Source organism: Rhizobium sp. CF142, assembly GCF_000281145.1.
GTDB lineage: Bacteria > Pseudomonadota > Alphaproteobacteria > Rhizobiales > Rhizobiaceae > Rhizobium.
The window spans coordinates 57,672-114,298 of sequence record NZ_AJWE01000089.1; the positions used below are offsets into that span (position 1 = coordinate 57,672).

The 56,627-nt window shown below is 60.4% G+C and carries 55 protein-coding genes and 1 pseudogene (2 of these 56 cut by a window edge); 23 read left to right on the forward strand and 33 right to left on the reverse strand.

Features of this window, described 5'->3' with window-relative positions; genetic code table 11:
* The 7 genes in view from PMI11_RS17560 to PMI11_RS17590 are tightly spaced (at most 35 nt apart) and all read right to left on the reverse strand, a layout consistent with a single transcriptional unit that may run on beyond the window.
* Positions 1-415 carry the 5' end (the start) of an ABC transporter ATP-binding protein gene (locus PMI11_RS17560; RefSeq protein WP_007819488.1) on the reverse strand. 1,391 nt of this gene lie to the left of the window's left edge, so 415 of the gene's 1,806 nt are visible here — the first part of the coding sequence; its start codon is at positions 413-415; its stop codon lies off the left edge, out of view.
* 3 nt (positions 416-418) lie between these two features.
* Complete coding sequence (locus PMI11_RS17565) at positions 419-1,357, reverse strand: ABC transporter permease (RefSeq protein WP_007819489.1); 939 nt, start codon at positions 1,355-1,357, stop codon at positions 419-421.
* Positions 1,357-2,331, reverse strand: a complete 975-nt coding sequence (locus tag PMI11_RS17570) for an ABC transporter permease (RefSeq protein WP_007819491.1) — start codon at positions 2,329-2,331, stop codon at positions 1,357-1,359. Before PMI11_RS17570 ends, PMI11_RS17565 begins: the two co-directional genes overlap by 1 nt.
* Entirely contained in the window at positions 2,328-3,308 is a 981-nt protein-coding gene (locus PMI11_RS17575) for a nucleoside hydrolase (RefSeq protein ID WP_007819492.1), read from the reverse strand. The genes PMI11_RS17570 and PMI11_RS17575 overlap by 4 nt, the downstream gene beginning before the upstream one ends.
* Complete coding sequence (locus PMI11_RS17580; protein ID WP_007819493.1) at positions 3,305-4,264, reverse strand: nucleoside hydrolase; 960 nt, start codon at positions 4,262-4,264, stop codon at positions 3,305-3,307. The genes PMI11_RS17575 and PMI11_RS17580 overlap by 4 nt, the downstream gene beginning before the upstream one ends.
* A gap of 35 nt (positions 4,265-4,299) precedes the next feature.
* Positions 4,300-5,181, reverse strand: a complete 882-nt coding sequence (locus PMI11_RS17585) for a dihydrodipicolinate synthase family protein (protein WP_007819494.1) — start codon at positions 5,179-5,181, stop codon at positions 4,300-4,302.
* Positions 5,182-5,203: 22 nt separating this feature from the next.
* Positions 5,204-6,754, reverse strand: a complete 1,551-nt coding sequence (locus PMI11_RS17590; RefSeq protein ID WP_007819495.1) for an ABC transporter substrate-binding protein — start codon at positions 6,752-6,754, stop codon at positions 5,204-5,206.
* A 138-nt stretch (positions 6,755-6,892) separates the two neighbouring features.
* Here PMI11_RS17590 and PMI11_RS17595 point away from each other — a divergent pair, with 138 nt between their 5' ends.
* On the forward strand, positions 6,893-7,774 hold the full coding sequence (locus tag PMI11_RS17595; RefSeq protein ID WP_244430598.1) for a LysR family transcriptional regulator: 882 nt from the start codon (positions 6,893-6,895) through the stop codon (positions 7,772-7,774).
* Positions 7,775-8,011: 237 nt separating this feature from the next.
* Here the strand turns inward: PMI11_RS17595 and PMI11_RS17600 are convergent, their stop codons facing one another.
* From PMI11_RS17600 to PMI11_RS17625, 6 genes are all read right to left on the reverse strand, one after another.
* Positions 8,012-9,166, reverse strand: coding sequence for a mandelate racemase/muconate lactonizing enzyme family protein (locus tag PMI11_RS17600; RefSeq protein ID WP_007819497.1), 1,155 nt, complete (start codon positions 9,164-9,166; stop codon positions 8,012-8,014).
* Between the two features lie 12 nt (positions 9,167-9,178).
* Complete coding sequence (gene manD / locus PMI11_RS17605) at positions 9,179-10,387, reverse strand: D-mannonate dehydratase ManD (protein WP_007819518.1); 1,209 nt, start codon at positions 10,385-10,387, stop codon at positions 9,179-9,181.
* 3 nt (positions 10,388-10,390) lie between these two features.
* Entirely contained in the window at positions 10,391-12,091 is a 1,701-nt protein-coding gene (locus tag PMI11_RS17610) for an ABC transporter ATP-binding protein (protein WP_007819520.1), read from the reverse strand.
* Positions 12,088-13,242, reverse strand: a complete 1,155-nt coding sequence (locus tag PMI11_RS17615) for an ABC transporter permease (RefSeq protein ID WP_007819521.1) — start codon at positions 13,240-13,242, stop codon at positions 12,088-12,090. Before PMI11_RS17615 ends, PMI11_RS17610 begins: the two co-directional genes overlap by 4 nt.
* Positions 13,239-14,225 (reverse strand): ABC transporter permease, encoded by a 987-nt coding sequence (locus tag PMI11_RS17620; protein ID WP_007819522.1) that lies wholly within the window; start codon positions 14,223-14,225, stop codon positions 13,239-13,241. Before PMI11_RS17620 ends, PMI11_RS17615 begins: the two co-directional genes overlap by 4 nt.
* A 75-nt stretch (positions 14,226-14,300) precedes the next feature.
* Positions 14,301-16,238 (reverse strand): ABC transporter substrate-binding protein, encoded by a 1,938-nt coding sequence (locus PMI11_RS17625; RefSeq protein WP_007819523.1) that lies wholly within the window; start codon positions 16,236-16,238, stop codon positions 14,301-14,303.
* A 187-nt stretch (positions 16,239-16,425) separates the two neighbouring features.
* Here PMI11_RS17625 and PMI11_RS17630 point away from each other — a divergent pair, with 187 nt between their 5' ends.
* Positions 16,426-17,115, forward strand: coding sequence for a GntR family transcriptional regulator (locus PMI11_RS17630; RefSeq protein WP_244430609.1), 690 nt, complete (start codon positions 16,426-16,428; stop codon positions 17,113-17,115).
* Between the two features lie 130 nt (positions 17,116-17,245).
* On the opposite strand, the gene PMI11_RS17635 is transcribed toward PMI11_RS17630, so the two are convergent.
* Positions 17,246-18,136: a LysR substrate-binding domain-containing protein gene (locus PMI11_RS17635; protein ID WP_007819525.1), complete on the reverse strand. Its 891-nt coding sequence runs from the start codon at positions 18,134-18,136 to the stop codon at positions 17,246-17,248.
* Between the two features lie 107 nt (positions 18,137-18,243).
* On the opposite strand from PMI11_RS17635, the gene PMI11_RS17640 reads away from it, so the two are divergent.
* Complete coding sequence (locus tag PMI11_RS17640) at positions 18,244-19,497, forward strand: aromatic ring-hydroxylating oxygenase subunit alpha (protein WP_007819526.1); 1,254 nt, start codon at positions 18,244-18,246, stop codon at positions 19,495-19,497.
* Complete coding sequence (locus PMI11_RS17645; protein WP_007819527.1) at positions 19,487-20,572, forward strand: hybrid-cluster NAD(P)-dependent oxidoreductase; 1,086 nt, start codon at positions 19,487-19,489, stop codon at positions 20,570-20,572. Before PMI11_RS17640 ends, PMI11_RS17645 begins: the two co-directional genes overlap by 11 nt.
* 116 nt (positions 20,573-20,688) lie before the next feature.
* On the opposite strand, the gene PMI11_RS17650 is transcribed toward PMI11_RS17645, so the two are convergent.
* The 11 genes and pseudogenes from PMI11_RS17650 to PMI11_RS38105 all read right to left on the reverse strand — a co-directional run.
* Positions 20,689-21,699 carry a GlxA family transcriptional regulator gene (locus PMI11_RS17650; RefSeq protein WP_007819528.1) on the reverse strand — a complete coding sequence of 337 codons (1,011 nt, stop codon included), beginning with the start codon at positions 21,697-21,699 and terminating at the stop codon, positions 20,689-20,691.
* Positions 21,700-21,730: 31 nt separating this feature from the next.
* The gene (locus PMI11_RS17655) at positions 21,731-22,729 is read right to left on the reverse strand and encodes a 4-hydroxyproline epimerase (protein ID WP_007819530.1); all 999 of its coding nucleotides are present in this window, start codon (positions 22,727-22,729) and stop codon (positions 21,731-21,733) included.
* 15 nt (positions 22,730-22,744) lie between these two features.
* Positions 22,745-23,596 carry an ABC transporter permease gene (locus PMI11_RS17660; RefSeq protein ID WP_007819532.1) on the reverse strand — a complete coding sequence of 284 codons (852 nt, stop codon included), beginning with the start codon at positions 23,594-23,596 and terminating at the stop codon, positions 22,745-22,747.
* Positions 23,593-24,441 (reverse strand): ABC transporter permease, encoded by an 849-nt coding sequence (locus PMI11_RS17665; protein WP_007819534.1) that lies wholly within the window; start codon positions 24,439-24,441, stop codon positions 23,593-23,595. Before PMI11_RS17665 ends, PMI11_RS17660 begins: the two co-directional genes overlap by 4 nt.
* A 22-nt stretch (positions 24,442-24,463) precedes the next feature.
* Positions 24,464-25,594, reverse strand: coding sequence for a quaternary amine ABC transporter ATP-binding protein (locus PMI11_RS17670; RefSeq protein ID WP_037071606.1), 1,131 nt, complete (start codon positions 25,592-25,594; stop codon positions 24,464-24,466).
* 45 nt (positions 25,595-25,639) lie between these two features.
* The gene (locus PMI11_RS17675) at positions 25,640-26,491 is read right to left on the reverse strand and encodes a glycine betaine ABC transporter substrate-binding protein (RefSeq protein ID WP_007819537.1); all 852 of its coding nucleotides are present in this window, start codon (positions 26,489-26,491) and stop codon (positions 25,640-25,642) included.
* A 77-nt stretch (positions 26,492-26,568) separates the two neighbouring features.
* Entirely contained in the window at positions 26,569-27,915 is a 1,347-nt protein-coding gene (locus tag PMI11_RS17680; RefSeq protein ID WP_007819538.1) for an NAD(P)/FAD-dependent oxidoreductase, read from the reverse strand.
* A complete protein-coding gene (locus tag PMI11_RS17685; protein WP_007819539.1) occupies positions 27,912-29,429 on the reverse strand; it encodes an aldehyde dehydrogenase in 1,518 nt (505 codons plus the stop codon). The genes PMI11_RS17680 and PMI11_RS17685 overlap by 4 nt, the downstream gene beginning before the upstream one ends.
* Positions 29,422-30,336, reverse strand: a complete 915-nt coding sequence (locus tag PMI11_RS17690) for a dihydrodipicolinate synthase family protein (protein ID WP_007819540.1) — start codon at positions 30,334-30,336, stop codon at positions 29,422-29,424. Before PMI11_RS17690 ends, PMI11_RS17685 begins: the two co-directional genes overlap by 8 nt.
* The gene (locus PMI11_RS17695) at positions 30,333-31,049 is read right to left on the reverse strand and encodes a GntR family transcriptional regulator (RefSeq protein WP_007819541.1); all 717 of its coding nucleotides are present in this window, start codon (positions 31,047-31,049) and stop codon (positions 30,333-30,335) included. Before PMI11_RS17695 ends, PMI11_RS17690 begins: the two co-directional genes overlap by 4 nt.
* Before the next feature lie 462 nt (positions 31,050-31,511).
* A pseudogene (locus tag PMI11_RS38105) lies at positions 31,512-31,619 on the reverse strand (LysR family transcriptional regulator); the annotation flags it as partial.
* 61 nt (positions 31,620-31,680) lie between these two features.
* Here PMI11_RS38105 and PMI11_RS38110 point away from each other — a divergent pair.
* Entirely contained in the window at positions 31,681-31,848 is a 168-nt protein-coding gene (locus PMI11_RS38110; RefSeq protein ID WP_244430599.1) for a hypothetical protein, read from the forward strand.
* Between the two features lie 3 nt (positions 31,849-31,851).
* On the opposite strand, the gene PMI11_RS17705 is transcribed toward PMI11_RS38110, so the two are convergent.
* The 5 genes from PMI11_RS17705 to cmoA all read right to left on the reverse strand — a co-directional run bounded on the left by PMI11_RS17705 (position 31,852) and on the right by cmoA (position 36,226).
* The gene (locus PMI11_RS17705) at positions 31,852-33,150 is read right to left on the reverse strand and encodes a sensor histidine kinase (protein ID WP_244430601.1); all 1,299 of its coding nucleotides are present in this window, start codon (positions 33,148-33,150) and stop codon (positions 31,852-31,854) included.
* Positions 33,151-33,179: 29 nt separating this feature from the next.
* Positions 33,180-33,839, reverse strand: a complete 660-nt coding sequence (locus PMI11_RS17710) for a response regulator (RefSeq protein WP_007819544.1) — start codon at positions 33,837-33,839, stop codon at positions 33,180-33,182.
* 187 nt (positions 33,840-34,026) lie between these two features.
* Positions 34,027-34,707 carry an outer membrane protein gene (locus PMI11_RS17715; protein ID WP_007819546.1) on the reverse strand — a complete coding sequence of 227 codons (681 nt, stop codon included), beginning with the start codon at positions 34,705-34,707 and terminating at the stop codon, positions 34,027-34,029.
* 14 nt (positions 34,708-34,721) lie between these two features.
* Positions 34,722-35,459: a methyltransferase family protein gene (locus tag PMI11_RS17720; RefSeq protein WP_007819560.1), complete on the reverse strand. Its 738-nt coding sequence runs from the start codon at positions 35,457-35,459 to the stop codon at positions 34,722-34,724.
* Between the two features lie 5 nt (positions 35,460-35,464).
* Positions 35,465-36,226, reverse strand: coding sequence for a carboxy-S-adenosyl-L-methionine synthase CmoA (gene cmoA / locus PMI11_RS17725; protein WP_007819564.1), 762 nt, complete (start codon positions 36,224-36,226; stop codon positions 35,465-35,467).
* A gap of 173 nt (positions 36,227-36,399) precedes the next feature.
* On the opposite strand from cmoA, the gene PMI11_RS17730 reads away from it, so the two are divergent.
* The 15 genes from PMI11_RS17730 (at position 36,400) to nuoG (ending at position 51,561) form a co-directional block, all read left to right on the forward strand.
* A complete protein-coding gene (locus PMI11_RS17730) occupies positions 36,400-36,648 on the forward strand; it encodes a hypothetical protein (RefSeq protein WP_007819566.1) in 249 nt (82 codons plus the stop codon).
* A 529-nt stretch (positions 36,649-37,177) separates the two neighbouring features.
* On the forward strand, positions 37,178-37,678 hold the full coding sequence (locus PMI11_RS17735; protein ID WP_007819569.1) for an NADH-quinone oxidoreductase subunit J: 501 nt from the start codon (positions 37,178-37,180) through the stop codon (positions 37,676-37,678).
* A complete protein-coding gene (gene nuoK, locus PMI11_RS17740) occupies positions 37,678-37,980 on the forward strand; it encodes an NADH-quinone oxidoreductase subunit NuoK (RefSeq protein ID WP_007819572.1) in 303 nt (100 codons plus the stop codon). The genes PMI11_RS17735 and nuoK overlap by 1 nt, the downstream gene beginning before the upstream one ends.
* 5 nt (positions 37,981-37,985) lie before the next feature.
* On the forward strand, positions 37,986-39,452 hold the full coding sequence (locus tag PMI11_RS17745; protein ID WP_007819573.1) for a monovalent cation/H+ antiporter subunit D family protein: 1,467 nt from the start codon (positions 37,986-37,988) through the stop codon (positions 39,450-39,452).
* Positions 39,449-39,703: a hypothetical protein gene (locus tag PMI11_RS17750; protein WP_007819576.1), complete on the forward strand. Its 255-nt coding sequence runs from the start codon at positions 39,449-39,451 to the stop codon at positions 39,701-39,703. Before PMI11_RS17745 ends, PMI11_RS17750 begins: the two co-directional genes overlap by 4 nt.
* Positions 39,696-41,471, forward strand: a complete 1,776-nt coding sequence (locus PMI11_RS17755) for a Na(+)/H(+) antiporter subunit D (protein WP_007819584.1) — start codon at positions 39,696-39,698, stop codon at positions 41,469-41,471. The genes PMI11_RS17750 and PMI11_RS17755 overlap by 8 nt, the downstream gene beginning before the upstream one ends.
* 8 nt (positions 41,472-41,479) lie before the next feature.
* Entirely contained in the window at positions 41,480-42,955 is a 1,476-nt protein-coding gene (locus PMI11_RS17760; RefSeq protein WP_007819586.1) for an NADH-quinone oxidoreductase subunit M, read from the forward strand.
* Positions 42,952-44,391, forward strand: coding sequence for an NADH-quinone oxidoreductase subunit N (locus tag PMI11_RS17765; RefSeq protein ID WP_007819588.1), 1,440 nt, complete (start codon positions 42,952-42,954; stop codon positions 44,389-44,391). The genes PMI11_RS17760 and PMI11_RS17765 overlap by 4 nt, the downstream gene beginning before the upstream one ends.
* Before the next feature lie 129 nt (positions 44,392-44,520).
* Positions 44,521-44,886 (forward strand): NADH-quinone oxidoreductase subunit A, encoded by a 366-nt coding sequence (locus PMI11_RS17770; protein WP_037071608.1) that lies wholly within the window; start codon positions 44,521-44,523, stop codon positions 44,884-44,886.
* A complete protein-coding gene (gene nuoB / locus PMI11_RS17775; protein ID WP_007819590.1) occupies positions 44,874-45,377 on the forward strand; it encodes an NADH-quinone oxidoreductase subunit NuoB in 504 nt (167 codons plus the stop codon). Before PMI11_RS17770 ends, nuoB begins: the two co-directional genes overlap by 13 nt.
* Positions 45,374-45,910: an NADH-quinone oxidoreductase subunit C gene (locus PMI11_RS17780; protein ID WP_007819593.1), complete on the forward strand. Its 537-nt coding sequence runs from the start codon at positions 45,374-45,376 to the stop codon at positions 45,908-45,910. Before nuoB ends, PMI11_RS17780 begins: the two co-directional genes overlap by 4 nt.
* Positions 45,911-45,938: 28 nt before the next feature.
* Complete coding sequence (gene nuoD / locus PMI11_RS17785; RefSeq protein ID WP_007819596.1) at positions 45,939-47,153, forward strand: NADH dehydrogenase (quinone) subunit D; 1,215 nt, start codon at positions 45,939-45,941, stop codon at positions 47,151-47,153.
* Positions 47,154-47,169: 16 nt separating this feature from the next.
* The gene (nuoE, locus tag PMI11_RS17790; RefSeq protein ID WP_007819598.1) at positions 47,170-47,679 is read left to right on the forward strand and encodes an NADH-quinone oxidoreductase subunit NuoE; all 510 of its coding nucleotides are present in this window, start codon (positions 47,170-47,172) and stop codon (positions 47,677-47,679) included.
* 4 nt (positions 47,680-47,683) lie between these two features.
* Positions 47,684-48,949, forward strand: a complete 1,266-nt coding sequence (gene nuoF / locus PMI11_RS17795) for an NADH-quinone oxidoreductase subunit NuoF (RefSeq protein ID WP_007819600.1) — start codon at positions 47,684-47,686, stop codon at positions 48,947-48,949.
* A gap of 32 nt (positions 48,950-48,981) precedes the next feature.
* The gene (nuoG, locus tag PMI11_RS17800) at positions 48,982-51,561 is read left to right on the forward strand and encodes an NADH-quinone oxidoreductase subunit NuoG (RefSeq protein ID WP_007819602.1); all 2,580 of its coding nucleotides are present in this window, start codon (positions 48,982-48,984) and stop codon (positions 51,559-51,561) included.
* A 71-nt stretch (positions 51,562-51,632) separates the two neighbouring features.
* Here nuoG and PMI11_RS17805 read toward each other — a convergent pair whose 3' ends face one another.
* From PMI11_RS17805 to nuoH, 3 genes are read right to left on the reverse strand one after another with little or no spacing between them, the layout of a single operon-like run.
* Complete coding sequence (locus tag PMI11_RS17805) at positions 51,633-52,073, reverse strand: CBS domain-containing protein (protein WP_007819604.1); 441 nt, start codon at positions 52,071-52,073, stop codon at positions 51,633-51,635.
* A 45-nt stretch (positions 52,074-52,118) separates the two neighbouring features.
* A complete protein-coding gene (locus PMI11_RS17810; protein ID WP_007819607.1) occupies positions 52,119-52,685 on the reverse strand; it encodes an NADH-quinone oxidoreductase subunit I in 567 nt (188 codons plus the stop codon).
* A 10-nt stretch (positions 52,686-52,695) separates the two neighbouring features.
* Positions 52,696-53,697: an NADH-quinone oxidoreductase subunit NuoH gene (gene nuoH / locus PMI11_RS17815; protein WP_007819608.1), complete on the reverse strand. Its 1,002-nt coding sequence runs from the start codon at positions 53,695-53,697 to the stop codon at positions 52,696-52,698.
* Positions 53,698-53,872: 175 nt separating this feature from the next.
* Between nuoH and PMI11_RS17820 the strand changes: the two genes are divergently transcribed.
* The 3 genes from PMI11_RS17820 to PMI11_RS17835 form a co-directional block, all read left to right on the forward strand.
* Positions 53,873-54,238, forward strand: a complete 366-nt coding sequence (locus PMI11_RS17820; protein ID WP_157179652.1) for a hypothetical protein — start codon at positions 53,873-53,875, stop codon at positions 54,236-54,238.
* 580 nt (positions 54,239-54,818) lie between these two features.
* Positions 54,819-56,561, forward strand: a complete 1,743-nt coding sequence (locus tag PMI11_RS36595) for a glycosyltransferase family 8 protein (protein WP_162137074.1) — start codon at positions 54,819-54,821, stop codon at positions 56,559-56,561.
* A 35-nt stretch (positions 56,562-56,596) separates the two neighbouring features.
* Positions 56,597-56,627: the 5' end (the start) of an LPS glycosyltransferase gene (locus PMI11_RS17835; protein ID WP_007819611.1), read on the forward strand. The gene runs 656 nt beyond the window's last position; 31 of the gene's 687 nt are visible here — the first part of the coding sequence; the start codon lies at positions 56,597-56,599; its stop codon lies off the right edge, out of view.

The following is a 56,627-nucleotide window of genomic DNA, read 5'->3' on the forward strand; positions in this document are numbered from 1 at the left end:
TTTCCAGAAGTCGCACGGCTTCTGCCTCGGCCTGCGAATGCGACATGCCCCGATGCTGCCGCAGCACCTCGGTGATCTGCTCACCTATTTTCAGGACAGGGTTGAGCGAGGTCATCGGTTCCTGAAAGATCATGCCGATGCGGTTGCCGCGGATTTTCTGCATGTCTTCGAGCGGCAGGGACAGCAGGTCCTTGCCTTCGAATTCGATGCGGCCGGTCACGCGCGAATTGCCCGGTGACAAGAGCCGCATGATCGACATGGCCGTGACGCTCTTGCCCGAGCCGGATTCACCGACGACGGCGACCGTTTCCTTCGCGTTGATGTCGAAGCTGACGCCGTTGACGACGTTGCGCCATTCGCGGCCGACGCGGAAGGCGGCATTTAGATTGGAGATCGAAAGAATGGGATCCGTCATAGCTTAGCCTTCCCGGCGCGGATTGAGGATGTCGCGCAGAGCATCGCCGATCAGGTTGATCGCGACGATGAGCAACAGGAGGGCAAGGCCCGGAAAGAAGCTGATCCAGTAGTCGCCGGAAAGCAGATATTCAAAACCGTTCGAGATCAGCAGGCCGAGCGACGGTTCGGTGACCGGCAGGCCAATGCCGAGGAAGGAGAGCGTCGCTTCCAGCATGATGGCATAGGCGACCCGCATGGTGGCGACGACGATCAGCGGCGGCAGGCAGTTCGGCAGGATATGCCGGAAGAGAATGCTGCGGTCGGGCAGCGCCATCGACCGTGCGGCATCGACATAGGCACGCTTGCGCTCGACCAGCGCTGAGCCGCGGATCGTGCGGGCGTAGTAGGCCCACTGGGTGACGACCAGCGCCAGGATGATCTTGTCGACACCCTGGCCGAGGATGGCGAGGAAGATCAGGGCGATCAGGATCGCCGGGAAGCTCAGCTGTATATCGACGATACGCATCAGGATGGAATCCAGACGGCCGCCGACATAGCCACTGGTCAAGCCGATCGAGGCGCCGATGACCAATGCGATACCCGCACTCGACAAGCCGACGAGGATACTGGTGCGCAGACCGTAGAGGATGGCACTAAACAGGTCGCGGCCCTGCGTGTCGGTGCCGATCAGGTAGGTCATGCCCGACATGCTTTGCGAACCCGGTGGCAGACGACCGTCGAGAATGTCGAGCTGGGCTAGATCATAGGGGTTCTGCGGCGCGACGAACGGCGCGAAAATCGCCGCCAAGACGAAGATCGTCACCAGGACGATACCCAGCAGAGCGAGCTTGTCGTGCAGCAGCGCAATGACGACCTGCCGTGCCGGCGAGCGAGAGGCGGAGCGGGCGCCGCTATTGGCAGCAGCATGGACCGAAGCGGTCGAGGACTTGGTCTCGCTCATTACGAGTTCCCCTCAAGACGGACGCGTGGATCGACGATGGAATAGAGGATGTCGACCACGAGGTTGATGACGCTGAACATCACGACGGTGATCATCAGGTAGGCCAGGATCACTGGACGATCGAGAACACCGATGGCATCGATGATCAGCTTTCCCATCCCCGGCCATGCGAAGATCGTCTCGGTGACGACCGCAAACGCGATCAGCGAACCGAGTTCGAGGCCGATGACCGTGATCAGCGGGATCAGCGTGTTCTTCAGCACATGCACGGTGACGATGCGGCGCTCCGGCAGGCCCTTGGCGCGGGCGAAACGAACGAAATCGAGTTGCATCGTCTCCATCACGCCGGCGCGGGTCAGACGGATGACGAGCGAGATCTTGAATAGCGCCAGGTTAAAGGCCGGCAGGAGGAGATGCGACAGGCCATCGAGCGTGATGAGGCTGAGCGGAATGCCGAACACGGACACCGTCTCGCCGCGGCCGGAAGCCGGCAGCCAGCCGAGATAGACGCTGAACAGCATGATCATGACCAGGCCGATCCAGAAAGTCGGCAGGCTGAAGCCAAGGATCGAGAAGGTCATGATCGACTTCGAAATGAACCCCTTCGGCTTCAAGCCGGCATAGACGCCGAGTGGAATTCCGACGATGAGTGCCATGAACAGGGCAACAAAGGCGAGTTCCAGTGTCGCCGGCATGCGGTTGAGGATGAGCGTCAGCGCCGGCTGATTGAACACGAAGGAATTGCCGAGATCGCCCGACAGCGCGCGGACGAGGAACAGCCAGTATTGTTCCCAAACTGGCTTGTCGAGACCGAAGGACTGGATGACCTGCAGCCGTTCGGCGGGCGTTGCGGTCGGACTCAGAAGCACGTCGACCGGATTGCCGACGAGATAGAGACCGGCAAAGACCAGGACCGACATAACGAGGAGCGTGAGCACGGTCTGTATCGATCGGCTTAAGAGATATCCGCTCATGATTTTGAGCCTCCCAGGGTTTGTCTGCCAGGCGCGGTGCCGCCATGGCGGGCGATACGCTCGATCAGCAGTTCGATAAAACCGGCCTCGTCGACATCGGTGACGACGGTGGCGTTGGCCGGCCGGCCCATCTTCTTGTGAAAGTCGGCATAGGTATAACCCATCGTCGGGCCGGTGACCTGCACGCCGACAAAAGCCTCGCGGCTGGTGAACAGCCCAGGGTGGATCAGCCAGGCGATCGTCGTCGCATCATGGATCGGACCGCCCGGGCGACCGAAACGTTTCTCGTCGCTTCTGTCAAAGGTGGAAAAAAGATTGAAGAGGGCGGCACCGGCCTCGCCGCCGGCCCGGAATCTTTCGAAATGCTCGGTCGTGAACAGAGCCTGGAACGTCATGTCGAGCGGCATCAGAACGATCGGAACGCCCGACTGGAAGACGATTTCGGCTGCATGCGGATCGGCATACACGTTGAACTCGGCCCATGGCGTGCGGTGGCCGAGCGCGGTGAAGGCGCCGCCCATGGACACGATCTGCCGGATGCCTCGGGCGACATCCGGATGCTGTATGAGAGCCAACGCGACATTCGTCATCGGGCCGATCGCACAGATGGTGATCTGTTCGCCGGCCATAGCGGCCGCCCGCGCCGTGCGGACGATGAACTGAACCGCATTTTCGTGCGCCGGCACGACATCGCCGGCTTTGACCAGCGTGTCGTCGAAAGCGCCAATACTGGCATATTTTCCATAGACCTGGTCGCGCACCAGCGGCCCACTGGCACCGGCATGCACCGGCACGTCACCCCGGCCGCTCAAGGCCATCAGCTTGCAGGCATTGGTGACAGTATCGCGAAGGGGCACGTTTCCGGCGACGATCGACAGTCCTAGAACCTCGATCTCCGGCGAGGCAAGCGCCATCAGGATGGCGGCGGCATCATCCACGCCCGGATCCGCATCGATGATGACCTTGTGGGATTTCATGCGACGGCCTTTTCTGCGTAGCGCGACAGCCGTTCCAAGAAGAAGGCGATCACGCCTTCCGCATCGACCTTGGTGACGATGTCGGCATTCGGCTCAAGACCGCTCTTGCCGTACCAGTCCGCAATCGTCTGGCCCATGCAAAGCTCGCTTTCGTATTCGACGAAGACACGCGCCTTCTGCGTCTCGAACAGATGCGGCGCCAGGATATAGGCCATGACCAGCGGGTCATGCAGCGGGCCGCCGCGCGAGCCGTAACGGCGCACGTCATTGCGGTCCCAGAAGGCCATCAGTTCCGCGAGCGTTTCGGAAATGCGGCCGCTGACGCGGGAGAATTCTGCGACATGCTCGGGCTTCAGCATGACCTGGTGCGTCGCGTCGAGCGCCAGGGCGACGATCGGAATGCCGCTCGAAAACACCACATGCGCGGCATGCGGATCGGCCAGCACGTTGAACTCCGAGGTCATCGTGCGGTTGCCTGGCTCACGATAGGCGCCGCCCATCATCACGATACGCCCGATGCCATCTGCGATCTGCGGCTTCATGCGCAGCGCCACAGCGACATTGGTCAGCGGGCCGAGGCAACAGATGGTGATAGTCTCCCCCTTGTCTGCTGCTTCACTCAGCGCTTCGATCAGAAAATCGACGGCGGACATCGTTTCGGCCTTCTTGACGGGCTCCGGCAGGGTGGTGTTGCCGAGCCCGGTCTTGCCATGGAACTGGCCATGAATCGGCTCGCGCAGCATCGGCCGGAAACAGCCGGCATAGACCGGAATGTCGGCGCGTCCGCCAAGCTCGCAGACTTGCAACGCGTTGCGAACTGTCCGCTCGAGCGGCTGGTTGCCGCAGACCGGTGTGATGCCAAGAATCTCGAGTTCCGGTGACACGAATGCGGTGAGCAGCGCAATCGTGTCGTCGATACCGGGGTCACAATCGACGATGATCGAAATCGGCTTCATTCTGAAATGCCTTCAAGGTGTGGATCAGGAAAAACTCAAAGCGCGCCGACGTCGCGCAGCACGCCGGCGATTTCCGCACGTGCCGCTTCGTCCAGCGGCATTTGCGGCGCCATGGGCGCGCCGACGGGAAAACCCTGTAAATCGAGCGCCGTCTTGATGCAGGCAGCGATCGAGTACTTCGCAAAGATCTCGTTGACCTTCCAGAGCGGCCGCTGCAACTCCATCGCATGCGCCCAGTCACCTGCTTTGGCTGCACCGTAGAGCGCGATGCTCTGCTTCGGCACGATGCAGGCAGGGCCTGCCATCCAGCCGATCCCACCGATCATCATCACGCAGACAGGAATATGCGCGGAGGCAGCAAATACCTCCATCCGGCCGCGTGTACGCTCGATGATTGAGAGAAGCCGGCCGGTGTTGGTCGAGGCGTCCTTGATGTAGCGGATATTGTCGATGCGACTCAGCCGCTCGATCACCGGCAGGGAGAGGTCGGAACGCTGGAACTGCGGATTGGTGTATAGGACCACCGGACGCCCCTTCGCAGCCTTGGCGATCGCCGTAAAATAGGCCTCCACACCCTCGTCACTGACCGGGAAATAGGCTTCGAGAATTGCGAGAATACCATCAGCTCCGGCCTCGACCATGTATTCCGTCTGGGCGACGGCGTCAGCGGTCGTAGTCGACGCCACGCCGGCGACGACGGGGACCCGGCCGCGATTGGCCGAAATCACCGTGTCGACGACGTGACGTCTCTGCTCTTCGGAGAGATAAGCAAATTCGCCGGTGCTGCCGAGCGGCGCCAGCCCGTGAACGCCCTCGCCGATCAGATGATCCACCAGGTCTGTGAGCACGCCTTCCATCACCTGGCCGGATATGTCGATCGGCGAGACGAGATAAGGGAATACACCACCGAAGGACATGGCGGGTCGCTCCTTTCGAGGATCAGTTCGGCTTCACGTAGTAGGGAAGCGTATAGCCGTCGGAGCGACCGGCGTAGGTGAGGTCCTTTTTCAAGGCCCAGGTGTTCGCCAGGTAGAAGACCGGGATGACGCCGAGGTCGCCCATGGCGATTTCGGTCGCCTTCTTCAGCAGTTCCTCGCGCTTGGGGTCGTCGAGCGTGGAGCGTGCATCGTTGAGAACCTTGTCGAATTCCGGGTTGGAATAGCGGCCACGGTTGCCCTGGCCGGCTTTCTCACCGTAGGTCTCGAGGATCGGGCCGAGTACGCCGGAGGCTTCGCCGGTTTCGACGGCAGCACCACCCATGATGAAGCTGAACTCCAGGTTGGAGGCGCGCGTGAAATAGACGCTGCCCGGCAGGGTCGCGACCTCGGTCTTGACACCGATGCGGCTGAAGAACTGGCCGATCGCCTGAGCAACCTTGGAGTCGTTGGGGTAGCGGTCGTTCGAGGCATGGAAGGTCAGAGAGAAACCGTTCGGATAGCCGGCCTCGGCAAGCAGCTGCTTGGCCTTGTTCGGATCATAGGCATCGACCTTGATCGCCGGATCGTACCCGAAATACCCTTCCGGCACGACCTGGCCAGCCGGCATGCCCTGCCCGTCCATGATGCGATCGACGAGCGCTTCGCGGTTGATCGACAGCGAAAGCGCACGGCGCACCTCCGGCTTCAGCAGTGGGTTCTTTCCGTCCGGTCCCTTGGCAAACGGCGACTCTGCGCGGGCCTGGTCCATGTGGAGATACATGATACGGTTGCCGGCAATGTTGACGACCTTCAGCTGGTCGGATGCCTGGAGCCTGCGGGTATCGGCCGTCGGGATGCTTTCGATCATGTCGACATCGCCCGAGAGCATGGCGGCAACGCGGGCGCTCGGGTTCTTGAAGACGCGAAAGGTGATCTTGTCCCACTGGGCCTTGTCACCCCAATAGGCATCGTTCCTGGCAACGACGACATTGTCATCCGGCGACCAGGAGACGAACTTGAACGGGCCGGTGCCGATGACGCCCTTGCCGGCGTTCATCTCGCCGGTCGTTACCTTTTCCATTTCGGAAGGCAGGATGGCGATGCGACTGAGGTTGTTGAGCAAAAGCGGCGTCGGGCCTGATGTCTTGATGCGCACGGTCAGCGGATCGACCGCAGTCACTTCCGTAATCGCCTTCACATAAGCCGCAAAGGAGCTCGGGCTGTTGGTGGATGCGAGCGGGATGCGCTTGATGCTGGCGACGACGTCTTCTGCCGTGAAATCGGTGCCGTCGTGGAATTTGACGCCCTCACGCAGCTTGAACTCCCAGCTCGTGTCGTCAATCGTCTTCCAGGAAACGGCGAGCGCAGGCTCGATCTGCTGCTTGGCGTCCTGGTTGACGAGGCCGTCGAAGATGTTGCGCGCCATCGCGCTGTTTGGACCGACGACGTAGAACTGCGGATCCATTGACGTCGTCGAGGCGGCGAGACCGACGGTGAGGTCCTTTGCATGGCTTGCGAGCGGCATGGCAAAAACGGACGCTGCCAATGCGGCTGCGAAAGCGGAAAATTTCATGGTGGGGACTCCTCCGGGTTGTCCAATCCCCGCGCTCTCCCTGCGGGATGACTGCAATTAAAGCTTCCACTAAGAAAAGAAAAATTGCATTTTGTGTTCGGTCTATGCCTAAATATTATGGGGAGGAATGGTTTGCGATTGAAGCCGCGCCAGGTCGAAGCGTTTAGAGGCGTCATGATGGCCGGAGGTGTTACGGCCGCTGCCGAGGCGATGAACGTCACACAGCCGGCAGTCAGCCGTCTGATCCGCGACCTCGAAGATGCCGTGGGGATGACGCTCTTCGAGCGCATCGGCGCGCGGCTCGTTCCGACGATCGAGGCGACGAAGCTCTACGGGGAAGTCGAGCGGCTTTATCTTGGCCTCGACCAGATCGCTCAGGCTGCCGACGATATCCGTCTGCACAAGAATACCGTGCTGCGAATTGGCAGTGTAACGTCGGTGGTGCGTCCCTACCTGCATCGCGCGATCATCGACACGGTCGGCGAGCGCTTGGACATTCCTTTGGTCATCGACGTCGAAAACAGCCGCTTTATATGGGACATGGTCGAGCAGAACCGGTACGATTTGGGATTCGTTTTCAGCTCGCCACGCATGGCCGACAAGAATGCCGTTCTTCTGCACAGTGCGAGCGCCGTCGCCGCGATGCATGCCAGTCACCGCTTGGCCTCGCGCTCGGTAATCACGCCGGCGGACCTTTTGGATGACCGCGTCCTTATCCCTGGCCGGAACTCACCGCTCAGGCTGGCGCTCGATCGCGCCTTTTCCGGAGAAGAACATCAGCCAGTCAGTACGATGGAAACGTCCATGCTGAACTGCTGCTATTTTGCGGCCGCAGGCATGGGAGTGGGCATCGTTGACGAGATCAGCCTCAGATCTGCTGCAGCGGATGCCGTCGCCATTCCATTCGATCCGAAGATCGAGGTCTCGTATTTCGCGATACGGCCTGCCGGTGCTGAGAGGATCGCAGTTCTCGATGAGCTCATAGGGCGTATGCAGGAATACATGAAATGCCAGAATTGAGTAAAACGGGCGCCTTGATGAGAGCCGAACAGCTGCAAATTTTCCGGCGAACTCTTCCGTTAACACTTCCGAAGTGACGGCCTATGGCATTGATAACGCCCGCGACTTCTTACAACTGCGCAGCAGAAGCGGGACCGACTGCCCCACGACCGAGTGTTCCGCTTTCAGGTCGGGATCGCCATCAGTCGCCTCTCGCGATCGCCGACCACCCTCCAGTCCTCATAAAGCGCGCGACGGCTACCAGTTCGTATGCGACCCATCTCTCCGCCGCAGGTGCGGTGCTTCCCAGTACTCGAAGCTCTGCTTGGCGATCAGCTCCTCATTGACCTCGATGCCAAGGCCCGGAGCATCAGAGACCACGTAATGGGCGCCTTCAAGCCGCGGCTGGACCGGGAAGAAGTCGGAATTGTCGAAGCCGAGATGGGTTTCGGCCGGGCTTGCGCGAGTCTCCAGCCAGGCAAAGTTCGCAACAGCTGCGGAGAAGTGGATCGTCGCTGCCGTGCAGACCGGCCCCAACGGATTGTGCGGCATCATGTCGACGTAGTGCGTTTCACTCCAGCCGGCGACCTTCATTGATTCCGTCAGGCCGCCGACATTGCAGACGTCGAGCCGGTTGAACTGGTGGATGTCGCGCTCGATGTACGGCAGGAATTGCCATTTCGAGGAGAATTCCTCGCCGATCGCGAAGGGAACATCCGTCATGCGCCTGAGCGCTTCATAGGCACTCGGCGTCTCGTCGCGGATCGGTTCTTCGAGGAAGTCGAGCGTGCCCTTCGGCATTTTCTGGCAAAAGCTCGCGGCTTCGGCCACCGTCAGGCGATGGTGATAGTCGATACCGAGAACGACGTCGTCGCCGAGCGTCTCGCGCGCCTTGACGCACCATCTGGCGGTATTGGCGACGTGCTCGCGCGGCTCGTAGATCTCCTTGTTCTCGTGGCCTGACGGCGACAGGCGCATGGCCGTCCAGCCGTGTTCGACGAGCATCTGTGCCTGTTCGATCATGGCCGGTCCCGGCTCGGCAAAGGTCGTGGCAAAGGTCGGGATGCGATCACGCTGCTTGCCACCAAGCAGTTCGTAGACCGGCACGCCGAGCGCCTTGCCCTTGATATCGTGAAGGGCGATATCGATGGCGGAGATTGCCGCCTGCAGCACGCGACCGCCTTCGAAATACTGGCTGCGATACATTTCCTGCCAGAGAGCGCCGATCTTGAACGGATCGCGGCCGCGCAGGAATTCTGCATAATGTTCGAGAGCGCCGACCACGGCCTTCTCGCGGCCGGAGAGACCGCTCTCGCCCCAGCCGAAAATGCCCTCATCCGTCTCGATCTTCACCAGAAGCTGGTTGCGGATGCCGACCTTGACGGCATAAGTCTTGATCGCTGCAATCTTCATCTCTTCCTCCTCCTACCAATGCCACAGCGTGCCGTCTTCCAGACGGTTCACGGGCAGGTAAGCGCGCTGGTACGGATATTTCTCGGCAAGCTTCTCATCGATATCGACGCCGTGACCGACGGCCTCACCCGGATGCAGGTAGCCATCGCTAAGGCTCCAGGCGCTCGGGAAGACTTCAAGGATTTCCGGCAGGTAGCCGGAATATTCCTGGATGCCGAAGTTCGGAACCCAGAGGTCAAGATGCAGGTTGGCGCCAAGGCAGATCGGCGACATGTCCATCGCGCCGTGGCAGGCGGTGCGCACATTGTAGACGCTCGCGTAATCCATGATGCGGCGGAGCGCCGTGATGCCGCCGGCATGTACCGTCGTCGTGCGGATATAGTCGATCAGCTGCTCTTCGATCAGCAGGCGCGCGTCCCAGATCGTGTTGAACACCTCGCCGACGGCAAGCGGCGTCGTCGTGTGCTTGCGGATAAGGCGGAAACCTTCCTGATGTTCTGCCGCGACCGTATCTTCCAACCAGAAGAGACGAGCGAATTCCAGATCCTTGCCGAGGCGGGCCGCCTCGATCGGCGTCAGACGGTGATGCGTATCGTGCAGCAGTTCGATATCTGGACCATGCGCCTCGCGAACGGCTTCGAACAGTTTGGGGATGTGGCGCAGATATTTCGAGGTCGACCAGACTTCCTCATGCGGCACCGCATCATCGTTTGCATTGTTGGTAACGGATTTCTTGCCCGTGCCGTAGACGTCAGGCAGGCCGGGAATGCCGACCTGTACGCGAATTGCCTTGTAACCCTGCTCGATGCGCCGGCCCACCGCCTCGACGGCTTCTGCAATATCCGTGCCCTGGGCATGCGTGTAGCAGAGCACCTTTTCGCGGCTCGCGCCGCCGAGCAGCTGATAGAGCGGCATATTGGCGGCCTTGGCCTTGATGTCCCAAAGTGCGGTATCAATGCCAGCGATGGCCGCCATTGTCACCGGGCCGCGGCGCCAATAGGCACCCTTGTAGAAATATTGCCAGATATCCTCGATTCGCGAGGGATCACGGCCGATCAGAAGCGGCGCCAGGTGATCCTGCAGATAGGCGACGACGGCCTTTTCGCGGCCGTTCAGCGTGGCGTCACCGACGCCCGTCAGGCCTTCATCGGTGAAGATCTTGACGGTGACGAAGTTGCGGCCCGGCGAGCAGACAATGATTTTGACGTCGGTAATTTTCATGACTTATCCGTTGGCTGAAACTGTACGTGTGGGGTCGTAGCGGAACCGGTTGTGAATGCGCCGGTCGCGCGGGTCGGGATGGGGAATGGCCGAGAGCAGCGCACGCGTGTAGTCATGCGCCGGATTGTTAACGACCTGATCGGTCTCGCCGGCCTCGACGATCTTGCCGCGATACATGACCGCCACGCGGTCGCACATGTAGCGGATGACCGACATGTCGTGCGAGATGAAGACATAGGAGAGGCCAAGCTCATCCTGCAGCTTCATCATCAGGTCCAGCATCTGCGAGCGGAGCGAAACGTCGAGCGCCGAGGTCGCTTCGTCGGCAATGATCAGGCGCGGCTTGACGGCGATTGCGCGTGCAATACCGATGCGCTGGCGTTGACCGCCGGAAAAGGCATGCGGGTAGCGTTCCCGCCATGCGGGCTCGAGGCCGACCTGCTGCATGAGTTCGGCAACCCTGTCGTCGAGTGGCTTGCCTTTCATACCGGCGAGCTTCAGCGGCTCAGCGATGATCTGGCCGACCGTCTTGCGCGGGCTGAGCGAACCGACCGGGTCCTGGAAGATCATGCGAATATCGCGCCGCACATCCTTCAGCGTTGCCTTATCGGTGGTGCGCAGTTCGACGGTAGTGCCGTCCTTGCGGCGATAGTCCATGGCGCCGGATTGCGGATCGTAGATGCGCAGCAGGCAACGCCCCATCGTCGTCTTGCCGGAACCGGATTCACCGACGATGCCGAGCGTTTCGCCCGGACGCACAATCAACGACACATCATCGACAGCGCGCAGGCCGGTCGGGAAGGTCAGTGAAAGGTTCTTCACCTCCAGAAGCGGCGGCGCCTCCACCGGAATCGACGGGCGCGACAGGCGCACTTCCGCTTTGTGCTCCAGCTTGACGACCGAGCCGATCAAGCGGCGGGTATAATCGTCCTGCGGGGCATGAAAGATCTGCTCGACCGGCCCCCTCTCCATCACCTTGCCGCGGTACATGACGAGCACTTCGTCGGCGATTTCGGCAACGACGCCCATGTCATGGGTGATGAAGAGCACAGCCATGCCGTGGCTTTGTTGCAGCTTGCGGATCAGGTCGAGTATCTCGGCCTGTGTCGTCACGTCAAGAGCCGTGGTCGGCTCGTCGGCGATCAGCACAGAAGGATTGCAGGCAAGGGCCATGGCGATCATCACGCGCTGGCGCATGCCGCCTGAGAATTCGAACGTGTAACGGTCGATTGCCGTTTCTGGTCGCGGGATTTCCACTTGCCGCAGCAGCTCGAGCACGCGCTCGCGCTGCTGTTCGCCTCTGATGCCGAAATGGATGCGCAGCGCCTCGCCGATCTGCGTGCCGATGCGGTGGACCGGCGACAGCGAACTCATCGGCTCTTGGAAGATCATCGCGATCTCCTTGCCGCGCACGCCGCGGATGTCCTTGCCGCGCGGATCGAGCTTGGCAAGGTCGGTCGAAGAGCCATCGGCACGCGTCAGGACGATCGAGCCGCCCTCGATACGGCCGGGTCGATCGACGATCTGCAGGATGGAGCGGGCGGTCACCGACTTCCCGGAACCGGATTCGCCGACGACGCAAAGCGTCTTGCCGCGCTTCAGCTCGAAGGAGACACCATCGACCGCCTTGAAGACGCCCGTGCGGGTCGGGAAATAGGTCTTGAGGTCATCGACCTTGAGGATCGTATCATCTGTCATGGTCATGAAACCGACTCGTAGGGATCTGCGGCATCGCGGAGACCGTCGCCGAGGAAGTTGAGGGAAAGCACCGAGATGACGATAGCAGCAGCCGGCGTGAACAGGAGCCAAGGCGCCTGCGCCACAGCGCGGATATTCTGCGCCTCCTGCAACAGCACGCCCCAGGAAATGATTGGCGGCTGCAGGCCGATACCGAGGAATGAAAGCGCCGTCTCAGCCAGGATCATCGAAGGGATCGCGAGCGTCAGCGTCGCGATGATGTGGCTCATGAAGGAGGGCACCAGATGATTGAAGATGATGCCGATCTCGCTCATGCCGTCCAAGCGCGCGGCGATGACGAAATCCTCATTGCGCAGCGACAGGAACTTGCCGCGCACTTCACGCGCAAGACTGGTCCAGCCGATGAGCGAGACGATCAGGGTGATGACGAAATAGGTCCGCAGCGGCGGCCAGCCGACTGGGATAGCGGCAGCAAGGCCCATCCATAGCGGGATCGTTGGGATGGAGCGCAGCAGCTCGATCATGCGCTGGATGCCAAGATCGACCCAGCCGCCAAAGAAGCCGGAGATGCCACCGATGGTCACGCCAAGCACGAGGCTCATGAAGACACCGACAAGGCCAATCGACAACGAGATCTTGGCGCCGTGCACGACACGCGAAAAAATATCGCGGCCGAGGCGGTCGGCACCGAAAATATACATGCTGTCGCCCGGCATCGGGTTCCTGAGGCCGAAGAGCTTGGTCTGCATCGGAATAAAGCCGAGCAGGTAATAGGGTTGCGGCGCCTGGACGAAGAAGCCGACATCGACGGGCTTTGTCGGGTCGGGCGCAAATTCGCGCCGCATGGATTCCGTGTTCAGCGTCATTTTCAGCTGGCTGACATGCGGGCGGAAGGAGCCATCGAGCAGGAGCGACAGGCCCTGCGGCGGCGCATAGGTGAAGCGCGCGTTCGTTGCATTCGGATCGAGCGGCGCGATGAAATCGGCGAAAGCTGCGACAAGATACATGAAGACGATGACGACGAGGCTCGCCAGCGCGATCTTGTGCTTCTTGAATTTCAGCCAGAAGAGCTGCCACTGGCCGGCAACGGCAATATCCTTGCCGGTGAGATTGACGGACGGGCCGGTATCCGGCGGGAGATGGGTGATATCTGTCATTGGAACCGGATCCGCGGGTCGGTGATGGCGAGCAGGATGTCGGAAATCAGCGTGCCGATGATTGTCAGCACCGAGATCAAGAGAATGAGCGACCCAGCGAGATACATGTCCTGTGCGAGCAGTGCGCGCAGCAAGAGCGGTCCCGTCGTCGGCAGGCTCATGACGACAGAGACGATGATTTCGCCTGAAATGACCGCGGGCAGGATCCAGCCGAGTGTCGAGATCAGCGGGTTGAGCGCAAGGCGCACCGGGTAGCGGATCAGGAGTTCGAATTCGGACATGCCTTTGGCGCGTGCTGTCGTCACATAGGGTTTCGAGAGTTCATCGAGCAGGTTCGCACGCATGATGCGCACGAGCGCTGCGAGCGAACCGAGGCCGATAATGATGACCGGCAGCCAGACATGCTGGGCGAAATCGATGAGCCTGCCGAAGCTCCAGGCTGCATCGACATAATCGGGCGAGAAGAGGCCGCCGACGCTCTGGCCGAAATAGGCCGACATTATATACATGGCCGAAAGCGCCATCAGGAAGTCAGGCACGGCGAGAAAGAAGAAGGCAAGGAAGGTCGCCGAATAATCGGAGATCGAATATTGCCGCACCGCCGAGAGGATACCGATCGGGATAGCGACTGCCCAGACGAAGCACAGCGTCAGGAAAGAGAGCAGTAGCGAGAAGCCGAGGCGGCCCCAGATCAGCTCCGTGACCGGCTTGCCGAGCTCGAAGGAGATGCCGAAGTCGCCATGCAGCAGGATGCCGGCAATCCATTTGTAATATTGGAAGTACATCGGTTGATCGAGGCCGTAGCGCTCGCGCATGGCGGCAACGGTTCCCTCTTCCACAGCACCACCCTGGCTTGCCCAGTCGGCCATGAGGGTCGTCAGGTAATCCCCTGGCGGCAATTGGATGATGATGAAGGCGATGATGGAGACGGCAAACAGTGTCGGGATCGCGAACACAAGCCGCTTGGCAATATAACCGAGCATGATTTCAGACCGTTCGATAGGATCGAAGGGGTGGCCGGCGGAGACATGATACCCCCACCGGCTCTGGGAGGAGCCTCAATTGGCCTTGTCGAAATACCACTGGGTCAGCGTCGGAGCCGGATGCCAGAGGTTGCCGGTGATCGGGATACCGTTGACGACATTCTTCAGGTTCTTCGACACCATCATGTATTTCGGCATGGGGCGCGAGATACCGATGTTGAGGAAGTTGTCGGCCGACAGATTGAGGAATTCCTTCATCTTGTTGCGACGATCGTCATCGGTGACGGCGGCATTGACCTTGTCATAGGCCGCCATCAGCGCCTTGATCTGTTCCGGCGGCTCTTCGCCCGTCGCATGGTTCGAATACCATTCGCTCCAGCGCATCGCGAAGAAGATGTCGGCCTTCTGGAACGGCATATAGCAGCGCGGATCGGTGTAGACTTCAGACAGGCCACCGACGCAGTTCCAGATATAGGCATCCTGCTCGTTGGCGGACCACATCGTGTTCAGGCGGGCGCGGTCGGTGGTGCGAAGCTGGATATCGATGCCGACTTCCTTGGCGTATTTCTGCACCATCTGCATCACATCGGGATAAGAAAGACCGAAGACGTCTGCGACCATGAAGTTGATGGTGAAGCGCTTGCCCGTCTCATCGAGACGGAAGCCCTCGGCATCCTTCTTCGGCATGATCTTGTCGAACATCTCGTTGGAGAGCTTCGGATCGAACTCCGTATATTGTGTCGCCTCGCGCTCGTTGAAGAGCTCGTGCTCCGGCTGCGTTGCGACCTGTGCCGGCGCACCTTGGCCGACATAGACGAGATCGATGATCTCCTGACGATTGATCGCGTGGCTGAGTGCGATGCGGAAGTCCTTGTTCTGGAAGAGCTTGCGCTTCACATCATCGGTGGAGTTCAGGTTGAGCAGGATGACTGCGTCGTTGGCCGGCAGGTCCTTGACGTCGACGAAGCGGTAGTTGCCGGTTTCCTGGCCGTCGAACAGCACCGACTTGAAGGTCGAGTTATTGATGTGGCGGAAAGCGAAATCGAACTCGCCAGAGGTCATCTTCAGCGCCATCAGCTGCGGGTCGTCGAGCTTGGCCCAGGTGACGCCGTCGATATAGGGAAGCTGGTTACCATCAGGATCGATCTTCCAGTAGTAGGGATTGCGGGTCGCAACGACGCGATCGCTATCGGCGTAGGGAACCGTCAGCACCCACGGGTTCATGGTCGGCAGCTCGAGGTTCTGCCAATAGGGCGGCTGGAAGGTCAGCGAAACCTTCGAGTTGAAGAGCGCCACCCAGTCGCCGGCGGCCGGATTGGCCTTCAGGAGCGCCGGGATGCCGTCCTTGTTATATTTCTCGTGGAACTGCTTCAGATAGTGCTTCGGGTAAATGACCGGCAGATGGCCCTGGCCATAGGCGAGCTGCTGCAGGAAGAGGCCGTAGGGCGAGTCGAATTTGAATTCGACCGTGAGATCGTCGATCTTGCGCACTTTCACCGGCTTGCCGGCGACCGTAAAGGTCGGGTTCTTGGCCGGCGAGAGCGCGTTGTTCATGAACACGTCTTCGTACCAGAACATGATGTCGTCAGCCGTGAACGGCTGGCCATCGCTCCACTTCAGGCCCTTACGCAGCTTGAAAGTATAGGTGGTCGCGTCTTCAGATGCGGTAAATTCTTCCGCCAGCGACGGGACGACCTTCTGCCAGGCCGGATCCCAGCGAACCAGCAACTCATTGGCGATGGTGCGGGTCAGATTGTACTGGTCGCCGTTGGCGAGGATCGTGGTGCGCAGAGTGCCACCATATTTGCCGATGCCGTCGACCATGGTCTCGACATAGGGATGCTCCGGAAGGCGATCGGCGACCGCGGGCAGCTTGCCGCCCTTGACCTGCTCGTCGAGCATCGGCGCCTGTTTGAAATCGACCGCCCAGGCCGGGACCATCGATCCCAGGATGGCAGCACCTAACAGCCCCGTCGACACGACGAGGCCACGCAGCGTTTGCTGGTAACCCATATTTTCTCCTCCTGATAGCCGGCCCTCTCCGCCGGTTTCCATCCCTTGTTCACGATAGCTGTTGCGGCTTCGTGTTGAATGAAAACTTTCAGATCGTACATTATTTGTCAATCTGAATGTATGAACTTATTTGTTTTGCTCTTGGCAAACACGGCGAAAATGCATTAAAAGCAAGCTCATGAGCACGATGACAAGCATGGGACATCCGGCATCAGAGGGTGACGACTTCGTCGAGGACGGTGGCGCTTCCATCTACGAGCGCCTGCGCGACGACATCATCCATGGCCGCCTGAAGGCCAACGAGCGCCTGAAGATCGCGGAGCTTGCGAGCCGCATGGGAACCTCTACCAATCCGGTGCGCGAGGCGCTGCAGCAGCTGCGCGGCGAAGGCTTCGTCGTCATGGCTCCCAACCGCGGCGCGCGCGTGCGGCCGATCGATGAAGACTTCGTGCGCGATATTTGCGAAATCGAAGTGCTCATCGAGCCGGCTCTGACCCGCTGGTTCGTCGGCATCGCCACCAAGGCCGATGTCGAGGAACTGGAACGCATCCAGGCGGAGATCGAGGCACTGAACTTTGCCGACGAGATGAAGCATTCCAATCTGGATATGCAATTCCACCGGCTGATGTATGACCGGCATTACAATCGTCACGCAGTCGACCTCTGGGTGCGGCACCGTCAGATTCTTTGGGCAATCAGCCGGGGTTTCCAAACCTCGCTTATCCGGCAGTCGAACGTTCTGGAGGAGCACCGCGAACTGATCGCCTGCATCATGAGCCAGGATGTAGAAGGCGCAGCTCGCGCCATCGGACGCCACGTTGAAGGTTCAGGCCGCCACATCATCGAGCGCATGCGGCTGGACAAGCGACACGGCTGATCCTTAATTGCTTTCACGCCTTGATGAGAATCGGACCGGCGCGTCGCTTAGGCGACTTGGTAAACCACGATCATTAGCCGACGAGACATATTCTGATTTAATAGTAACCCGACCGGCGATTGAACTTGCGCTAGTGATCGTGCAAGGCGGCGGTTAACCAGGCGGAGGCGCGGTCGACCGCGACTGTCCTCCTTGGTTTTGCCGGAAGCACGACATTGTATCGCGCCGCCGATGGGAATCGGATTTCGTCGAAAGCAACCAGCGTGCCGTCGTCGAGAAAAGTCTGTACGAGCGCGCGCCATCCAAGCGCGAGGCCCTGGCCAGAACGCGCTGCAAAGACCGTCTCGGTATAGTGATTGAAGCGTAAGCTGGGCCTTATGTCGAACTGAAGTTCACGGCTTGACAACCACTGGCTCCAGGAGAGCCACGATCGATCTTGAACATCGGTTTCTATGAAGTCGTCAGCCGCCGACAAGGGTCCTCCCACTCGTCTCGCGAGATAATCAGGGGCGCACACGAGCATGATGACGTCCCCGCGCGACGCGATGACGCTGCCGTCGTCAAACGGGGGAAGCCCGTACCTGATCGCGATATCGATCTCCCCTGAATCCAGGTCGATCCTGCTGTCCTGTGACACGACCCGGATTTGAATCCCAGGATTTTGTGAACGGAAATCGGCAAGACGCGGCAACAGCCAGAAGGACGAGAACGCGACCGTCGCACCGATGGTCACGATGTCCTGGGCCGAGGATTTTATCGCTTCGATCGCCTCGGAAATGTTCGAAAGGCTCTGTGTCAGCGACGCCCCCAGTGTAAGGCATGCCGCGGTCGGCTCGATCGCGCGGTGCTTCCGGATGAACATGGGAAGGCCAAGCTCTTCCTCGAGGAGGGCTATCTGCCGGCTGACGGCCGCCTGGGTTACACCAAGCTCTCCGGCAGCGGCGGTGAAACTCCTCCGGCGCAAGACCGCCTCCAGCATGATCAGTGCCGTCAGTGACGGCAGGCGCCTCCGAAACTGCATCCGATGATCCGTAACATTACTTTTCGTTATGCGAGCGTAAGAATTAATGCCGTTGAATAGCCTGGATTGCAAGCGCAGTGTGAGAGAAACAAACATAAGGCGTTCTCATGCTAAACAAGCTCGCTTCCTCCATATCTTCTCTTCTTGATGCGCGCACCAACGGCCATTCGCTTCCCGCAGGTCTCTACACGCGCGAAGACGTTTTCGCGGCGGATCTCGAGGTCTTCTTCCATAAGCACTGGATCTGCGTCGGCCTGGACTGCGACGTCCCGGAGCCTGGCGATGCCACTGTTATCGACATCGGCAGGACAAGCCTTATTCTGCTGCGGGATGACGATGGCGAAATTCGCGTGCTTCACAATGTCTGTCGCCATCGCGGCTCTCGCCTGCTCGACGCCGGCAAGACGATTGTTTCCAAGCTTGTCTGTCCCTACCACACCTGGACCTACGAGCTGACGGGCGAACTGAGTTACGCGCCGCATATGGGCAGGGATTTCGACAAAGAGTGTCACGGACTGAAGCAGGTGTCCTTCAGGTCCATCGGCGGCCTGATCTATGTCTGCTTCTCGGACGATCCACCAGAGGATATCGAGATCCTGGAACGGACGATGGGAGAGCGCCTCGCGCCCTACGACATCCAGAACGCGAAGATCGCCCATCAGACCGATGTCGTCGAGGACGGCAACTGGAAACTGACGATGGAGAATAACCGGGAGTGTTACCATTGCTCGGCAAACCATCCCGAGCTTTGCGTATCCTTCGTCGATCTCGATTTCGGCTTCGATCCGGACGCGCTGAGCCCCGAGGATCGGGCACAGGCTGAAGAGCATTTCCGTCTCTATGAGGCGCGAACAACCGCTTGGGAAGCGGACGGATTTCCATCCCGCGCCGTCGAGCAGCTCGTCGATTGCGCTACCAATTTCAGGACCCAGCGCCTGATCATTTCCGGCGCCGGCCAATCCCAGACCCATGACGCGACGGCGGCCTCTTCGAAACTACTCGGTCAGATGACGAGAAAGGATCTCGGCGACACACATTTGTGGGGCCACAATTCCTGGAATCACTTCATGGGCGACCATGCGGTCGTCGCGATCGTCATCCCTCTTTCAGCGGGCAAGACGCTCGTCAGAACGAAATGGCTGGTCCACAAGGACGCGGTGGAAGGGGTCGATTACGATTTTGACAAGCTGACCGATGTCTGGATCGCCACGACCGACCAGGATGCCGATCTTGTGGCACGTTCGCATGCTGGCGCCCTCGATCCCGCCTATCGGCCTGGCCCCTATTCGCGGTTCTCGGAGACCAATCTCGACAAGTTCGCAACGTGGTATATCGACCGGATGCGCGCCAATGGCTACTGAACTTGTGTGCAAGAAGGGTCTGGCAGACAGCCGCGATATCTGGGACCCCGAACAGGACGACACGCTCGTCTGCATCGACATCCAGCAGGAGACGCATGACGTCAAGAGCTTCACCTTCGCGTCTCCGAACGGCAAGCATTTCGCCTTCGAAAGCGGCCAGTATTTCCTCTTCGATTTTCCGATGGAAGACGATGCCGAGGCGCGCTGCTACAGCATCTCCTCCTCGCCACACCGCACCAGGGCCTTTGCGGTGACGGTCAAGCGGGTCGTCAACGGCAAGGTTTCGAACTGGCTTCATGACAACCTGGCAAGAGGAATGGTGGTCAAGGCGCAGGGACCGCTTGGCCATTTCGTCCGACCGGAAGGCTCCCCGAAACTTCTCCTGCTCTCAGGCGGTTCGGGCATCACGCCGGTCATGTCGATCGTTCGGGACTTTGCCGATCGTTGCGAACCAGCCGATGTGGTCTTCCTGCATGCGGCCCGAACGCCGCTCGACCTGATCTTTCGAGACGAACTCGCCTACCTTGCTTCCCGCATGAGCGGATTGCGGCTCCATTTCCTTCCCGAGAGCGTCTACGGAGAACCGTCATGGCCAGGCCTTGCCGGGCGGATTTCGCCGGATTTCGTGAGGCTAGCTGTGCCAGACATTGCCGAGCGTACAGTGATGTGCTGTGGTCCGGCGCCGTTCATGGCGGCAGCCCGTTCGATTTCCACGCAGCTCGGCGTCGCCCCTGGCCGCTACATCGAAGAGAGCTTCGATGCCGCGGTTATCGAGGATCCGGCGCCCCTGTTGGAAGAGGCCATTTCTGCCAAAGCCTGGCAGGTGGAATTCAAGAAGCAAGGCCGGACGATTGCGGTATCGAGCGAGCAGACGGTCCTGTCGGCAGCCAAGAAGTCTGGAGTACGCCTGCCTTCCTCCTGCTCAAATGGCGTTTGTGGCACGTGCAAGTGCAAGCTTGTGTCGGGATCGGTCGAGATGAACCACAATGGCGGTATCCGGCAGCGCGAAATCGACGCCGGCCTGTTTCTGCCCTGCTGCTCCAAGCCGCTCAGTGATCTGGTCGTGGATCACTGAGGTGCTGGACAACGTCTTCCTTTCCGCCGAAAAACAGAATTCCGCGGGTAGCGCGCCACTTTAGCGAACGGACCGGACGGTGCCAGAGCTCCCTGATCGTTCTAACGCAGCGCATCTCAATGAATGTCTGCGAGCGTTGCGCGCACCTGCGAAGGCGTCACGCCGAATGTGCGCTTGAACGCGCGCGTGAAGTGAGAGGCGTTCTCGAAACCGACATCAAGAGCGATCTCGATCATCGTGCGCTTCGAATGCGCAAGCAGGGCTTTGGCGCGTCCCAGACGCACGCGCTTATAGGCCTGGGCCGGCGACATTCCCGCTTTCTCCAGGAAAATCCGTTCGAGTTGACGGCGTGAAAGACCGACTGAGGAAGCGAGTGCGGGAATGGAGATGCCAAACTCCATATGCTGTTCCATCGTGATCATTGCCGCCCTGACGCGATCGTCCTCGTAATTCTCATAGAGTGGCCGATGTGGCTGCGTGTCTGCCGGCGAGCGGGCCTTTTCGATCTGCAGGACCTCGAGTGCATTGCGCTCGGCCTCCAGGCTGATCGATCGCCGCACAAGAAGGGCTGCCATGTCGGCTGCACTGCTTCCACCCGCGCAGGATCCGCGGCGCCGATCGAGATTGAACAGCCTGTCGGAACGCACCGGCAGGTCGGGAAATCTTTCTCGATACGCTTTGACATGCAGCCAGCTGACACAGGCCTCATGGTTCGCCATCAACCCTGCCTCGGCGAGAATGAAGGTCCCGGTGCAGAGGCCGATCAGGGGGACACGCTGCGCCGAGGCCCGCTTGAGGAAAGTGATGGTCTCCTGGTCGACCGGCCGATCGACAGTCAGCAGTCCGCCGCCGACGACGATATAGTCAAAGCGGGACGGATCGACGAAGTCAGAGGTCGGCGCCACCTGTACGCCGCAGCTCGACGCAATGAGGTGACGCGTACTGCCAAGCACCTGCCAGTCAGCCCGCACGCGTCCGGAACGGTCAAATTGGTCGCTCGCCAAGCGCAGCGTGTCGACGAAGAGGGCGAATGCCGAGAGCGTGAAGGAGCGCGCAAGGACGAAACCGACCTTGAGCTGCTTGGGCGCGGCAGCGCTGTCTCCCGATCGAAAATCTTCTGGTCTCACGTAATGCCTCCTCGTTCCTGAAGCGTCGAATTCATTCTATCTGGAAGCCGTGCGCAAGGGGGTCGCGGTCATCGACGAAGATCGTGTTATGGCCGATGATCCGCGCCCAGCCGCCGATGCTCGGCAAAATTCCGCTGTAGGGTCCGATCTCTGCCTCGGCCTCCACCCTGCCCTCGAATCTCGTGCCGATCAGGCTCTCGTGGCGATAGGAAGAGCCGGTCGCAAGCCTGCCCTTTCCATACAGTTGCGCCATCCGCGCCGAGGTCCCGGTGCCGCCTGGCGAGCGGTCGATCGCCTTGTCACCGTAGAAGACGGCGCAGCGGCCATCCGAATCCTCGTTGACCGGATGGTCACACCAGATCGCGTGGTGAACGCCGCGAATTCGTTCGTCATTAGGGTGGATTGGGTCACAGATGCCGGCCAGCGCGTCGCGGAGGAGCCTGCTTGAATGAACGATTTCCGCAGCACTCATCCCGTCGAGGCCGGTCCAGTTTTCCTGCGGCTCGATGACGGCGTAATAATTGCCTCCATAGGCGATATCGACACGCAGCCGCCCGAGCCCCGGCACATCGACGATGACATCCGGCTCGTGCAGATAGCTTGGCACGTTAAACAGGCGGACCTGTTCGACGCAGCCATTTTTCTCCTCGTAGAAAACGTCGACCTTGCCCGCCGGCGTTTCGATCGACACCCGGCCGGGGGTTCGCGGCTTTACGAGCCCCTCCTCGATCGCCGAGGTCACGACGCCAATCGTGCCCGCGCCGCACATCGGCAGGCAGCCGCTCACCTCGATGAAGAGGACGGCGAAGTCGCAATCATCGCGATAGGCCGGGTAGATGATCGCGCCCGACATGATGTCGTGGCCGCGCGGCTCGAACATCAATGCCCTGCGGACCCAGTCGTAATCGCGAACGAAGATCTCCCGCCGTTCAGCGATAGGCGCATGCGGTAGAAGCGGACCGCCACCGGCAACGAGCCGGACCGGATTTCCGCAGGTATGGGCGTCGACGCAGAAGAAACTGTGTCTCAAGATGATCCCCTCACGTCAGGCCGCTACACGCGCCCGCTTGCGGTCGAGAAGACCGCGGCTCAGCCGGTCGAGCAGAAGAGCGACCGCGACGATCGCAAGGCCGGCGCGCAAGCCGAGCCCCATTTCCATTCGGGTCAGGCCGCGCGTCACTTCCGCGCCCAGACCGCCTGCGCCGACGAGGCCGGCGAGAACCACCATGGCAAGCGAAAGCAGGATGCACTGGTTGAGGCCGACGAGAAGCGTTTGCTTGGCGAGCGGGATTTCGATCTTCCACAAAACCGAGCGCGGATGGGCGCCGATGGCACTGCCGAGCTCCTTGAACTCATGCGGCACCTGATTGAAGGCCAGGGTCGTCAGGCGCAGCATCGGCGGGATGCCATAGACGATCGTCGCGATGATGGCCGGCACGCGCCCGAGACTGAAGATCATCACCGCCGGAATGAGATAGACCCATGGCGGCACGGTCTGCATCACGTCGAGGACCGGCCGCACGACAGCTTCGAGCGTTTTGTGCCGTGAGCACAGGATGCCGATCGGAAAAGCGATGAGCACGGAAATGGCAACGGCAACGGTTACCAACGCAACGGTCTGCATCGACGCCTGCCACAATCCGACGAGCAAACAGAAGCCCAGGCAGAGACCGGCGAGCACGGCAGCGCGCAGATTGACGGCAAAGAGGGCTGCGACGACAACGATCAGGATCAGGACATAGGGCGGCACGAACAGCAAGGCTGCTTCAAGGGCGGACAGAACCGCCTCGACCACGGAACTGATCGCGGCAAAAAGCGGATGCAGATTGGTGTTCAGCCAGTCGACGGCAGGCGCCAGAAAGGTACCCGGGGAAAACTGCGGAAATGACGTGTTCATGACGGCCTCCCTGTTCCGAGCCGGGCAGCACTTTGCGTTATCCGGTCGATGATCATCGTCAGGACGGCGATGGCGATCGCCCCGTTGATGGATGTCGCAATATCGAGCGTGCGGATCGCGCCATAGATCGTCTCGCCGAGACCGCCCGACCCGACGATGCCGGCAATGACGACCATGCCGAATGCCATCATCAGGCTCTGGTTGATGCCCGCCATGATGCTCGGAAGCGCAAAGGGCAGGCGGATCTTGAAGAACATCTGCGCCGGCGTGATCCCGCTTGCCTCGCCCAGTTCGATGAACTCCTTGGGCGTCATGCGAATGCCGAGCGATGTCAGGCGGATCGCAGGCGGCATGGAGACGATGATCGTCGCGATGAGTGCTGTTGCCGGACCGTAGCCGAGAAGGGCGATCGCAGGCAGGAGATAGATATAGGGCGGAAGGGTCTGGATGAGATCAAGGCTCGGCTCCATGAAGCGATCGACGGTCGTGACGAAGCCGGCAGCGATGCCGACTGGAATGCCGATTGTCAGCGCAAGCACCGTCGCCGTCAGAACCAGCGCGAGCGTGCTCATCGTCTCGGACCAGAGCCCCATGGAAAAGCAAAGGGCAAGTGCTGCACCGGCCAGGATTGCAAACCAGACGTTGACGGTGCGCCAGCCGATGAGTGCGATGGCGAAGGCCACGACGTAAAAGGGCGGAAGCTCGAGGAGCCACAATATGCCGTCGTAAAGACCTTCAAGAACCCATCGGACGGAGTCGAAAAGCGTTTCGCCGTTGTCGCTCACCCATTCGAGCGCGGTATCCGTCCATTCGTCGAAACTGTCGGTGAAGCTTGAAATGTCCATGTCATTCAGCTCCTGTCTGATATCACGCGGCTGCGCGATCGTTGGTGGATGTTCCCTTCACGCCCATCAGCAGGCTGCGCGGCGTGACGACACCGACGACCTCGCCATTATCGACGACCGCGATCGCGTCGCGGTCCGACTGCATGGTGAGACTGATCAGTTCGTCGATATCAGCGTCCGGCGTGGTTCTCGCCAAAGAGGAAATATCCGAATGCGGGTCATGGCGCTGGAACTCGCTGACGCTGTGCATCACCGAGTGCGCCTTGATCAGGTGCAGCCTGGAAATGCCTGCAACGAATTCGGCGACATAATCGTCAGCGGGATTGAGAATGATGTCTTCGGCGGTCCCGGTCTGGATGATGACGCCGTCCTTCATGATGGCAATGCGGTCGCCGATGCGGATCGCCTCATCAAGGTCGTGGGTGATGAAGACGGCCGATTTGCCGAGCGACTTGGTGAGCTGGCGGAACTCGTCCTGAAGCTGGCGGCGAATGAGGGGATCAAGAGCGCTGAACGGCTCGTCCATGAGGATGATTTCCGGGTCTGAGGCGAGCGCCCGCGCCAGGCCGACACGCTGCTGCATGCCGCCCGAAAGTTCCTGCGGATATCGATCGGTCCAGTCCGCCAGGCCGACGGTCGCCAGCGCTTCCCGCGCCGTCTTGTTGCGCTCAAGCTTGGGAATGCCCTGGACCTCCAGTCCGAAGGCGGCATTTTCAAGCACGGTGCGATGGGGCAACAGCGCTACGTTCTGGAAGACCATGCCGATGTGCTTGGCGCGCATTTGCCTGAGATCAACAGCCGAAAGTGCGCCAATGTCCCTGCCTTTGACCAGCACCTGCCCGGAACTTGGCGCAATCAGCTTGTTGAGCAGGCGGATCAGCGTCGACTTTCCACTGCCCGAAAGCCCCATGATGCAGAAGATCTCGCCGCGCCGCACCTGCAGGCTGGCGTTGGAGACGCCGACGACGCAGTCGAATTCCTTCAGTACGTCCTTCTTGCCGAGACCCCGTTCGGCAATGGATTTCATGGCGGCGGCGGACCTGTCTCCGAAAACCTTCCAGAGTGATTGGCAATCAATCAGAACTTCATTGGTATCGGTATTGGCGACTTTCATAACGATCCCCTTGAGCCAATTGGTGCTGGCTTCTCTCATTGGGCTTGGATGTGGCCACCCGAATGTCGCACGGCCACGGTGTGATCAGTTCTTCTTGATGTTTTCCCAGCGCTTGATCAGGTCGGCATGCGCACCGATCCAATCCTGGACGGCCTGATCCATCGTCTTGCCGTCCTTCACCTCGCCGTTGATGGCAGTGATGTCGGCAATCGGAACGTAGACGCTTGCCATGACTTCGCGGGCGTGCTGGTTTTCCTCGGAAAAGCCCTTGTGACCGATCCAGTAATAGCTCTGCGGCGGCGGGAAGACGGCCTTCGGATCCTTCAGGTACTTGACCTCATATTTCTGGACCATCCACGACGGTTCCCAGATCGTCACGGCAATCCATTCCTTGCGGTCGTATGCCGACTTGAGTGCTGCGGTCATCGCAGCCGTGCTGCCTTCGACGAGCTGCAGCTTGATATCATAGTCCTTGACGGCGTTCGAAGCGTCGCGCATCAGGCCCGAGCCCGGTTCGATGCCGATGATCTTGCCGCCGAACTTGTCAGCATTTTCATTCAGCTGTTCGAGCGAGTCGATCGGCACGTATTTCGGGACGGCGATGCCCTGATAGAGGCCGTGCGAGACAGGCGAGATCTTCTCAAGCCTGTTCTTGTTCTTATCCCAGTAATCCTGGGCGACATAGTCGGTCTGTGAGGCCAGCACCTGGATATCGCCCTTGGAGAGTGCTGCATAGGCGATGCCCCACTCGGAAAACTCCGTCACTTTCACGGTGTAGCCGGCGTCTTCGAGCACCTTCTTGGTGATGCCGGTGATGGGCGTCAGGTCCTCCCAGGAGAGCGTGCCCATGTTGATGGTCTTTTCTTCCGCGCGAGCCGGAAGCATGCTGACGCCGATCATGGCGGCGGCGCAAAGCGCCTTCCACAAAGTCCTCATTGTTATAACTCCTAGTTCTTGTTCCCATTTTTATCTGAAGCCCTGCGCGCGGCAGTCTCCATATTGCGCGGCGAGGACTAGCCCTCGCGGCCTGCACGCAATTCCTGAAACCGGATGACCGAATTGATGCCGAGCCAGGCGATGGGCGCGGGCGGCAGTCTGGTCGGTTCCGGCTGGTTCCTGTATTGTTCGAGCGCGGGATCTCGTGTCCCGGTCGCAAGCTCGGCGGCCATCATCCCGGCAAGCGTGCTCTTGACCGTGCCAAGACCGTTTTCGCAGCAGGCCGAGAAGAGCCCTTCCTCGACCTCGCCGAAGGCCGGCACGTGGTTTCGGCTGAGACAGAGCGCACCGGCCCAGCTGTAGTCGAAGGGCAGGCCCTCAAGATCGGGAAACCTGGCATCGAAGGACCGGCGCTGCTCGGCGGCGATACCCTGAACGCGCTTTTCCGAGACCTGAAGTGAAGGATCGTAGGTAAACCGCGTGCGGATGACGATCCGCGACCGTCCGCCAAGGGTAACCTTGCGCACCGTGGCGCCCATCGGGTCGGCCGGCAGGATCGCCCAGCAATCAGCTCCCGTCGCACCGCGGCCGAACTCATTGCCGGAAAAGGCTGCCGACATCGACGCATAGGTGAAAATATGCATGAGCCGGCCCTGGAAATGGCCGAAGCTCTCGATGTGCCCGTTGACGCCAAGGATCACTTTCGGGGCCGACACCGAACCGCGGCTCGACCTCGCCTTCCAGTTGCCGCCTTCCTTCGAAAGCTCAAGCACCGGCGAGTGCTCGTAGATGCCGATCCTGGAGTGGAGGCCGGTTGCCAGGCCACGAATGTAATCTGCCGGCTGGATCATGACGGCGCCGGGCGTGTAAAGGCCCCCGCGATAGTAGTTCGAACCGGTCAGCGCGCGCATGTCGTTGGCATCGAGAAGCCGGTGTTCCTCGCAGATCCGCGACAAGGACCTTGCGTAATTCCCGTTCAGGGAAAGGCCGCGGTCGGTTGCCGCAGCATTGACCTTGCCGGAAGGATCGAACGTCTCGCGTGACAGGCCGAACTCGGCCGCAATCTCGGCGGCAAAGGCAATCGCCAGGCGGTTCTGGCGGATCTCCTCCATCGTCGCCTGCTCGTCGGCGACCGAATATTCGCCAGAAGACAGATTGTGGGGGACATCGATCATGAAGCCGGAATTGCGCCCGGCAGGCCCCTTGGCGAGTTCGCGCGCGTCGAGCAGGACGATGCGGTCCTGTGGGCGTAACTGCAGCAGCCTGCGCGCCGCAGACAGACCGGCGAATCCTCCGCCAATGACCAGCCAGTCGGCGGTGATATCGCCTTCAAGCGCTTTGGCGGCAAAGCCGCGCTCGCTGATCGCCTCCCATCCCGAGACGCCGGTATCGACCGGAAGGCGCTTGATCACGTGCCGCCTCATCTGACCGTCTCGTCGACCGACCGATCCGAGACGTCGATCCAGACAGTCTTCAGCTCGCAATAATTGTCATGGGCAAAGATCGACTTGTCGCGACCACCGAAGCCGGATTCCTTGTAGCCGCCGAACGGCGTGGTTGCATCGCCCTCCCCGAAGCAGTTGACGGTGACGACGCCAGCGCGGATCTCGCGCGAGAGCCGGATCGCGTTCTTCAGATTTGCCGTGTAGACAGACGCCGTCAGGCCATAATTCGTGTCATTGGCAAGAGCGACCGCCTCGGCGAGCGTATTGAAGGTCGTCACCGAAAGGACCGGCCCGAAGATTTCCTCCTGGAAGAGCCGGCTCTGCGGCGTGACGCCGTCGACGACTGTCGGCGCGACGAAAATGCCGTCGCGTGCCTCGCCCCCGTGCGCAAGGATGAGCTTTTCTTTCTTTGCGTCGTCGAGGAAGGATGTGACCTTCTCGAAATGTGTCTTGTTGACGAGCGCTCCGATGCGGTTTTCCGGATCGAGCGGATCGCCGGTCTTCCATTCGCGCAGATGGGCGCCGATCCGCTTCAGCAATTCGTCCTTCACCTTGGAATGGACGATGAGGCGCGAGGTGGCCGAGCAGTTCTCGCCCATGTTCCAGAAGGCGCCATTGACGACTTGCTCGGCGACAAGGTCGAGGTCTTCGGCATCGTCGAGAACGATGGCCGGGTTCTTACCGCCGCATTCGAGAACGACCTTCTTGAGGTTGGAGTCGGCCGCATAGCGCAGGAAGCGGCGACCGGTCGGTGTCGATCCCGTAAACGCGATCATATCGACATCCATGTGCAGGCCGAGCGGCTCGCCCACGTCCTTGCCGCTGCCGGTCACGACATTGAAGACACCGGCCGGAACACCCGCCTCATGGGCAAGCTCGGCCACGCGCAGCGTCGTCAGCGTGGTATCCTCGGCGGGCTTGACGACCACCGAGCAGCCGGCGGCAAGCGCCGGTCCGATCTTCCATGCCAGCATGAGCAGCGGAAAGTTCCAGGGAAGCACGCAGCCGACGACGCCGATCGGTTCGCGCAGGATCATCGTCAGCGCATTCGATCCGACCGGTGCGGTATTGTCGTAGAGCTTGTCGATCAGCTCGGCATGCCAGCGAAGCGTATCGATCGTGTCGGGGATATCGACCGTCTGGCATTCGCGGACCGGCTTGCCGCTGTCGAGGCTCTCCATGACGGCAAGCTCGTGGCGATTGCGCTCGATGAGCTTGGCGAGTTTCAGGAGGATGTTCTTGCGCTCAATCGGCTGAAGCAGCCGCCAGCGTCCGTCATCGAAGGCCTCCCTTGCCTTTTGAACGGCAAAGTCGACATCGGTGCTGTCGCAGGCGGCGATCTTGGCAAGTGTTTCACCGGTCGCCGGATTCTTCGTCTTGAAGGTCTTGGCGGAATTGGCCGGCCGGAAAGCGCCGTCGACAAAGGCATTCGTCGGAAACTGCAGGTCGGCGGCAATCGCCCTATATTCGGCGGCGGTCAAGGGTTCATGCATGACGATTGGCTCCCGACGTGATCTGGCCGACCGTGCGCTTCAGCGTGGTAACGACGGTCTGGAGAGTTCGCTTTTCATCCGAATTGAGAGGGCGCAGCGGCGCGCGCACCGACCCGGCCCTGAGGCCGATGATCTCGCAACCGTGCTTGATCGACTGGACGAACTTTCCGCATTCGAGGAAATCCATCAGCGGCAGCATCGCGCTCATGATCGCGCGACCCTTGTCGAAGTTCTTTTCCAGGACGCAGGCTTCGTAGAGGGCGACATGCTCGCGCGGCAGGAAGTTCGAGCCGGCGCAGACCCAGCTTCTTGCGCCCCATGCGAAGAATTCGAGCGCCTGGTCGTCCCAGCCGCAGGACAGCGCGATATGCGGAAACTTTCGGGCCAGGAGATGGAGATTTCCCATCTCGCCGGAGCTTTCCTTGATGGCGACGACGTTCTTCGACTTTCCGACCCGCGAGAAATAGTCCTCGCCCATCATCACGCCCATGCGTGCCGGGTAGTTGTAGAGCATGATCGGCAGGTTGGCGGCACGGTCGACGGTCAGCGCGTGAACGGCGTTCTCGCGCTCGGTCGGCAGGGCGTAAGGCGGCGTGGAGACGAGGATGGCATCCGCGCCGATCTCTTTGGCCGACCTCGCATATTCGACGGAATCTTCGGTGCGCGTCGCCCCCGTCCCGATGATCAGCGGCAGGCGGTTGCCGATCACGTCCTTGGCATAGACGGCAAGCTCGAACCGCTCCTGGCTCGTCTGGGCGTAATATTCACCCGTCGAACCGCCGACGATGATGCCGTGCACGCCACCCGCAATCAGCGATTCCAGAACCTCGGCGAAGGCTTTGCGGTCAATCTGTCCACTCTCGTCGAGCGGCGTGATTGCCGGCGTATAGATCCCCTCGAATTTCACGGTGACTTCTCCAGCGATTGCGTGGTCGATGCGCCGACGAAGACGTCGGCCTTCAGACCCTGCGGGGCGATGAACATTTCCATGTTTTCGCGCGACAGTTCCCAATGCTCGAAAACAAGATCGACGACGGCGTCTTCGTCATGGGCGCCGAGCGCTTCGATGAAACTGTCGTGGTGTTCGACCGCCAGCTGCAGGCGACGTTTCATGTCATCGGTGCGCGGGCGGAAGAACGTGTGGCCGATACGCGCGTGGTCGATCAGCAGGCGCCCAAGGCTTGGCTGCAGATAGACGTTGGCCGACATCTCACCGAAGATTTCGTGGAAACGGTTGTTTTCGAGAACCATGCCCAGCGGATTGCCGTCGCTGCTCGCCTTGCGGAAGCGTTCCTGCGTTGCCTTCAGGTCGATAAGCTGTGTGGGTTTGAAGTTCTGGACCGCCAGCCGGCCAATCGCCGCATAGATCATCGGCGCGACCTGAAAGAAATTCCGCAGCGTCGTGTGGTTCATCGGAATGACCCGCGCGCCGCGGTTCTCGCGGATGTCGATGTAACCTTCGCCGGCAAGCCGCCGGAAGATATCGCGCACCGGTGTGCGCGACAGGCCGTAGCGCTCGCTCAGACTTACCTCGTCAAGATCGGTATCAGGGTCGAGCTCCATCGTCAGGATCTGCCGCTTCAGATCCTCGTACAGACTGCTCTTGACGGTTTTGGCCATGGCGCAACTCCGAGCTTTGGTTGGTGAGACCAGAAGATTGCATGGCTGGCGAAGGCTGTCAACAAATTGTGTACTTTGAGTACACATTAGAAGTTTTTATAAAACACACTTTGTGAAGCCATGATGCACTTAGCCTTCCGCGTCAGCGGCAACGCTGAAGGGCATCAAATAAAAATGAGGAAGCCTCAGACATCAGCCGACGTCGACAGCGACCGCCGGCAGCCATTGCGGCCACAAGACAATGAAGCGTATCGGAGCTTTCAGCATCGCGACGCGCAGACACGCGCGGGAAAGCGGGAATTCGCGTCACACGAGGGCATGAGGAAGGGCAGCCGCAGGAGCTTCAGCGTCAGCGGTGTACAGCAGAAGCGGGACCGACTGCCCCACGACCTCGTGTCCCGCCTTCGAGCCGGTCTCGCCACGGTTGCCACACTCGCAACCAACGGCCGGCCTTCTCTCCCCTCACCTGCCCGGCCGCACCAGCGATCGTACGATATCGATGATGTCGTCACGCAAGGCGGTCGGGTCTTCCCAGTTCCAGGCAACACCGAGGCCGATCTTGAAGTCGATACTCCCGGCGCTCGGGCCTTTCGCGATCGCGCTCGGCGTCGCGATCTGCCTCTCCCGGCAGATGATCGGCGCGCATTGGGCAAGCGACACGATGATGGGTTGGGCTATTGGCGCCGCATTCACCTTTTGGCTCGCCCACCAGTTCGCCCGCAGACAACTCGTCTTCAGATACGAACCCGAAAGGCGGCTCATACCCCTGCCGCGCCGACGCAAGGCCGCCCGGACCTGAAGCTCATCGCGGCAGAACAATCCGGGCCTCGAAACCATCTCCACCGCTGCTCGCTGGCGAGCGGAGTTCTAATACTCCACCCATCTGGCGCACGATGGTATCGGCAATGGCAAGTCCCAGGCCGGCGCCCTTGGCAACGGTCGCACCTCTGCGAAACCGAATTTTCAGGCTTTCCAGTTCAGCCGCAGAAAGCAAAGGGCCGTCATTGGCAATACTGATACTACCATCATCACCGACCGAAACGCTGATCGTGCCTCCCGGACTTCCGTGCAGGATCGCGTTCTCGATGAGATTGCTTGCGACGATCCCGAAAGCGTCCACATCGACGGCACGCATCAGGGGATCTGCCGAAGCGGAGTAGGTAACCCTCTTGCCCGTTGCGGGATTGCGCTGATAATCGCGGACGATCAGGTTGAGCACTTTGCTGAGATCGGTGACCGTGGCCGTCTGCCCAAGACCGGCGTCGGCTCGAGCAAGCTGCAGAAGTTTTTCCGATGTGCGCCCAAGCTTGGTGAGCGCGGTCTCGATGTTACGTGCGCGAGCTTTCGACGCTTCGTCCGGCAACTCGGCAAGAAGTCTCTGTGTTTGCGCCAAGGCCCCGGCTACAGGTGTCCGAAGCTCATGAGCACTGTTGGTGGCGAATTCCCGTTCCGCATCGATGGTCGCCTTCACGCGCTGCAGCAGTAGATTCACTGACTGAGCGATCGGCCGCAATTCGCGTGGAATCGTCTCCGTCTCGACAGGTGAAAGGTTGCCACCGTCCTTTTCGGAGATCGCTGTGCGCAGCTTGTTGATGGGATCTACTGCTCGTCTCGCAATCCAGATCATCAAGAGGACGCTGACAGGCAGCAGAATGGCGAGCGGGATAAGCATTGTGACCGCGCTTTCCCGCACGGCCTCACGTCGGTGGCTCAACCGGTCGGCTGTCTGAAGGAAAAGAGCGCCGTCCGAACTCTTCGCGGTGTAAAAGCGATATTTTTCGGAATCATGAAAGCCGACAGTGAGTGGGGCGTCGAATGGCTCGACGGGGGCGTCTTTCGAACGGAAGACAACCACTCCGTCGGCGGTGCGAACCTGGTAGACGAGATATTCATGTTTGGACGGCGTGGGCGGCGCCCGCTCGGGCTGCTCGCCGCCCTGAACATTTGGCAGGTGCCCCTCCTCCACGATCGCGAGCAGCCGTTCGGTAGTTTCCTCAAGCGCGTTGTCGAAGATCTCGTCGAACTCACTCCGCATCACGAAGATGCCAAGCCCGATCGCACCAAGCCAGAACGCGACCAGCGCGCCTGTGAGCGCGGTCATGAGGGGTCTGATGATGCTGCGGTTCCTCGTCATTCGACTGACAGCATATAGCCGATGCCGCGGGCTGTCCTGATCTTCTCCATCCCGATTTTCTTGCGAAGCCTGCTGATGTACACCTGCACCGTATTGCTCTCGACCTCCTCGCCAAAAGCATAGAGGGCATCCTCGATCCGTTTCAGCGCAACGAGCTTTCCCGGCCGTTCGACGAGGAGATCGAGCAATGCCCATTCGCGCGGCGTCAACTGAACGTCCTGTCCGCCCACGCTGATAGAGTGCGTGGATCGCTCGATCACGATATCTGCTATCTGAATGGTGTTTTGCCGACGTCCTTCGTAACGACGACGGACGGCAAGGATCCGAGCTTCGAGTTCGTCGAGATTGAAGGGCTTGATCAGATAATCGTCCGCGCCGGCGTTAAGCCCGGCGATGCGGTCGGATATCTGATCTCGAGCGGTCAAGACGATGACCGGAGCGTCACCTCCTCTTGCCCGAAAATATTCAAGAAAGACCAGGCCGTTGCCATCGGGAAGCTGCAGGTCAAGTAGGACCAGGCCGTAGTCGATGGACTTGCTCGCCGCTTCTGCATCGACGATCGTACGGACCCAGTCCGTCGCATAACCCGCCGTGTTCGTGTGGTCCCGGACCGCATCGCCGATGATGTCGTCGTCCTCGATCAAGAGAATGCGCACGATCTATTCCTTCCAGCCTTACGCCTTGGAGAGCGCTCGATGGAGGAGTCATACCAGACGAATGCCAAAGTAGCAGTCTCGGGCCTCGTTGCGGCTATCGAGAACCCGTCCGTCCCCCTTGATCCTAAATGGTTGGGCGGACAAGCGACCAGCGTCTGGAGGTCAGCGCTGGTCGCTTCCTCCTGTATCACCAGTGGTAGGAAATACCGACGTTGACGGCGTTTGTGACGATGTTCGTCTTGAGGCGGTCACCGCTGTCGATCGGAACGTCGACGCGCGAATAGGTGCCCTTGTATTCCACGAAGGTCGACCAGTTGTCGGTGACGCGGAAGTCGACGCCAGCCTGCGCCTGGAAGGTTACGCCGCCGAATTCGTAGTCGAAGGTCGTGCCCTGGGGACGGGTGACTTCGACGTGCGGAATGTTTACCCCGACGCCGGCGCCGAGATAGGGGGTCCAGCGGCGAGCCGGGTCCTTGAAGCGATAGAGGCCGTTGACCGTCAGGAGGTTCAGGCCGTCGGTGAATTCGAAATGCGTCCAGCCCGGCGAGCGCGCCATGGTCTCGTCGTCGGCATAGACCTTGTCATGGGTATAATCGAGCGACACGCCCCAGTTCGGCAGGTTGAAGTCGCCCAGCCACCAGGTGAGGCGGCCGCCGTAATAGGGCGGGCTGCCGAACGACTTGCCTTCCCAGCCGGCGCTGAAGGAGGTGCCGTCGGAAACATCGACGTGGCTATGCGGCGCTGTCTGGTAACCGCCATAGATGGAAAATTCCAGATCTTCAGCCGAAGCCGTGCCAGCCACCGATGCAAGTGCGGAAAACGCAATGCCCGCCAGAAGCACGGCGGAAAGACGCAATGCAAATCTCATTGGATACCTTAGGATTAGATTTCTTTAAATACACCACGCTTTTTGAAGGCGCTGACTAATCCTGTGAGAGCGAGAACGGCCCCAAATAGCAATCCCAGCACGATTGCAAAGGCTCGTTCCTGTTCCGTAATCGAGCCGACTGCGACCCTATAAAACTCGGTTGCCAACAGTGCGATAAAGGTTGACGACACCGTGGAATAGTCTTTTGCGACGACCCGTTTCAGATTGAACGCCATCCCCCTCGTCGATTCGTCAAAGGCGCTGAGCTTCAATCCCCATCGGGGGACATCTCGGCAATAGGCTTTGTAGGCAGCGCCGAACTTATCATGGAGGAAAGCTTCTTCGGCGTAGACAATGCACTGGTAGATAAAGGCAAAGAGAGTGCATCCGACCGCGATCACGACCGGATTGCCGTGGAAGACGAACAGTCCGACGTAGATCAGCATGTTGCCCACGTAGAGCGGATTTCTGCAGACGCCGAACATGCCCTCGGTGACAAGGTCATCGGCGTAGACACGCTTGTTCAAGCCGCCCCGCCTGATATAGGCATAGCCAATAACGCTCGCCCGCAAAATCAGCCCACTGAGCACGATGAGCAGGGCCACCATGTCCTTCGGCAGCTCGAGAGCAGGATTTCCCCATGGCGCAGTCGAGGGCGGCATAGCGATGAAGAGCGCGATAATGATCAGCGGGAAAGCCTGATTGCGATACTTGAAGAAGAAGGTGCCGATCCTCAGCATAATGTCTTTCATGAAGCTCACTTGATTGCGACGATCCCGCAGAAATTGTACCAGCGAAAGAAGACCTCTGTGCTCTTGAAGCCGACCTCACGAAGGAGCTGGATGTTTTCCTCCAAGCGGTAAGGAATAAGGACGTTTTCCAGCGCCTCCCGCTTCTTCGAGATCTCGATGGTGGAGTAACCGTTCCGTCGCTTGAAATCGTAATAGTGATCAATAAACAGGCGGTTGAATGTCGTGTCTTCACTGGTCAGCTTTTCAACCAGGAGCAGACACCCCTGGTCGTTGAGCCCGTCGTAAATTGTCCGCATGACCCGCTCGCGGTAGAGTGGACGAACAAACTGCAGCGTCAGCACCATCGTTACGACGCTTGCCTTCTCAATCGAGAAGCCGCGATGAAGGTCGACCGTGTGAAGATCGATGGAGCGGTTGGTTCCTGACTCCGCGATCTTTTCGGCAGCTTTCTTCAGCATCTCCGGAGCATTGTCGATCCCGACGAAATCGATGTGATTGTCGACTTCACGGTCCAGCGCCAGAAGGGTCGTGGCCGTGGAGCAGCCGATGTCATAGAGTTTCGACTGAGGCTGTGCGAAATCCCTGGCGAGCTCGCAAACCATCCGCTGCATTTCGCCATAAAAAGGCACCGATCGGCTGACCATATCGTCGAAAACATTCGCGACGGTCGAGTTGAACGAAAAGTCGGCAACGGAATTCTGCTCTTCGGCGAAAACTTCGTCTCGCGAATTGGTATGCAATATTAGACGGTTAGACTGTTCGGTCATATCCGCTCCAAGGTCGATGAATGGAAATTGGGCGCGTCTTTCCCCCGCCCATAGTGCGTCACAAAACTTTAACATCGAATCCTGACAATAGGCTGAAAGCGCAGCAGCGTTAGTGCCCGGAAGGCCGTCGGTGAGCGCACCAGCTTATGCGCCGGCTATCATTTCATGGGCGAATGGCGGCGGAGTTCTTCGGGTCGCTCTTCGATGACAAGCGCTGGGCACGCCGGCACAAGAAGTTTCTGAGCGCGATGGAAACGCTGCAGGACGATTTCACGACTGCTCCTTACGTCCTGGAAAACCACGGCCTGGCCGAACATCCAGCAAGAGACACTGTCGTTCCGCATGCCGACAAGCAGATTCTCATCGAAAAGGCTCAGGCTTCGCTCGACGACGTGCTGGACACAAAGCGCTTCTGGCGATGATACGCATCCAGCGCAAACTGCCGTCGCTCATGTCGCGACCCTATGTCTTTCTCAATGGGAACTTACCGTCGGCGGCGGCCGCATGTCGGTGGGCGATCCAGGTTTCGCGCCATCGCCGTTCCTCAAGCTGAGGCAAAGCGGACTCTGACGGCGGGGTCATCGAGATATGACCGCTACATCTGCTCGTGAGCCTCCCTACTTTCCGAAAGCGCGCGATAGCGTGCAAGATCGGTCCCCATCCATGTAGAGGCCGATGAAGCCCCGGTAACCGAAGTCGTCCAGTCGGCCCGGAACCGCCTGCCCCTAACAGCCACGCTAGATCCGCTTGCTATGGCGCTACCAAGAGAGCGTGCCTCGCGAGCGGCCTTTACCACATCCGGACTGGCCTGGTTTTGCTCCGCCGATGACAATAATCTTGTGAAAAATCCGATACTAGGGCACAATTTGCGAAGGCATCTGAAGTTGCGGCGCAGTCTCAAATCCGGCCGTCTCGCGCCGAGTGACAGTTCGCGTCGGAGGGTCGGCGTCGATGGATCAGGGGTTCTTTCTTCTGTTCGCTACGGTATCCGTGATCACGGCCCTGACGGTGGTCCTGGCGCGCAATCCGGTTCACAGCGCATTGGCGCTGATGGCGTGTTTCCTGCAGGTCTCGGCAATCTTCGTCTTGCTCGAGGCACCGTTGCTCGCGGTCATCCAGATCTTCGTTTATGTCGGCGCGATCATGGTCCTGTTCCTGTTCGTGATCATGATGATCGATGTGCGCGAAGCGGTGTTGCAGCGGTTCTTGCCGGGCGGCAACCTCCCGGCTCTGGTACTGCTCGTCCTGCTCGGGGTCGAGATGCTCGTGCTGGTGCTCTGGAGCGACCGCTTTTCGGTCATGGAGCCCGTCGCCATGGGCGGCGGCGATGACGTCAGGCAGCTTGGCACAGCCCTTTTCGCCGACTATCTGCTGCCGTTTGAAACCGCCTCCGTAATCCTGCTGGCGGCCCTGGTCGGCGCCATCATGCTGGCGCGGAAGGAGCAGGGGTGATGGTTCCGCTCTGGTGGTATATTGTGCTCGGAGTGGTCCTGTTCGTGATCGGAGCGGCGGGCGTGCTGCTCAGGCGCAATATTCTCGTCGTCCTGATGTCGCTGGAGCTGCTGCTCAACTCGGTCAACATCAATTTCATCGCTTTCGGGCGTTACCACGCCGATTTCCGCGGGCAGATCTTCGCGATCTTCGTCATCGCAATCACCGCGGCGGAGGTTGCCGTCGCCCTCGGTATCCTGGTCGCCCTCGTGAGGAACAAATCCACCCTCAAGGTTGACGACGTGACGGTGATGAAAGGATAGCGGCTTTGGACCCGGTTGTATCGATCCGGCCGTTGCTTGCCATCACCGTCGCCGGTCTGGCGGCCCTTGCAGTTCTCCTTTTGAAAAACCGCGAGAGACTTCGCGATCTGGTCTCGCCGTTGGCCGCGATCGCCATGTTCGCGATTGTCGTGTCGATGGCGCCTACGGTGCTGGCGGGCGGGACGGTCGAATTGCGCCTGTTCGAGATTCTGCCGGGGATTGACTTTGCTTTCCGGGTCGATGCGCTCGGCATGGTGTTTGCCACCGTCTCGTCGCTGCTGTGGATCGTGGCGGCGATCTATTCCATCGGCTACATGCGGCATTTGAACGAGCATGCGCAGACCCGGTTCTTCGCCTGCTTCGCCTGCAGCCTTGCAGCCGCCGCCGGGGGCGCCTTCGCCGCCAATCTGTTTACGCTGGTGATCTTCTACGAAGTGCTCAGCCTCGTTACCTATCCGCTCGTCTACCACCACGAGGACGAAGAGGGATGGAGGGGCAGCCGCAAGTACCTCGTCTATCTGATGGGCGCCTCGAAAAGCGCGCTGCTCGCCGCACTGGCGCTGACCTACCATATTGCGGGGTCGCTCGACTTTGCCCCGGGGGGGCTGCTGGCGGGGAGCGATGCCCCGGCGGCGCTGCTGACGGTCGTCTATTTCTGCTATCTTTTCGGCTTCGCCAAGGCCGCTGTGATGCCGATGCACGCCTGGCTGCCCGCCGCGATGGTCGCGCCGACACCGGTCAGCGCGCTTTTGCACGCAGTGGCAGTGGTCAAGATGGGCGTGTTCTGCGTGCTGCGGGTGGTGTTCCATGTCTTCGGCACGGGGCTAGTGGGCGGGCTCGGCCTCGGCATCGCCACCGCCTATCTGGCATCGTTCACGATCCTGATGGCGTCGGTTTACGCCCTGACACGGGACGACCTGAAGACCAGGCTCGCCTATTCGACAGTCAGCCAGCTCTCCTACATCGTGCTGGGCGCGGTTCTGTTGTCGCCGGTAGCGATGGTCGGCGGGATCATTCACATCGCGGCACACGCATTCTCCAAAATCACGCTCTTTTTCTGCGCCGGGTCGATCTATTGCGCGTCCGGCAAGCGCAACATCAGCGACATGGCCGGTATCGGCCGCAGGCTGCCCTGGACGATGGGGGCATTTTTCGTCGCCTCGCTCAGCATGATTGGCGTGCCGCCAACCGCGGGCTTCGTCAGCAAGTGGTATCTGGCGGAGGGCGCCGTGGCGGCGGGAGAGACCGCGTTCCTGGTCGTCATCCTGGTGAGCTCGATCCTGAACGCGGCCTATTTCCTGCCGGTCAGCTATGCCGCCTTCTTCCAGGCGGAGAGGCAAGAGGAGAGCCGGACGACGGTCCGTGAAATTCCGTTGGTCACGATTCCGCTGGTCGCAACGGCGATCCTGTCGGTGCTGATGGGCATTTTCCCGGGCTATTTTCTCACCCTAGCAGACGGAGTGATCCGATGATCAAGCGTGTCGTCGACTTCTTTGGTGACGAGCAATATGCGAGGCCGCGCCGCCGACTGTTCTACCTCGTGCTCGTCCTGATCGTCGTCGCCGACGTTCTGGTCTCTCGCGAACACGCCGAATATCTGTGGGACAGCCTGCCGGGCTGGTCGGCCGTCTACGGCTTCGTCTCCTGCGTCCTGCTTATCTTCGTTTCCAAGTTTCTCGGCCATCGGGTCGGGCTGATGCGGCGCGAGGACTATTATGACTGACTTCATCCATCCGGCTCTGCTCTTTATTCCTGGCGCCCTACCGATCCCGTTCCTCAGCGGGTCGGTCCGCAAGGCCTATCTGCTTCTGATCCCTGCGCTGGCGATCCTTGCCGTGCTTGCGATGGAGCCGGGCAGCTATGGCGAAGCGCGGTTCATCGGGCAGGAGATCCTGATCGCGAAGGTGGACAAGCTCAGCATCGTCTTCGCCACCGTTTTCACCATCATGGCGCTGATCGGCACAGTCTACGCGCTGCACCTGACGGATGCCGGCCAGCACGTGGCCGCATTCGTCTATGTCGGCAGCGCGCTTGGCGTGGTGTTTGCCGGTGACTACCTGACCCTCTACCTGTTTTGGGAGGGCATGGCATTCGCTTCCGCCTATCTGGTCTTCGCGCAGCGTGGTGGGCCGGCGATCCGGGCCGGCTTCCGCTATCTCATGGTCCATATCACCGGCGGCGTCGTCCTGCTGGGCGGCATCATTTCCCACGGGCTCGCCACCGGTTCACTGCTTTTCGGCCCGATCACCGGGGGCCTCACCAACGGGGGAATGGGGGTCGGCGACTACCTGATCCTCGCCGGCTTCATCCTCAACGCGGCCGTGCCGCCGCTCAATGCGTGGCTGACCGATGCCTATCCGGAGGCGACCGTCACCGGGGCGGTGTTCATGAGCGCGTTTACCACCAAGACCGCCGTCTATGTGCTGGCGCGGGCGTTTCCGGGGACCGAGCTCCTGGTCTGGCTCGGCACCATCATGGCGCTCTACGGCGTCATCTACGCTGTGCTGGAGAACGATTGCCGGCGGCTTCTCGCCTATCATATCGTGAGCCAGGTGGGCTATATGATCGCGGGTATCGGCATCGGGACCGAGATGGCGGTGAACGGAGCCGCCAGCCACGCCTTCGCGCATATCCTCTACAAGGCGCTGCTGTTCATGGGTGCCGGGGCAGTCATCTACGTCACCGGCCGACGCAAGCTCACCGAGCTCGGCGGGCTTTACAAGACCATGCCGCTGACCGTGGCGCTTTACATGGTCGGCGCCTTCGCGATCTCGGCCTTCCCGTTCTTCTCGGGTTTCGTCACCAAATCGATGGTGATAGCGGCTGCAGGAGCGGATCACCGCGCGCTGGTGGTGCTGGCGTTGACGATGGCATCGTCCGGGACGTTCCTGCACACCGGCCTCAAGCTTCCCTATTACATGTTCTTCGGGACGGACCGGAAACTGGAGGCGCGGGAGCCGCCGCGCAACATGCTGATTGCCATGGGCATGGCGGCAGTGCTCTGCATTGCGATCGGGGTGTTCCCCCAACCGCTTTATGCGCTTCTGCCCTATCCGGTGGATTTCGAACCCTATACGGGCCTGCATGTCATGGAGAGCCTCGGGCTGCTGATGTTCACCGCCCTGGGGTTCGTGCTGTTCCTCTGGGCGCTCGATCCGGAGAACACGATCAGCCTCGACACCGACTGGTTTTATCGCAGGGGTACGCGGGCCTTCATGTGGCTCGCCGAAAGGCCGCTGGCGCGCTATGAGCAGGCGGTGAGCAATGTCTCCGAGACCGCGGCGCTGCCCTTGCTGCGCGGCGCGGCGCGGGCAGGACTCCGGCTCGATCTTGCCGGCGTGGATGCCGTCGTGAATGGCATTGCCCACTCGATCCTACACAGCGGCGGGCGGCTCAGGCGGCTCCAGACGGGCGTCGTGACCCATTACGTGCTGGCGATGGTCGGCGGTCTGATCGCAGCCATCGTCGTCTTCGTCGTGGCGTGGCGGTAGGGGGTGCCATGGGCTTCCCCCTGCTCAGCTTCATCATCTTCACACCCGTCGCCGGGGCCGCGGTTCTGATGTTCCTGCGCGGTGACGATGCGGCGCGGTGGACTGCGCTCTCTTTCACCGTCCTCGACCTTGCTCTCTGCATCGCCACGCTGGTCGGCTTCGACACCACGACCCATGCCATGCAGTTCACCGAGACGCGCCCGTGGGTGCCTGCGCTCGGGATCAATTATGCGCTTGGCATCGACGGAATCAGCGCGCTCTTCGTGTTCCTGACCGCACTGTTGGGGTCGATCTGCGTGCTCGCCTCCTGGATCGCGATCGACCGCAAGGTAAAGGAATTCATGATCTGCCTGCTCTCCATGCAGGCGCTGATGCTCGGCGTCTTCTGCGCGCTCGATCTGTTCCTCTTCTACGTCTTTTGGGAGGCGATGCTGATCCCGATGTATCTGATCATCGGCGTCTGGGGCGGCGACGGCCGGGTCTATGCGGCGATCAAGTTTTTCCTCTACACGCTGGCGGGCAGCCTCCTGTTCCTGATCGGTGTCATCGTGCTCTATTTCTACGGTGGCAGGACCTTCGATATCCTCGCTTTGACAGAGCAGGACTTGCCGTTCCGGATCCAGTCCTGGCTGTTCTTCGCCTTCCTGATCGCTTTTGCGGTCAAGGTGCCGATGGTGCCGCTCCATACCTGGCTGCCGGACGCCCATGTGCAGGCGCCGACGGCGGGCAGCATTATCCTCGCCGGTGTGCTCCTGAAGATGGGCGCCTACGGATTCCTGCGGTTCTCGCTGCCAATGCTGCCGGAGGCATCGATGTATTATTCGACGCTGATGCTGGCGCTTTCGGTGCTTGCGATCGTCTATGGCGGGTTGCTCGCGCTGGCGCAGGACGATCTGAAGAAGCTGGTGGCTTATTCCAGCATCAGCCACATGGGCTTCGTGACGCTGGGCATTTTTGCGCTGAACCTCCGCGGGCTCGAGGGCGGTATCCTGCAGATGTTCAATCATGGCGTGACGACAGGCGCCCTGTTCCTGTTCGTCGGGCTGATTTACGAGCGGACCCATACCCGCAGCATCGCCGACTATGGCGGGTTGATGAAGGTGGCGCCGGTCTATACCACGTTTCTGGCACTGTTTACCCTGTCGTCGATGGCGCTGCCGGGAACGAATTCGTTCGTCGGCGAGTTGCTGGTGCTGTCAGGCGGGTTTGCGGCCAACTTGGCCGCCGCCTCTGCCGCCGTTTTGGGTGCATTGCTGGGGGCTGCCTATCTGCTTGGCATGTATGGGAAAGTCGCGCTCGGCCCGGCCAGCGTCGGCGCCCGGTTGGCGATACGCGACGTGAACGCCCGCGAGATGGCTGCGATCCTGCCGCTGGCAGTCTTCGTATTCTGGGTTGGGCTCTATCCGAAACCCTTTCTCAACATAATCGATGCCTCGGTGACGCATCTGCTGACGCACGTGCAGAGCAGAGGGAGCGGCCAATGACCGCCGCCACGCTTTTCCAGTCGGCCCTGGCGAGCCTGCCCGAGATCGTGGTGATCACCGGCGCCTGCATCCTGCTGATCCTGGGACAGTTTGTGCGAAAGGGACAGGAACATTTCCTCGTCTGGGCGTCGGTCGCGGTCGTGCTGATTGCCGCCTTGGCGACACTCATGCTGGCGAGCGAGGTACGGCCGGCCTACACGGGCATGTTCATCGCCGACCGCTTCGCGGTCTTCTTCAAGTTCGTTTTCTACTTAGCCACCGTTCTGACATTCCTCCTTTCGCGAAAATATGCCGATATCGAAGGGATCGGGAATTGCGAATACTATGTCCTGCTGCTCTTCGCGCTTTCGGGCATGATGATCATGGCCTCGGCGACCGATCTCCTGTCGATCTATGTAGGCCTCGAACTGATGGTGATTTGCACCTATGTGCTGACCGGCTTCCTGCGGCGTGAGCGGCGGTCGAACGAGGCAGCACTGAAATACGTAATCCTCGGCGCGGTCTCGACCGGGATTTTCCTTTACGGCGTTTCGCTGATCTACGGGCTCACCGGCACAACGCAATTGGACGGGATGGCTGCGGCCGTGACTAGCGATCCGCTCGATCCCGGATTGTTGCTGGCGGTGGTCTTCATCGTCGCGGGGCTGGTCTTCAAGGTCGGCGCGGTTCCCTTCCATATGTGGCTGCCGGACGTCTATGAAGGCGCGCCGACGACGATCACCGCCTTCATGTCGGTTGGGCCCAAGGCGGCGGGGTTCGCGGTGATCCTGCGGGTGTTCCTCAACCCTCTGGTCGCAGCCTCGGACGTCTGGATCATCGTCGCCGTCATTGCGGTGGTGACGATGGCGCTCGGCAGCTTCGTGGCGCTGGTCCAGGATAATTTCAAGCGTCTCCTGGCCTATTCCAGCATCGCCCATGCCGGCTTCGCCATTTTCGGCGTGGCCGCTGGCGGTGCCGATGGGATCGCCAGCGTGATGCTCTATCTGCTGATCTATGCTTTCATGAATCTCGGCATTTTCGGCGCCGTCATCATGATGCGGAACGGCGATTTCTCGGGCGAGGTCATCGAAGACTATGCGGGTTTCGCCAAGTCACATCCGGGGCTGGCGCTCCTGATGCTGCTCTTTCTCTTCTCCCTGGCCGGCATTCCGCCGACGGCCGGGTTCTTCGCCAAGTTTTACGTACTGCTCGCCCTCGTCGAGCGTGGTTTCGTCATGCTGGCGGTCATCGCAGTGCTGCTCAGCGCCGTCGCCGCCTATTTCTACATCCGCATCGTCATGGTGATGTACATGCGCGAGCCGAAGAGGGCGTTCGCCCCGGCGCTGACGCCCTTAGTGCGCGCCACGCTGGCCATCACCGCCGTCGGCACCATCGGTATCGGCCTGTTTCCGTCGTGGTTTCTGAAGCTTGCCCAAGATTCGGTCTTTGGCGGGTGAGCGATTGGATTTGCAATGATCACACCGACGGAATAGACTTGAAGACGGAGAAAGGATTGCCCAAGTCGCCCCGTGGCGTGACCGATTTACCGGTTCGCGATGAGGTCAGTGGGCAACCGGTGCAGTGATATGACTGCAATGGAATTCTTGCCCGTTCTTTTCATGGTCGCCGGAGTCGTTCTGGTGGTGGGGGTGACGTTGTTCGTTTCCTCGCTGCTGCGCCCATCCAATCCCTATCCCGCCAAGAACATGCCCTATGAATGCGGCATGGATGCAGCGGGCGAGGCGGCGGCGGGCCGCTTCAGGGTGCCGTTCTTTATCCTCGCGATCCTGCTGGTCGTTTTCGATGTCGAAGCGATGTTCCTCTTTCCCTGGGCCGTCGTCCTGAAAGAGATCGGGCTGGTCGGCTATATCGAGATGATCGTCTTCATGGTGCTGCTTCTCGTGGGCTTCGCCTACGCCTGGCTGAAAGGAGCGCTGGAATGGGAGGCGTAAACAACGCGATCCGCGACAGCGTGCTGTTCACCACGGCCGACAGCATCATCAGTTGGAGCCGGAGATCGGCGCTGTGGCCGGAGACCTTCGGCATTGCCTGCTGCGCCATCGAGATGATCTCGGCCGGTTGCGCCCGCTACGATCTCGACCGGTTCGGCGTGGTGTTCCGCCCTTCGCCGAGACAATCCGACGTCATGATCATCGCCGGCACCGTGACCAGGAAATTCGCGCCCGTCGTGCGGCGGCTCTATGACCAGATGCCGGAACCGCGCTGGGTGATCGCCATGGGCACCTGCGCTATTTCGGGCGGGGTCTACAACACCTATGCCGTGGTGCAGGGATCGGAAACCTTCGTGCCCGTCGATGTGCATGTGCCTGGCTGTCCGCCCCGGCCCGAGGCGCTGATGCACGGCTTCCTCCTGCTTCAAGAAAAGATCAAGAGATCCCGGGCGCTCGCCGGCACACCTCTGGATCGGGTTATGGCGTCATGAGTGCGCAGCCGTCCCTCAATCGCGCTCCGATCATGGAGCGCTTCGGAGAAACAATCGAGGACCTCGGCACTGCGCACGGCGTCGACGCCTTTGCCGTTCCGCCCGAGAGGATCGTCGAGTTCTGCCGGTTCCTGAAAGAGCATCCGGCGCTGCAATTCAATTTCCTCTCGGACATTTGCGGGGTTGATCACTATCCCGAAACGCCGCGGTTCGAGGCGGTCTACCATCTTTATTCGCTGCCCAACCGGTGGCGGGTCCGCATCAAGTGCCGGCTTGGCGATCCTCCTGAAGTGCCTTCGGTCACGCGAGTCTGGCGCACCGCCAACTGGCATGAGCGTGAGGCCTGGGACATGTATGGCATCCGGTTCGAGGGACATCCCGATCTGCGCCGGATCTACATGTGGGAAGGCTTCGAGGGCTTTCCCCAGCGCAAGGATTTCCCCTTAAGGGGCTATAGGGACACGTTGAACCCCTTCGGTGCCGAAGGTCCGCCGCCAACACGGCCCGACCTTGCCACCAGGGACATTCCGTAAGGAGGCCGTTCTACGCCGGAACGTTGAGATGACCGAAGTCACCGAGCTCAGCAGGCCTGAGGGTGAAGCGCTCAATACCAGGGAAGTGCTTCTCAACCTCGGTCCGCAGCACCCCAGCACCCATGGGGTTCTTCGGCTCGTCCTTGAACTGGACGGCGAGTTCGTCGAGCGTGTCGATCCGCATATCGGCTACCTCCATCGCGGCACCGAAAAACTGGCGGAGAGCTTCACTTATACCCAGATTTTCCCGCTGACGGACCGGCTCGACTATCTCTGTCCGCCCTCGAACAACCTGGCCTTCGCGCTGGCGGTGGAGAAACTCCTCGGCATAGAAGCACCGATCCGGGCGCAATATATCCGCGTGATGATGGCCGAGCTGGCACGGATCTCCGGTCACCTCCTGATCACCGGCGCGCTGCCGATGGATCTCGGCGCCATGACCGCGCTGCTTTACGTCATGCGCGAGCGCGAAATGATCATGGACCTCCTGGAAATGATCACCGGTGCGCGCATGCACACGTCCTTCTGCCGGGTCGGCGGGGTGCGCGAGGACCTGCCTGACGGGTTCTTCCCCAAGATCCGCGAGTTTTGCGACATCTTCCCGAACCGGATCCGCGACTATGAGCGACTGCTCGAAGATAACCGGGTGTTTCTCAATCGCACGAAGGGGATCGGCGTGATCTCCGCCGAGGATGCTGTCGATCTCGGCCTCAGCGGCCCGAACCTGCGTGCTTCCGGTGTCGACTGGGACATCCGGCGCGATGAGCCCTACGAGATCTACGACCGGCTCGATTTCAACGTCATCACCCGTAACGAGGGCGATTGCTATGCACGCTGGCGATGCCGCGTCGACGAGATGCGCGAAAGCATGGGGATCATCGAACAATGCATCGACCAGATGCCTGAGGGGCCGTTCCAGATCGACATGCCGACAATCGCCTTCCCGCTGGACAAGGATCGGGTGCACTGCTCGATGGAGGCGCTGATCCAGCATTTCGACCTGTCGGCCTACGGCTTCAAGGTGCCGAAGGGCGAGGTCTATTCGGCAATCGAGGCCCCAAAGGGCGAGCTTGGCTTCTACATCATCAGCGACGGGTCGCCAAAACCGTTCCGCATGAAGGTGCGGGCACCCTCGTTCGTCAATCTTCAGGCCCTCTTCGGGGTCACCAACGCCCGCTATCTGGCGGACATGATCGCCGTGCTCGGCAGCCTCGACCCTGTGATGGCGGAGGTGGACAAGTAGCAAGGATTTGAATGCGATGACCATGCGCGAAAAGATCGAAGAGGCGGCGGCGCGGTATCCCGACCAGCGCTCTGCGATCATGCCCGCGCTCCTGATCGCGCAGGAGGAACATGGCCATCTGCCTGGGCCGGTGTTGGAAGAGGTCGCCGACATTCTCGGAGTCGAGCGGATCTGGGTCTACGAGCTGGCGACTTTCTACACCCTCTTCCATACCGAACCGGTGGGGATGTTCCACCTGCAGCTCTGTGACAATGTTTCCTGCATGCTGTGCGGATCGGAGGACCTGCTAAACCATCTGGAAACGGTGCTGGGGATCAGGAAAGGCGACACCACCCCGGACGGGCTGTTCACGCTTTCGACCGTCGAATGCCTCGGCGCCTGCGAGATGGCTCCGGTGATGCAAGTCGGCGACGATTACCACGCCCATCTTGATGTGGCGCGGATAAACGCACTGTTGGACAGCCTGCGGGCGACAGTGGGAGCCGCGAGCGTCGAGCACGCCTCTGCGCGGCTGCCGGGGGAGTAGCGCCATGTTCGGGCCGGTTCTTCTCAAGAATATCGATGTGGCGGACGGTCATCTGGTGTCGACCTACGAGGCTGGCGGCGGCTACCAGGCGCTGGCGAAGGCGCTGCGCGAGTACACGCCTGATGAGGTTATCGACCTCGTCAAACGGTCCAACCTGCGCGGTCGCGGCGGTGCCGGATTCCCGACAGGCATGAAATGGGGTTTCGTGCCGAAGCGCACGGGCAAGCCGACATATCTATGCTGCAACGCCGATGAGGGCGAGCCGGGCACGTTCAAGGACCGGATCATCATGGAGCGCGACCCGCATCAACTGATCGAGGGGCTGGCGGTAAGTGCCTACGCGATTGGGGCCGAAACCGCCTATGTCTACATTCGCGGAGAATATGTGACGGCGATCCGTCGTCTGCAGCAGGCGATCGCCGAGGCCCACGCAAAGGGCTATCTCGGAAAGCGCGTTCTGGGCTCGGATTTCAATTTCGCCGTACACATCCACTGCGGCGCCGGCGCCTATATCTGCGGTGAGGAGACCGCGATGCTCGAGTCGCTCGAGGGCAAGCGGGCGCAGCCGCGATTGAAGCCACCATTTCCGGCCGTGGCCGGGCTCTACGCCAGCCCTACAGTGATCAACAATGTCGAGACGCTCGCTTGCGTGCCGCATATCATTATGCGGGGGTCGGACTGGTTTCGTGGCATCGGCCCGGACAAGAGCCCCGGCCCGAAGCTCTACTGCCTCAGTGGGCAGGTGCGCAAACCCGGCCTCTATGAGTTGCCGATGGGCATACCGCTGCGCGAACTGGTCGAGAACCACGCCGGCGGCGCGCTGCCGGGACGCAGAATCAAGGCGGTGATCCCGGGCGGGGTCTCAGCCCCGGTCATGCCGGAGCACGGGCTGGAGGTGAGGATGGATTTCGACTCGCTGGCTGCCGCCGGCTCGATGCTCGGTTCGGCTGGCGTTATCGTGATCGACGACTCGACCTGCATGGTCAAGGTCGCCACCCGGATCATCGAGTTCTTCCATCATGAGTCCTGCGGCAAGTGCACGCCATGCCGGGAAGGATTGAACTGGGTCGTGAAGGTCCTGCGCCGGATCGAGGCCGGCGAAGGTGCTGCCGGCGATCTGGAGCAGCTGGATATGCTCTGCAAAGGCATTTTCGGCAATACGTTTTGTGCCTTGGGTGACGGAGCGGCGATGGGGTTGCGGGCGGCACTCGCGCATTTTCGCGATGAATTCGTCGCCCATATCGAGGACCGCAGGTGCCCCTTTCACTGAAGGCGTGCGCAGCAACAGGACTGCGAGGAACTATGGTTAGCATTACGATCGATGGACAAACGCTGGAAGTTGAGGCTGGCTCGACAGTGCTGCAGGCCGCCCGGCGTTTGGGCATCGATATCCCGACCTTCTGCTATCTGAAGCGTCTGCCGGCGCTGGCCTCCTGCCGCATGTGCCTGGTGGAGATCGAGGGGCTGAGAAGGCTGCAGCCGTCCTGCGCCACCGCCGTCACTGAGGGAATGGTGGTGCGTGCGAACACACCCCTGATCGAGGAAACGCGCTCTTCCATGCTCGATATGCTGCTCGCCAACCACCCCCTCGACTGTCCGATCTGCGACAAGGGCGGCGAATGCGAGCTTCAGAACATGGTGATGGCCTACGGGCCCCGCGAGAGCCGATTCCGCGATGACAAACGTGTGTTCCACTCCGAGGACATCCGTCTGAGCCCGGTCATCATCATGAACGTCAACCGCTGCATCCAGTGCCAGCGCTGTGTCCGGATGTGTGAGGAGGTTGTCGGCGCAGTCGCCCTCGGCACCATCGAAAAAGGCATGGATACCGCCGTCACCGGCTTCGAGGGCAGTCTTGCAAGTTGCGACCAGTGTGGCAATTGCGTCGAGGTCTGCCCGGTCGGCGCGCTGATGAGCTTCCCCTATCGCTACAAGGCCCGGCCCTGGGATCTCACCGAGACCGACACGGTCTGCCCGCATTGCGGCACCGGTTGCCAGCTGACGGTTGGCACACGCAAGGGCGAGTTCATGCGCGTGCGCTCGAAGTGGGACGAGGGGGTCAACCGCGAAACGCTCTGCGTTCGGGGGCGCTTCGGCCTCGATTTCGTCGCGAGCAGGGACCGGATCAAGCGACCGATGATCCGTCGTGACGGCGCCCTGGCTCCGGTTTCCTGGGATGAGGCTGGTGACTATCTGCGCCGGCGGCTATCGGCCGTCGAGGGCAAGGCTGCCGCTGGCCTCGCCTCGCCTCGCCTCCCCAACGAGATGCTCTATCAGTTTCAGAAGCTGATGCGGACGGCATTCCGGACCAACAGCATTGATTGCTCGTCACGCTGGTCCACGCCCTTCGATACGCTCGGCCCGCTTCTGGCAGCCTTCGACAGCCGCGCACCACTGGACGAAGTGATCGGCAACGACTGCGTGCTCGTCGTCGGCGGCAACGTCACCGAGGAGAACCCTGTCACCGAATACCTGCTGCGGGATGGCGTGCGGCGGCGGCAGACCGGATTGCTCATGCTTTCGGCGCGGCCATCCCGTCTGGACGCCGATGCCAGGGTGGTGGTTCGTGCGCTGCCGGGCGGAGAAGCAGTGAGCCTTGCGGCGGTGGTGGCCGGTCTCGCAGCGGCCGTTGGTCAGACCTTGCCGGGCGACTTTCTTGCAGGCATCGACGCGACAATCGGCGAGCCGGCGGCAAAAACCGGCACTGACGGGCCGGATCGTCTGGTCGCAGCGCTCAAGGAAGGCCGCAGCGTCACCGTGCTTGTCAGCGTCGACCTCCTGAGATCACCCGAAACGCGCGCGACGCTGCAGCAGATCAATAACCTGCTGCAGGTTCTGCGCCTGCTCGGCAAGGGCCTGGCGATGCAGTTCCTCTTCGACCGTGCCAACCAGTTGGGCGCCTGGGATATGGGAGTACTCCCGGCGGCGCTGCCGGGGCTGCGGGCGGTCGCCGACGATGTGGCGCGCACAACTCTTGCGCGGAACTGGGGCGCCGAAATCCCGTCTGAACCCGGCGCGGATCTCGACGGCATTCTGGAGCTATGCGTCGGCGGGCGGATGGGCGCTCTCTACATCGTCGGAACCGACCCCTTGATCGCCTATCCCGACAGGGATTTCGTGACGCGGGCGCTCGGCGCCGCCGATCTCCTGATCGTGCAGGACGCCTTCCTCACGGATACGGCGGGCCTTGCCGAGGTCGTCCTGCCCGCAGCAGGTTACGGCGAGGAAACCGGCACGTTCACCAACAACGAGGGCCGGACCCAGACGGTCCGCAAATTCCGCGAACCCGCCTTCGAGGCGCGGAGCAATCTGGCGATCTTCGACTTCGTCGCGGCGCTTCGCAACGAGGCACTGCGGCCGTCGACGCAAGGCGAAATTTTCGACGAGATTGCACGGCTGGTTCCGGCCTATCAGGGGTTGAAACAGGACGGGCTTGGCGCTGACGGCGCTTTCACCAAGGCGGTGCCGACGCCACCGGCGGCCAAGTTCTTTGCGCCGCCGCCCGTCCCGGCAGCAGCCGACCGGCTCATGCTGATCACCGGCAACTGCCTGTTCCACAACGGATATCTTTCTGAACGGTCGGACATCCTGAACACGGTCGCCAATGATCCCTATGTCGCGATGAGCACGCAGGATACCGAACAGCTTGGCCTTTCGGATGGCGATCAGATCATTGTGCGTTCCGTCCGGGGCGAACTGACGGCGCAGCTCAAGGTCGATAGGCGGTTTCCCAAGGGCCTCGTCTTCGTTCCGGAAAACTATAGAGCCTTGCGTCTCAACGGCCTGATGCGGCGGGGCGAATACCCATGCCCGGTGGAGGTCCAGAAGGTGCATGCCACTCTTGAGATCGACCGCACGAGCCGGATCTGGCGTGGGGTCTGAAGATCTGGGGTCAGGGCGCCGGCCCCCGGCAAGCTGCCCTGCCCCAGCGTCTTCACATCAAGCTGGCGACGTCAGTGATATCTGGTCCCGCAGATGTAATCCTGCAGATCCTGCTCTGTGCGCTGCGCTTCGTCGAGCCTGTGTTTAACCACGTCGCCGATACTGACCACGCCGACAACGTCGCCTCCATCCATGACCAGCACATGACGCGTACGCCGCTGGGTCATGATCCCCATCGCGACGGGTAGCAAATCCCGTGTCGAACAGGTCGCCACATTGCGGTTCATGACATCCGCGACTCGCATCATCACCGCCTCGGCCCCGTATTCCGCCACCGCATTGCAGCAATCTCGCTCCGATAGCGAACCCAGGTATTCGTCGTTCGATTGGCTGACGACGACGAAGCCGATATTGTTGTCGCGAAACAGCCTCAGGACTTCCACCATCGTCTGATCGGGAGCGACCGCGATGACACCGACACCCTTGTTCTTCATGATCTCGCCGACAAGCATCTGAGCCTCCTGTCTGCGCGCTCCGGCTTGACGGATGGCGCGCGTTCACGTTCGCCGGATATTCCGCCACCAGTTGTAGCCCTGCATCTCTTTCGTCTCGACGAGCACGTCCTTGTTTGTATTCAGGCGCGCGGCAACCACGCCGCCGCCGGTTGCCGCCTTGCCCGGCTTGGCGAGCAGGTCGTCGCGCCCGATCACCAGGTCACGCGAGGAAAAACTCGAAAATTCGTACTGCTGGCCAAGCGCGATCGCATCCGCTGGGCAGGCATCCTCGCACAGCCCGCAGAACAGGCAGCGAGCCGTGTCGATCTCGAATTTGGCCGGGTGCCGGTTGCCCTTCTCGTCCTCGTAGGGGACGACTTCGATACAGTCGCAGGGACAGATCCGCGCACAGAGTTCGCAGGCCACGCACTTGATTTCGCCCTCTTCATCACGCGTCAGGAAGTGATGCCCGCGATAGCGTGAGTAGGGTAGCCATTTTTCCTTGTCCGGATACTGCATGGTTACGGTTCTGGAGAACAGGTAGCCGAAGGTCAGAGCCAACGCATTCGCCAGATCGGCGAAGAACGCCCAGCCAATCCATGTTCCAACTCTGTCCTGCGCGTGCGACATCGCCGCCTCGCTACGGAGCCGCTACGGCCCCTAAAAGTACACCGGTTATAATTATGTTCGCCATCGACAGAGGAAGCAAGACTTTCCATCCGATCGCCATCAGTTGGTCGTAGCGGTAGCGGGGGAAAGTAAAGCGGAACCAGATAAACACATAGACGAAGAATGCGACCTTGAGCACAAACCATAGAAGTGGTGGCAGGGGGATTAGGACACCGTTCCAGCCGCCGAAAAACAGGATCACCACCAGGACCGACACCAGCAACACGATGGCATATTCGCTGACCATGAAAAACGCGAAGCGGATACCGCTGTATTCGGTATGGAAGCCAGCCCCCAGATCGCCTTCCGCTTCCGAAAGGTCGAAGGGAATACGCTGCGCTTCGGCCAATCCGGCAACGAAGAACACGAAGAAGCCGACCGGTTGGTAGACGATGTTCCAGACATCGGTTTGGGCCCGCACGATGTCGAGTAGGCTCATGGATTGCGCCAACATGACCACCCCGATCACCGCGAACCCCATCGGAATCTCGTAGCTGATCATCTGCGCGCAGGTCCTGAGGCTGCCGAGGACCGCATATTTGCTGTTAGCGGCCCAGCCACCGAAGATGACGCCATAGACCTCGATCCCGATCACCGCAAAGACGAAGAGTAACGCCACATTCATGTTGGAGACGTGGAGCGTGATCTCGGCGCCTAGGACCGAGACGCTTTCGCCGAAGGGGATCGCGACGAACACCACAAAGGGCGGGGCGAGCGCCAGGATTGGCGCCAGTTTGAACAGGAAGCGATCGGCCTCGGCCGGGATGTGGTCCTCTTTGGTCAAGAGCTTTATTCCGTCGGCCACCGGCTGCAGCAGCCCGTGCCACCCGACACGCATCGGCCCCATCCGCTGCTGGATGTGCCCGGCGATCTTGCGTTCCAGCCAGGTTAGCGGCAACGGCAGCAGCAGCAGGATCGCAATCAGAAACGCGACCTTGAAGACAATCAGGCCAAGGGCGACGATAAGTTCCATGATCCGCGCCACTTATTCATCGGGTTGAAGCGTGCGACCGGACTTTGGCTCCGGCTATACACTGAGCACTTTGCGCAACCGTCAGGCTCCATGGTACAACGGCGACGCACCTCATACAATGCCATCACGGTTATGTCGTTGCCGGCTATGATGTCTCCGGCTCAGGATGTTTGAGATGTGCGGTTCGATGCGCGTCTCTGGCTTTGTGTCATTTGCGGACAAAGCGGTGGTTGTTTGTGAACCATCTGAAGCTGATCGATGCGGCACTGCCATTCTGGCGACGATGGAAGCCGTGAATGCGATGGAGGCCGTGTTCAGGACAGCCGATGAATACGAGTACAACGATCTGATCCACCCCTGGCGTGCTGAATACCGAGCCAAAGCGCAACAGGTTCCTGCGGCGCTGTGCCGAGGCTGGAGCTTTGAACGCAAAAAGCCCCGGAGCATATTGCTCTCGCTGCTTGCTTTATCGGTTGCGGGGGTTCGCAACACCCGATTCCTGCGATTGGTTAAGCGGACGGTTCCGAGACTAGCGGCTTAGCTTCTCAGTATAGGCCGCGACGGTCTGGTTCTTTGAGGGTGGTCGTGCAATCAAGGTCGCCCATGCGAGGCATCGGGCGCTCAGGTTGCGGTCACCCGATCCCATTGAAGCAAATCAACAATGTTCTTGTGATTCCGTGGCAAACCCAGCTGAGATTCATCCAGTGACTAGCGACTAAATTTCAGGGCGGGCTTATCTCCATCCCCCCTGAAGTCCTCCAGAAACCTCGCGAAACCGAAGGCACTTCGTACCCATTTTGCCGGAAATGCACATCGTGTCTCCCGCTTCACGCTCGTCGACGGCAGTAACGTGCATCTGCGCCAGGACGACATTTTCCACGGCGACCAGATGCGGAAACAGATTGAAGCGAAGGTAAAAAACCCTGATGAGGTTGACAAAACTCTCTTGTGCGCAAATGTTTGAGCATTAACGCGTTACGAGTATCTGGCTTTTCCAGAACTTTCATTGAATATCCAATCTCGGTAAGGCTTCTGTCGTCGATCAATACTGCATATCTCAGGTGCGTGGGATGTCGGTTCACATACGCAGCAAGGCCATATACGTGTTCACGGATGCGCGAATGCTTCCGGCAGCCTGTTGCGCGCTTCTATCTGTCGAACGCAACAGTCAAAAGAACGATATCAAGCTGATCATTGTCGGCATCGATTTGCCTGAGGACCAGAAGGCTCGGGTCGCGACCTTCAACGCCGTCAACGGCATCGATATCGACGTAGTTGATTTCACCTTTCCCACCGATACGCCCGAGACGGAAGGCCGCTGGCACAAGTCGACGCTTGCGCGCCTCTATCTCGACAAGCTGATGGGCGAGGAGCTGGAGCGCGTTCTTTACCTTGATGCGGATATATTGGCCGTTGGCAATGTCGATCCACTCTTCGATGTCGATCTCAACGGCAAGGCGATCGGTGCGGTTGACGACTACCTCATTGCCTTCCCCGACAAGATCGGACGGCTGGAGCGGGAACTCGGCCTCGACCCGGGGACGGGATATTTCAATGCCGGGGTCTTTCTCATGGATTGCGCCGCGATCCGGGCCGGCGGCTTTTTCGAGATGGCGCGTTCACTGCTCAGATCAGGGCGATGCTTTGCCTCCAACGACCAGGATATTCTCAATATTGCCTTTCGCGGGACGTGGCAACGGCTGGACAACCGGTGGAATGTCCAGACCGGGATCATGCCGTATATCCGCAATGCTGTGCTCCTGCATTTCACCGGACGTCGCAAGCCGTGGCATTTTTCGGTGCAGGCTGGGCAGTCGGTCTATGCCGAGATCTATTCGAACATGCTTTCGAAAACACCGTGGTCGGGATTTGTCAGCCAGCGCAGCGGCTTCCGAAAGGCTGCCGACTATCTCCTGGCGCTCGGCAAGCGCGCCGGCGCGATGAACCGCTCCCAACAACTGAAGGCACATTTTGGCGCGAACGAGGTCCCTAGGGCTGAAAGGAACCCCGGATCCGAAAATTCGGGAAGCCACGTTTTTCACACGCAGGGCGCCGATGCCTGGCGCGCATTCTTCAATCGCTATTCGCACATTGTTCTGGTCGCCAATAGCGAGGCGCTCGATCCGCAGTCGATGCGGACGGAGTTTCCCAGCGATGCGTTGTTCGTCTTCTTCAACAAGGTCTACAAGGTTCTCGACGACAGTTTCCCCGGGCATGCCATCCTTGTGGCGCGCAGCGGCATGATGGGCGCCAATATCGTCCATCGGCGGGAGGTGGACGAGGTCTTAAAATTCTTCTCTTCGGACAAGTTCCTCGGCGTTCTGAATATCCGTACAGCACCTGAAGAGCGCTTCAGTCCCGTCGCCGCATTCAACGGTGCGACAGTCATGTACAGTGATCTCGAGACGCTGATGTCGGGGCACTATCCGCCGGACAAGATCCCGACGAGCGGCTTTGCGCTGGTTGTGTGGATGCGCGAGCTTGAGCTGACACCAAAGATCGTGCTCGCCGGATTTTCCGGAAAACGAAGTGCGCGCTGGAAGGTCTTCGACGTTCATGACTGGACATTCGAGCGGATTTATTTCGGGCTTCTGGCGCGAAGAGGTATCATCACCAGCGCCGAACATGCCGGGCCGTCACGCTTCGATCTTCTGACCCGGCAATTTCCGGATGCGAAAAACGAGGAGATCCAGACGGCGATCAACGACGCACTTTCGACGCGCCTCGATCATGCGCTGACCCTCATCGACGGCCTGATGTCGCTAACCAAATGGCAGCGGGCGCTCGATCAGGCCTTCCGCAAGGCGCGGCCAAAGACCCGCAAGCAGCACGCGCTCGACCGCCAGAAGAAGCAAGCTTCCTGAATGCAATCACCGATCTGTGCCAAGGAGAAATTGATATGACCGATATCGTCAACATCTATGTTGGTT

What these genes read in the sequence shown, in the direction of transcription:
- PMI11_RS17565 (WP_007819489.1), bottom strand. Translation starts at nt 1,357, where the DNA reads ATGAGCGAGACCAAGTCCTCGACCGCTTCGGTCCATGCTGCTGCCAAT.
- PMI11_RS17570 (WP_007819491.1), bottom strand. Translation starts at nt 2,331, where the DNA reads ATGAGCGGATATCTCTTAAGCCGATCGATACAGACCGTGCTCACGCTC.
- PMI11_RS17575 (WP_007819492.1), bottom strand. Translation starts at nt 3,308, where the DNA reads ATGAAATCCCACAAGGTCATCATCGATGCGGATCCGGGCGTGGATGAT.
- PMI11_RS17580 (WP_007819493.1), bottom strand. Translation starts at nt 4,264, where the DNA reads ATGAAGCCGATTTCGATCATCGTCGATTGTGACCCCGGTATCGACGAC.
- PMI11_RS17585 (WP_007819494.1), bottom strand. Translation starts at nt 5,181, where the DNA reads ATGTCCTTCGGTGGTGTATTCCCTTATCTCGTCTCGCCGATCGACATA.
- PMI11_RS17590 (WP_007819495.1), bottom strand. Translation starts at nt 6,754, where the DNA reads ATGAAATTTTCCGCTTTCGCAGCCGCATTGGCAGCGTCCGTTTTTGCC.
- PMI11_RS17600 (WP_007819497.1), bottom strand. Translation starts at nt 9,166, where the DNA reads ATGAAGATTGCAGCGATCAAGACTTATGCCGTCAAGGTCGGCATCCGC.
- manD (WP_007819518.1), bottom strand. Translation starts at nt 10,387, where the DNA reads ATGAAAATTACCGACGTCAAAATCATTGTCTGCTCGCCGGGCCGCAAC.
- PMI11_RS17610 (WP_007819520.1), bottom strand. Translation starts at nt 12,091, where the DNA reads ATGACCATGACAGATGATACGATCCTCAAGGTCGATGACCTCAAGACC.
- PMI11_RS17615 (WP_007819521.1), bottom strand. Translation starts at nt 13,242, where the DNA reads ATGACAGATATCACCCATCTCCCGCCGGATACCGGCCCGTCCGTCAAT.
- PMI11_RS17620 (WP_007819522.1), bottom strand. Translation starts at nt 14,225, where the DNA reads ATGCTCGGTTATATTGCCAAGCGGCTTGTGTTCGCGATCCCGACACTG.
- PMI11_RS17625 (WP_007819523.1), bottom strand. Translation starts at nt 16,238, where the DNA reads ATGGGTTACCAGCAAACGCTGCGTGGCCTCGTCGTGTCGACGGGGCTG.
- PMI11_RS17630 (WP_244430609.1), top strand. Translation starts at nt 16,426, where the DNA reads ATGACAAGCATGGGACATCCGGCATCAGAGGGTGACGACTTCGTCGAG.
- PMI11_RS17635 (WP_007819525.1), bottom strand. Translation starts at nt 18,136, where the DNA reads ATGCAGTTTCGGAGGCGCCTGCCGTCACTGACGGCACTGATCATGCTG.
- PMI11_RS17640 (WP_007819526.1), top strand. Translation starts at nt 18,244, where the DNA reads ATGCTAAACAAGCTCGCTTCCTCCATATCTTCTCTTCTTGATGCGCGC.
- PMI11_RS17645 (WP_007819527.1), top strand. Translation starts at nt 19,487, where the DNA reads ATGGCTACTGAACTTGTGTGCAAGAAGGGTCTGGCAGACAGCCGCGAT.
- PMI11_RS17660 (WP_007819532.1), bottom strand. Translation starts at nt 23,596, where the DNA reads ATGAACACGTCATTTCCGCAGTTTTCCCCGGGTACCTTTCTGGCGCCT.
- PMI11_RS17665 (WP_007819534.1), bottom strand. Translation starts at nt 24,441, where the DNA reads ATGGACATTTCAAGCTTCACCGACAGTTTCGACGAATGGACGGATACC.
- PMI11_RS17670 (WP_037071606.1), bottom strand. Translation starts at nt 25,594, where the DNA reads ATGAGAGAAGCCAGCACCAATTGGCTCAAGGGGATCGTTATGAAAGTC.
- PMI11_RS17675 (WP_007819537.1), bottom strand. Translation starts at nt 26,491, where the DNA reads ATGAGGACTTTGTGGAAGGCGCTTTGCGCCGCCGCCATGATCGGCGTC.
- PMI11_RS17680 (WP_007819538.1), bottom strand. Translation starts at nt 27,915, where the DNA reads ATGAGGCGGCACGTGATCAAGCGCCTTCCGGTCGATACCGGCGTCTCG.
- PMI11_RS17685 (WP_007819539.1), bottom strand. Translation starts at nt 29,429, where the DNA reads ATGCATGAACCCTTGACCGCCGCCGAATATAGGGCGATTGCCGCCGAC.
- PMI11_RS17695 (WP_007819541.1), bottom strand. Translation starts at nt 31,049, where the DNA reads ATGGCCAAAACCGTCAAGAGCAGTCTGTACGAGGATCTGAAGCGGCAG.
- PMI11_RS38110 (WP_244430599.1), top strand. Translation starts at nt 31,681, where the DNA reads ATGATCGGCGCGCATTGGGCAAGCGACACGATGATGGGTTGGGCTATT.
- PMI11_RS17705 (WP_244430601.1), bottom strand. Translation starts at nt 33,150, where the DNA reads ATGACCGCGCTCACAGGCGCGCTGGTCGCGTTCTGGCTTGGTGCGATC.
- PMI11_RS17715 (WP_007819546.1), bottom strand. Translation starts at nt 34,707, where the DNA reads ATGAGATTTGCATTGCGTCTTTCCGCCGTGCTTCTGGCGGGCATTGCG.
- PMI11_RS17720 (WP_007819560.1), bottom strand. Translation starts at nt 35,459, where the DNA reads ATGAAAGACATTATGCTGAGGATCGGCACCTTCTTCTTCAAGTATCGC.
- cmoA (WP_007819564.1), bottom strand. Translation starts at nt 36,226, where the DNA reads ATGACCGAACAGTCTAACCGTCTAATATTGCATACCAATTCGCGAGAC.
- PMI11_RS17730 (WP_007819566.1), top strand. Translation starts at nt 36,400, where the DNA reads ATGGCGGCGGAGTTCTTCGGGTCGCTCTTCGATGACAAGCGCTGGGCA.
- PMI11_RS17735 (WP_007819569.1), top strand. Translation starts at nt 37,178, where the DNA reads ATGGATCAGGGGTTCTTTCTTCTGTTCGCTACGGTATCCGTGATCACG.
- nuoK (WP_007819572.1), top strand. Translation starts at nt 37,678, where the DNA reads ATGGTTCCGCTCTGGTGGTATATTGTGCTCGGAGTGGTCCTGTTCGTG.
- PMI11_RS17750 (WP_007819576.1), top strand. Translation starts at nt 39,449, where the DNA reads ATGATCAAGCGTGTCGTCGACTTCTTTGGTGACGAGCAATATGCGAGG.
- PMI11_RS17755 (WP_007819584.1), top strand. Translation starts at nt 39,696, where the DNA reads ATGACTGACTTCATCCATCCGGCTCTGCTCTTTATTCCTGGCGCCCTA.
- PMI11_RS17760 (WP_007819586.1), top strand. Translation starts at nt 41,480, where the DNA reads ATGGGCTTCCCCCTGCTCAGCTTCATCATCTTCACACCCGTCGCCGGG.
- PMI11_RS17765 (WP_007819588.1), top strand. Translation starts at nt 42,952, where the DNA reads ATGACCGCCGCCACGCTTTTCCAGTCGGCCCTGGCGAGCCTGCCCGAG.
- PMI11_RS17770 (WP_037071608.1), top strand. Translation starts at nt 44,521, where the DNA reads ATGACTGCAATGGAATTCTTGCCCGTTCTTTTCATGGTCGCCGGAGTC.
- nuoB (WP_007819590.1), top strand. Translation starts at nt 44,874, where the DNA reads ATGGGAGGCGTAAACAACGCGATCCGCGACAGCGTGCTGTTCACCACG.
- PMI11_RS17780 (WP_007819593.1), top strand. Translation starts at nt 45,374, where the DNA reads ATGAGTGCGCAGCCGTCCCTCAATCGCGCTCCGATCATGGAGCGCTTC.
- nuoD (WP_007819596.1), top strand. Translation starts at nt 45,939, where the DNA reads ATGACCGAAGTCACCGAGCTCAGCAGGCCTGAGGGTGAAGCGCTCAAT.
- nuoE (WP_007819598.1), top strand. Translation starts at nt 47,170, where the DNA reads ATGACCATGCGCGAAAAGATCGAAGAGGCGGCGGCGCGGTATCCCGAC.
- nuoF (WP_007819600.1), top strand. Translation starts at nt 47,684, where the DNA reads ATGTTCGGGCCGGTTCTTCTCAAGAATATCGATGTGGCGGACGGTCAT.
- nuoG (WP_007819602.1), top strand. Translation starts at nt 48,982, where the DNA reads ATGGTTAGCATTACGATCGATGGACAAACGCTGGAAGTTGAGGCTGGC.
- PMI11_RS17805 (WP_007819604.1), bottom strand. Translation starts at nt 52,073, where the DNA reads ATGCTTGTCGGCGAGATCATGAAGAACAAGGGTGTCGGTGTCATCGCG.
- PMI11_RS17810 (WP_007819607.1), bottom strand. Translation starts at nt 52,685, where the DNA reads ATGTCGCACGCGCAGGACAGAGTTGGAACATGGATTGGCTGGGCGTTC.
- nuoH (WP_007819608.1), bottom strand. Translation starts at nt 53,697, where the DNA reads ATGGAACTTATCGTCGCCCTTGGCCTGATTGTCTTCAAGGTCGCGTTT.
- PMI11_RS17820 (WP_157179652.1), top strand. Translation starts at nt 53,873, where the DNA reads ATGTGCGGTTCGATGCGCGTCTCTGGCTTTGTGTCATTTGCGGACAAA.
- PMI11_RS36595 (WP_162137074.1), top strand. Translation starts at nt 54,819, where the DNA reads ATGCTTCCGGCAGCCTGTTGCGCGCTTCTATCTGTCGAACGCAACAGT.